This is a genomic window from Bradyrhizobium sp. AUGA SZCCT0222 (assembly GCF_018130205.1).
Classification (GTDB): domain Bacteria; phylum Pseudomonadota; class Alphaproteobacteria; order Rhizobiales; family Xanthobacteraceae; genus Bradyrhizobium.
On the sequence record NZ_JAFCLX010000037.1, the window covers coordinates 1 to 56620 of the forward strand.

The window sequence follows — 56620 nt, forward strand, 5'->3', positions numbered from 1 at the left end:
TCCTCCCCAAAATGCGGAGAGTCCGCCATCTTCGAGTCGATTTGGAGTCCGCTGAACTTCAGATTCGGGACACTAGATTCTTGATTTGACGCGTTTTCTTGACGCGAACCGGTATCCACTTCGCTCGAAAACGCTTTAGAACTTGATGTCGTCGAGGGTTTCGATCAGACGTGGCCCTATTGAGGTCTCCTCGTGGGTATCGGCATCGACCAAATTGCCGAACTGAAGTTTCGTCAACTTCGTCAGATCGGCAATCGATACCTGGAAGACCTGGACATCCTCGTCGGACAGTTTCTCGAGAATATCCGCCTCCTTGATCCGGTCGATATCCAGTATCAGGTTGCGCTGACTCATCAGGAACGCCGCCGCTTTGAGGCCGCCGTCACCCTTGGTGACGAGTATCTTCCAGAAATATTTGGGGATGCTGACACCACCAAAAGTCGGATCCTTGCGTGATCGCCCCGAGGGATTCGGCAATTCGCCGTCTTCGGCATCCGGTCCATCGAAGACCGGCCCATTCATCACGATGCCCTTGTCTTTGCCCTTCAACACGACGTCGCGGGTGTAGTCCTCCAGACCCAGCCAGAGTTGCTTGCCCTGGTTGAACGAAAAGAATTGCGGCGAGCAATTGGTGAAGTGGAAGGAATCGTCGCCATGCTCCTTGGCGTCTTCGACATCCTCGCCCCACGTCGCGTCGAGACGGCGGACGAGATGGCCGCGGTCGAACGGGTTTTGGCTTCGGTCCGCCTCGAATGTCTTTTGCTTGCCGTAGAACTCGTTGCCGAGCTGGAACTCGTCCGCGATGCGCGGGTCGCGCTTCCAGGAATCGCCCTCGCGCTTGCCGACGTCCTGTTGCTGGCCACCGTCGATGTTGACGCAACTGAAGAAGGCGAGCTTGCGCTCCTTGTTCATAACGACGCTGTAGTTGAAGTATTTCAGCTCCGACTTCGACCCCTTCGACTTCAGCGTTGCGATCTTGGATTTGAGGGACGTCGGAATCTTCGGCAAGGGCACCGAAAATTTTCCGCTGCCGATGAAGTTCGGCTTGTATCCGGGCCGCGACCCCAATGTGGTTTGGTCGATATTCACGGCCTCCATCGGCAAGCCGGTGATCGTACCGATCCGCGCGCCACCATTCGGGCCGGTGAGCGCACTTGCGACCGGCGGGGTCGGCTTGGCATCCGCGACCGGCGTGACCAGGATTTCTCTTCTCAGCAGCGGCATGGGAACGCGGATCGGGACCACAAGCGAGGTCGCGTCGCCGGACTGCTCGATCCAGATGCCGTTGCCGTTGAATGCCACACTGGCCGGCACCTCCACTTTTTCACGCGCGATCGGCCGCGACGGCGGCGATTGCTGATCAAGCACGGGCTTGACCAGCGGATGGGCACCAGCGGTCACCTTGAGATCGGCGACGATGGCGCTGACGCGAGCGCCCTCGTTGGCTTCCCAGGCGATCAGGTTCTCGTCCATCGACGCGTCCCAGATTCTGCCGTCCTTGGTGAGGGTGCGACCCTTCGAGTTCTTCTTCGTCACCCCGGCGTGGTGGAGCGCAATAACCTGCCAGAACCGGTTGAAGGCCGGCGATCCGGAAGAGCCCGGGGTGGTGTCGGTCATGTACCAGACGAAATTGCCGACATATTTCAGCAGTTTGTTTTCGCGGACGCAGACCTGTTTGAGCTGCCCGCTGGGATGCTGGATGATGGTGAGATATTCGCCCGGGTCACCCTTGCCCGGTTCGCCGCTGAGCGGCAGCCATCCCCAATCCGACAGATCTCGTCCGCCGGAATGCGACATTGGCGCCACGGCGACGATGGAATAGTCGAGCTTGTCATTGGTATAGAACAGCCTGTCCGGCTGGAATGCGAACCTGACCGACTCCCGCTCCGTGCCCGCGACATCGAACTCATAATCGAAATCGGCGACGGAATTGGCGGCGTCGCCAGGTTTGCCGAACACATGATGGTTGGTAATCAGCACGCCCGGGCCAATCATGAAACCCGTTGCATAGCCAACCAGATTTGAGCGCGCGTCCTTGAGCTGGATCCGGCAGACTGCACGGGATGCGAGCATGCCCTTGGCGAGATAATTGATGCTGTCGAGGTCATTGCCCTGGATGATCCGCTCAAGCCCGACTTGGGCGGCCAAGGCATCTTCGGTTTCCGCAAGCAGCTGACGCCGGCGGAGCTGCTTTTGCTCCACCGACATCGGCCTCGGTCCGTCGCCGAGCTGCTTGTTCAGATTAGCGGGCGAGAAGCCGGCTTGCTTTAAACGTTGTTCCGAACTGGCAATCAGACTGGCTTTGATCAGCATCGCTATCTCCTGGCAAATGGCGAGGATGCGGCGCTCGAACTTCTAAAGTGGAGGATGGCGCAAAGCCTCCGGCGCATTTCCGGTTGCCGTCAGCGCCACTCCATCGCAATTCGCCGCACATTCTAGAAAAAATGGAACAATATGCATCACTATCTTAGGATGATATCGTACAGTAAAACAACCAAAAGATCAACATTGCGGAGAGCCACGCAGAAGGTCCGGATGTCGCACCGCTCTGGCGAATCTGCTGCCGCACGAACCTGTGATGCCGTACAGAAATCGGGTCAGATCGAACCGAGTCCGCGGATCTGTCGTCTACCGTTTCACGAAATCTTGTGAGACATGGTGAGACCGCGATGCGAAAGCTATTCAGGACCGCAGCCGAGATTGATCGCTCGCTGCGCGCGGCGGGGGTTCGTGCCGCTGATGCAATGGTCCTGGCGGCAAGGTCGAAGCCGTACATCTGGCTAGAAACCGCACCGGTTGACGACGAAGCCGAGATCGCTTTGGGCGCAACCAAGATAGGCGGAACGCCAGACCTTCCGGTCACGATGCCATGGCCCTGGCGTCTTCCGTATCCCGATCATAAGCAGCGGATCGAAGAGATGCAGGCTGGCGTAGCACTCTTCAACCCGCAAGACATGATGGCTGAACAGGCCGAGATGCTCGAAGAGTTTCGGAAGCTATTGCCGCCAAACGAGTTTGAAGCCTTCGCGGCCGAATCCGCAAAGGTCGATTACAGCAAATTTAGTCTCGATTCTTTGGTCGAGGATATCAGGCGGACCGGGGAGCCGGCGCCGCTCCGGTTCATCGCGCAGGTCGACTTGGCCGAAGTCCGGCTTACGAGCCCGGTCGATCCGGACATCCCGAGCGAGGGACGGCTTTTCTTTTTCTATGACACCGACCATCGGCCCGGGGGCGATAAACCGGGAGATATCACGGGTGCGCGGCTGATCTACGATTTGACTCCCGTCGATTCGTTAAAGCGAGCAAGCCCGCCGGCCGAATTATGGGCTCACAAGCAGACCGCCGGCTTCCGGCCGCAGCGGTGCGCGCTTCATGCCGGCATATGGCCTCCCTATTTCGGCTCGCCCGAATGGAATGCCTGCGAGATCAAAGCCAGGGCGGAGAAGTCCGTGCAAGCCTGGTGGTACGAGGTCACCCGCGACGGTCATGATCACCGCTTCGGTGGGCATCCGCTCCAGATTCAGGGCAACATGCAGACCGAATGCGCGCTCGTCAGCAAGGGGCTCGACCCCAGCGCGTGGAATTCGAAGGCGGCCGAGCGGTTGAAATCCGACGCGGCGAATTGGTTGCTGCTGCTGCAAATCGCATCCGACGATCGTGCCGGCATGATGTGGGGTGATGTGGGCAACCTTTATGTTTGGATCCATCGGGACGCCTTGCGCGCCCGGCGCTTTGAAGAGGCGCGGGTGATCATGCAATGCTACTGACGCCAGACGCTTCGGGGCAGCGGCCCTTCAACGGCGCCGGAGTTGCGACATGACGGGGCGGCCTATGCCATCAGCGGCCGCCTGACGCTCCAGCGCCGCAGCGCAACAACGGCCCAGACCGCCTCGACCAGCCCGAACGGCCAGGCGCCCTGCAGAAACCCGTAGGCCGAACCGAGCGCACATGCTCCAGCGAAGCTGAGGATGTACCAGTGGCCGCGGTCTTCAAGCGCGTAGCAGATCAGCATCGCCGTTACCGCGAACAAGCCGAACAATTGCAGTGCATCCATCGCGTTGCCTCGTCGCGCCGTTCCGCTATGCGAAATTTCGTTGCCACATTTCTGTAACAAGGAAATGCGGGCCGCGCTGTGCGTCCATCGCGAAAAGCCACATCAAAATATTTGGATCGTCGCGCACTACTACGTTAGTATGAGACGCTGACTACCAAGAACCATAACGTCAACTCTGGGAGGATCTGCGATGCGCCACGCGTTCGTGCTGGGCTGTTCGGCTGCCCTGTTGGGATCGGTTGCAACGGCAAGCGCTCAAGACTGGACGAAATCGAAATGGGGACCGAACGACGAGATCGGCGCCGCCAACTATATGACCCCGGAGCTGGTTGTGAAGGCGGCCGGGCTGGTCAAGACCGGCAAGACCTACGCGCTTGGCATACCCGTCGACTCCACAACGCCGGCCTACCCGCCGCGCGCTTTCAAGATCACCGTCGTCCAACCCGGTCAGGCCGGCAGTCCTGGCCTGGGACCCAGCAAGCTGACCTATAATGACGACATCATCGAGGGCTGGGTCGGCGTCGGCAGCCAGCTAGACGGTCTCGGCCATATCGGCGTCGAGCACGTCTACTACAACGGCAACAAGTTGCTCGACTTCGCCGATCCCACCGGTCTGAAGAAACTTGGCGTCGAAAAAATCCCGCCGATGGTGGCCCGTGGCGTTCTTCTCGACATGGCCGCTCACTACGGCACCGACGTGGTCAAGGAAGGCACCGCCTTCAACGTCAAGGAGATCGAGGAAGTCGCCAAGAAACAAGGCGTCGAAATCCGTCAGGGCGACGTCGTGATCTTCCACACCGGTTGGCTCAGCCTGATCGGCAAGGACGACAAGCGCTTTGGCGCCGGCGAACCCGGCCTTGGCGTCGAAGGTGCCAAGTACCTCACCGGCAAAGGCGTGGTCGCGGTCGGCGCCGATACCTGGGGGCTCGAAGCGGTCCCGTTCGAGACCAAGAACATCTTCGAGGTGCACCAGATCCTGCTGCCGATGAACGGCACCTACATTCTCGAAAACATGAACACCGCCGACCTCGCCAAGGACAAGGCCTACGAGTTCCTGTTCGTGCTCGGCCAGCCGCGCTTCAAGGGCGGCGTGCAAAGCATGATCAACCCCGTGGCGATCCGCTAAGACGATCTCGACGGATGGCGTGGCGTTCCCGCATGGACGCCACGCCGCATCCGGCTTTGCATGTCAGACTAGAGCTCCGTTCCGATCGAATCGGAACGGAGCTCTAGATTTTTTATTTGACGCGTTTTCTTGACGCGAACCGGTATCCACTTCGCTGGAAAACGCTCTAGCTGCGTGTTAAGCGGGTCCATGCTCGCCCCCATCCTCCCTCTGATCGAAGCGGTCACGCATTGGCCCGAGCGCGGTGCGCTGGTCGGCCTCGATCTCGGCACCAAGACCATCGGCGTCGCGGTTTCCAACGCCGATCGCAGGCTGGCGACCGGCGTTGAGACCCTCCACCGCAAGGCCTTCAAGGCCGACGCGGCGCGGCTGCTTATCATTGCCGGCGAGCGCAACGCGGTCGGTTTCGTGCTCGGCCTGCCCATCAACATGGATGGCAGCGAAGGTCCGCGCGCGCAATCGACCCGCGCCTTTGCGCGCAATTTTTCCAAACTCACAGATCTGGCGATCGGCCTGTGGGACGAACGGCTCTCAACATCAGCCGTCGAGCGTGAACTGATCGGGATGGACGTCAGCCGGGCCCGCCGCGCCGAAGTGATCGACGAGCATGCCGCGATCTTCATCCTGCAAGGCGCGCTGGACCGGCTCGCCACCCTGCGCGGCGAGCGCTGAAGATGGCAGTGGTGGTCGCGGCGCTGCTGCCGGTGTTCTTGCTGATCGTGCTCGGCTTCATCCTGAAGCGGAGCTTGATGCGACTGGAGACGCAGTGGCACGGGCTGGAGCGGCTGACCTATTATGTGCTGTTTCCGGTGCTCTTGATCCAGACGCTGGTGAAGGCCGACCTCAGCAAGGTCCCGGTCGCAGGCGTCGGCGGCGCGCTGCTGCTGTCGGCGCTGCTGATGTCGCTGCTGTGCCTGGCACTGCGGCCCCTGCTCGCCCGCGGCGCGGTCGACGGACCCGCCTTCACCTCGGTATTCCAGGGCGCGATCCGCTGGCAGACCTATGTGGCGCTCGCCGTCTCGGGCAGCCTGTTCGGCGATGCCGGACTGGCGCTGGCCTCGGTCGCGATGGTCGCCATCATCCCCCTGGTCAATGTGTTCAGCGTCAGCGTGCTCGCGCAGTACGCCTCGACCGAAAAACAATCGGTCGGATCCATCGCCATGACGGTCGTGCGCAATCCCCTGATCTGGGCCTGCGCGATCGGGCTCCTGATCAACGTCACCCACCTCCCCCTGCCAAAGCTCTGGCATGACGTCGCCGACGCGCTCGGCCGATCCTCGCTGGCGATCGGCCTGCTGGTGACCGGCGCCGGCCTGCATCTCGAAGGCCTGTTCCGCCCGAGCCTTGCCGCTTCGGTTGCGGTGTTCCTCAAGCTGGTGCTGATGCCGGTGATCGCCGTCGCGCTGGCGCTGTGGTTCGGGCTGTCAGGCTCGAACCTGGCGATCGTGACCGCGTGCGCGGCGGTGCCGGCCTCATCCAGCGCCTATGTGCTGGCCCGGCAGATGGGCGGCGATGCGCCTTTACTGGCGCAGATCATCACGCTGCAGACCATTCTGGCGGCGATCACGATGCCAATCGCGATCGCATTGGTCGGGTGAGATCAGAAGTACGCAAGTTTCAGGGCCGTATGGGCTATGACCGCGAGGTTGAAAAAGCCGTGGGTTATCACGGTGAGCCAGGTCGAGCCGCTGCGGCGTCGCAGATGCCCGAAGATCAGCCCGACGAGGAATATCTGACAGACATAGTACCAATCATACTGCTGGTGGATCAGGGCCCACAGCGCCGATGACAGCACGATGGCGCCGATCGGACCGAGAAATGATTGTGACCAGCCGCGATACAGAAGTCCGCGCACCACGAATTCTTCCGTCACGGGTGCGCCGACACACAAACCGATCAACAACAGCCACATCAGCCCGTCGTCCTGCGCGGAGCGATAGCTGTCGATCACGAAAGCGGGCGTCGGCTGTCCCGTCAGAAACGAAAGCAGGAGCCATGCGAGCAGGAACGCGAAGGTTATTGCGAGGCCGTAAACGAGTTCGCCGCGGTTCGGCCAGTTCAGCGCCAGATATTCCGTGAAGCCCGGCCTCGCGATCCGGATCGCGGCCCAGAGCACAGCCAGGACGACGGGACATGCGGCGATCGTGCCCGCGCCGATGGCGCCACCCCGAAACATCAACTCGGTGAGCTGTGCATCGGTCATGGAGGGATCGGCGGTCTGGACCAGCACCAGGAAGCCCACAATCAAATGCGCGAGATTGAACGCAATATAGGCAAGCAACGCGATGACCGCCGAACCCAGGAAATACCAGGTACGGGGTTGACGTGGCAGAACCGGCAAAGCGGGTGGCGCGGAAATCTCGAGCGATGACATGGGAACCTCCGCGCCTTTGTCGCGAAGGCGCGGCGTCAGGTTCGAGATCGGCAGCTATTGCCCGGCGAGCCAGAAGGTTTGAATCGTCGCCGCCGTGTTGTTGAGAGCGTGGATCACGATCGTCAGCCAGGTCGAACCACTGCGGTAGCGGAGATAGCCAAGCAGAAGACCGATGGTGAACACCTCACCGAAGAAGAACCAGCTGTACTGCAGGTGCATCGAAGTCCAGACCAGCGACGACAGGAAGATGGCGCCGGGCACCCCGAGGCGCGATTCCGACCAGCCGCGGTAGAGAAAACCGCGCGCCATAATTTCCTCCGAGATCGGTGCTGCCACGCAGAACGCGATCACGAGCAGCCATAGCGCGCCGTCGGCCTGCGCCGATTTCAGCACATCGCCCATGAAGCCCGGCGTCACCTCGCGCCCCAGCGCACGCGACAGCAGGTCCCAGCCGCCGACCAGCACGGCCAGTGAGACGGCGCCGATCAAAAAATTCTGCCATGTGGTCCAGCGCAGCGCGAGATAGTCGACAAATAGCGTGCGCGAGGCGCGCGTCGCGACCCAGGCCGCGAGCAGCACCGCAGGCATTCCCATGATCACGGACAGCGAGATCGTCAGCCCGGCGCCGACGACATGGATCGCTGCCGCGAGATCCCAGGAACCTTGCCGCAACACGAAGTAAACGATGACCACGGCCTGGCCGACGAACATCCCGGCAAAGATGAACAGCCCCCACAGCGCCGTGCCCCAGAACTTCCAGATCCGGGGCGGACGCAGGGCGGACGCGACGGGAGGGGGCGGTTGCGGGAGGCTGAGGGAATCCATCAACTGACTTTCAGGGCAGCGCCCGTTCCAGCAGACCAGCGACGTCGGCGCTGGCAAGATCGACCGCGCCGTACATGCTGGCGTGATTCCCGGCAAGGCGCGTGGCGGCAAACAGTTCCGCATGCCGTGGCGACACCGCGTTGAGCGCCGCCGCGGCGGCGAGCAGCGCCAGTTTTTCGACCGCCAGCCGGGCCACCCGTTCGCTGTCGGGCCGGCGGAAAGCTTTGCCGATAAAACCGACCGCCTCGCCGGCCCCCGGCAGGCCCAGCGTTTCGCCGGTGAGCTCGTGCAGGACCGCCGATGCCGCATCGGCCTCGCGCGACAGCGCCCGGAGCACGTCGAGGCACATCACATTGCCTGACCCTTCCCAGATCGCGTTGACCGGCGACTCCCGGTAATGCCGCGCCAAAATCCCCTCCTCGACATAGCCGTTGCCGCCGAGGCATTCCATCGCCTCATAGAGAAAACCCGGCGCGCTCTTGCAGACCCAGTATTTGATCGCCGGCGTCAGCAGCCGCATATAGGCGGCCTCCCTGGCGTCTGACGGCGCCCGGTCGAACGCCCGGCACAGCCGCATGACAAGCGCGATCGAGGCTTCGACATGCAGCGCCATGTCCGACAGCACCGCCTGCATCAGCGGCTGGTCGGCAAGATGCTTCTGGAACACGCTGCGGTGCCTTGCATGGTGCAGCGCATGCGCCAGGCCCGAGCGCATCAGGCCGGCGGAGGCAATCGCGCAATCCTGCCGCGTCAGCTGCACCATCTGGATGATGGTGCGGATGCCTTTGCCCTCGTCACCGATGCGCTCCGCATAGGCGCCTGTGAATTCCACTTCTGATGAGGCGTTGGAGCGGTTGCCGAGCTTGTCCTTCAGCCGCTGGAAGCGGATCGCGTTGACGGAACCATCGGGGGCAAAGCGCGGCATGAAGAAACAGCTCAGGCCGCCGCCCGCCTGCGCCAGCACCAGGAACGCATCGCACATCGGCGCCGACATGAACCATTTGTGGCCGGTGATGCGATAGGCATCGCCGTCGCGCTCGGCGCGCGTCAAGTTGGAGCGCACATCGGTGCCGCCCTGCTTCTCGGTCATGCCCATGCCGACCGTCATGCCGCGCTTGGTCCACCAAGGCGCAAAGCCCGGATCGTAGGACCGCGTCGCCAACACCGGCATTACCTTCGCCAGCAGATCCGGCTGCTCGGCCAGCGCCGCCACTGATGCGCGCGTCATGGTGATCGGGCAGAGATGCCCGGTCTCGACCTGCGAGGCGATGTAGAATTTGGCGGCGCGCACGACTTCCGAAGCACCGCCCGCCGGCTTGCCGTCGGCATTCCAGGTCGAATTGTGCACGCCGGCATGCGCCGAATGCGCCATCAGCTCGTGATAGGCCGGATGAAACTCGACCTCGTCCCGGCGGTTGCCGCGGGAATCGAAGGTCCGCAGTTTTGGGGTGTTCTCATTGGCGGCACGGCCTCGCGCCGCCATTTCGGCCGAACCCCAGTGCTGGCCGAAGTCGGATAGTTCACGGCCCGCCTCGCCACCGCCATTGGCGGCTACCGCCTCGGCCAGCGGGCGGTCGGCCGCGAACAGGTCGACATCTTCGAACGGCGGCGACTGATTGAAGACCTCGTGGGTCGAAAATGATGCCTGGCTCATGGCGGGTCTTGCTCCGGGAATCAATTCCGTCGCGCAATCGGGAAATCATAGGCCTGCCGGCCGACCCCCGGCAGCGAAAAGTGCCACCACTCCTTCGAATAGTTCACAAAACCTTGCTTCGCCATCGCAGCCACCAGCACATTCCGCGATCGTCGCTGCGCCGGCGTGATCGAGGGGGCGGCGGTATGCGATTTGACGTCCGAGCAATCATAGCCGGTACCCATATCGACGCTGCCTTCCGGCGCCCGGGCCTCGGCGGGCGCGGTGCAGTCGGCGTAAGCCTTGGTGGAATCGAACTTCGCGGAATTGTCGGCGGTCAGATCGACCAGGGTCAGATCGAGCGCGGCGCCGGTCGAATGTCCGGATCGGGTTGCGATATAGCCCAGGCGGAACAAATCAGCCTTGCGGAAGGCCGGGTTATAGCGGCGTTCGGCTTGCGTCTCCTTGCCGTTCTTCGACCACGCCACCATGTCGGCCACCGCGCGCTCCGGCCGATAGCAGTCGAACATTTTCAACGACAGCTTTTGCCTGGCGAGTTCCTGCTGGATGTTCTTCAGCGCCAGGCCGACCTCGCGCTTCACGACGCATTCGGCGGCGTCATATCCCCTCAGCGGCTTGCCGACAAAGTTGTTCGACGTGGCATAGCGCACGTCCTGGATGATGCTGGGATCGATATCGCGCAGGTAGACGAAGCCGCCCGGCAGGGCCTGTGCTCGCACAGCCTGCGGGCTGGACAAGCCAAGACCGGTTAATGTGATCACTAAAATGGCCTGCCATTTCTGCATCGAACACCTTCCCCGCGCGCTGAACGCGGCCCAATTGCGGCAACCCTCTTTACCCTGCGCGGCGACAGACCGGGGGATAACTCGCAAGCCCCCTATTCGCACTTGCCCCGCATGGGAAGTCTGCCTATAGCTCTCGTTTTAATGACCCCTGCATCGAAATCGACCTTCGTCCTCGGTCACCGGCATCTGCTGGGAATCGAGGGGCTTTCCGCCGCCGATATTACCGGCCTGCTCGACCTTTCCGAGGAATATGTCGAGCTCAACCGCCAGGTAGACAAAAAGCGCACTTCGCTGCGCGGTCGCACCCAGGTGAACCTGTTCTTCGAGGCCTCGACCCGCACCCAATCCTCGTTTGAACTGGCCGGCAAACGGCTCGGTGCCGACGTCATGAACATGTCGGTGTCCTCGTCCTCGATCCGCAAGGGCGAGACGCTGATGGACACCGCCGTCACGCTCAACGCCATGCATCCGGACATCCTGGTGGTGCGCCACCACGCGTCAGGTGCGGTGGAACTTTTGGCGCGCAAGGTTGACGGTTCCGTGATCAATGCCGGCGACGGCAGCCACGAGCATCCGACCCAGGCGCTGCTGGACGCGCTGACCATCCGCCGCAACAAAGGCCGGCTGGAAGGCCTCGTGATCGCGATCTGCGGCGACGTGATGCATTCCCGCGTCGCCCGCTCCAATATCCTGCTGCTCAACACCATGGGCGCCCGGGTCCGCGTGGTGGCGCCCTCGACGCTGTTGCCGCGCGGCATCGAGCGGATGGGCGTCGAGGTGGCGCGCGACATGCGCGAGGGCCTCAATGGCGCCGACATCGTCATGATGCTGCGGCTGCAGCGCGAGCGCATGAACGGCTCGTTCGTGCCGTCGTCCGGCGAATACTTCCACTATTTCGGCCTCGACCAGAAAAAGCTCGCTTACGCCAAGCCCGACGCACTGGTGATGCATCCAGGTCCGATGAACCGCGGCGTGGAAATCGACTCATTCGTGGCTGATGGCGCGCAATCGCTGATCCGCGAACAGGTGGAAATGGGAGTGGCGGTGCGGATGGCGGTGCTGGAAGCACTCGCCCGCAACCTGCCGAACGCCTGACATGCTGACCGATCGTCGCCCCATCCTCCTGGCCAACGCCCGCGTCGTCGACCCCTCACGCGACTTCGACGGGCCTGGTGACGTCCTGATCGCCGACGGCGTGATCCGCGACTCAAAACGCGGCATCGGCGCTGCCGGCGTCCCCGAAGGCACCGACATCGTCAATTGCGCCGGCAAGGTCGTCGCCCCCGGGCTGATCGACATGCGCGCCTTTGTCGGCGAGCCCGGCGCCAGCCACCGCGAAACCTTTGCTTCAGCCAGCCAGGCGGCGGCCGCCGGCGGCATCACCACCATCATCTGCCAGCCGGACACCTCGCCGGTGATCGACAATTCGGCCACCGTCGACTTCGTGCTGCGCCGGGCGCGCGACACCGCGATCGTCAACATTCACCCGATGGCGGCGCTGACCAAGGGCATGGGCGGCGAGGAAATGACCGAGATCGGCCTCTTGAAGGCCGCCGGCGCCGTCGCCTTTACCGATGGCGCCCACAGCGTCACCAATGCGCAGGTGATGCGACGCGCTCTGACCTATGCGCGCGATTTCGATGCGCTGATCGTGCACCACACCGAAGACCCCGACCTGGTCGGCGAAGGCGTGATGAACGAGGGCGAGTTCGCCGCAAGGCTCGGCCTGATCGGCATCCCCAATGCCGCCGAGGCCGTGATGCTGGAGCGCGACATGCGCCTGGTGGCGCTGACCGGCGGCCGCTATCACGCAGCATCACTGAGCTGCATCGAGTCGCTCGAAATCCTCAAGCGCGCGCGAGACGCGGGACTTGCAGTTTCAGCGTCGGTTTCGATCAACCACGTCACGCTGAACGAAAACGACATCGGTCCCTACCGGACGTTCCTGAAACTGTCGCCGCCGCTTCGCACCGAGGACGACCGTCTGGCGCTGGTCGCGGCCGTGGCCTCCGGCCTGATCGACGTCGTGATGTCCGATCACAATCCGCAGGACGTCGAGGTGAAGCGGCTGCCTTTCGCGGAAGCCGCTGCCGGCGCGGTCGGGCTGCAGACCATGCTGCCGGCGGGCCTGCGGCTGATCCACAATGGCGAGATGGACTTCAAGACCCTGATCCGCGCGATGTCGACGCGTCCGGCCGAGATTTTGGGCCTCCCCGGCGGCTCGCTGCGCGCGGGTTCCCCGGCCGACGTCGTCGTGATCGATGCCGACGTACCCTGGGTGCTCGACCGCGACGACCTCAAATCGCAATGCAAAAATACGCCGTTCGACGAAGCCCGCTTCTCGGGCCGCGTCGTGCGTACTATCGTGGGCGGACGGACGGTCTATGAACATGTCTGATAGAGCGTTTTCAAGCGAAGTGGGTACCGGTTCGCGTCAAGAGAACGCGTCCAAAAAAGAAGTGCGCGAAATACTCCGCGGCGGGAGCAACGCCGATGTCGTTTGAACCATTCCTCGTTGTCGCGTTTTTCGTGGGTTATTTCTTCGGCTCGATTCCATTCGGGCTGTTGCTGACCAAGTTCGCCGGCACCGAGGATCTGCGCTCGATCGGCTCCGGCAGTATCGGCGCCACCAACGTGCTTCGCACCGGCCGCAAGAGCCTCGCCGCCGGGACGCTGATCGGCGACGCGCTCAAGGGCACGCTCGCGGTCGTCGTCTGCGGCTATTATGGCGGCCCCAACGCCGCGATGCTGGCCGCATTCGGCGCCTTTCTGGGGCATCTCTATCCGGTCTGGCTCAAGTTCAAAGGCGGCAAAGGGGTCGCGACCTATATCGGCGTGCTGATCGGCCTGTTCTGGCCTGCGGCCGTCGTGTTCTGCGTGATGTGGATCGCGACCGCCATCACCACGCGCTACTCATCGCTGTCGGCATTGATCGCGGCCTTCGTGACGCCGCTGTTCCTGTGGTGGTTCCTCCACCCGGCGCTGGCTTCGCTGTTTGTGGTGATGACGCTATTGCTGTTCTACGCGCACCGCGAAAATATCAAGCGCTTGCAGACCGGAACCGAGAGCCGCATCGGCGCGAAGTGACGACAACTTTGTCGTCATTCCGGGGCTCGCGAAACGAGAACCCGGAATCTTGAGATTCCGGGTCTGGTCCTTCGGACCATCCCGGAATGACGGGGGTTATCGCACCAGCGCCTCCTCGACGAACCGCGCTGCCGCCAGCGCCTTTGCGTCGTCGCCATAGCGCGCGATGACCTGCACACCCACCGGCAATCCTCCGGCGGCGATGTGCGCGGGAACGTTGACGCAGGGCGTTCCCATCAGCGTCCACAGCCGGTTGTAGCGGGCGTCGCCCGTCGAGCCCAATCCCGCCGGTGCTGCGCCCGGGGCTGATATGGCCAGCAGCACGTCGACGTCTTCGAAAACTTTTGCCAGCGCGATTCTGGCCTGACGTGTAACGTGCATCGCCCCGTCATAGGCGGCAGGCAGCATGCCCTTGCTTTCGTCGAGCCGCCCACGCAGGTTCGGCGCGACAGCGTCGTAATGCACGCGGTATTCCCACGCGAGCGCCTGATGCGCTTCGAATTCCTGCACTGTCGGATGCTCACGCCACGCTTCGGCTACGATCTCCGGCATCGCCAGCGTGCGCACGGATGCCCCTGCCCGTTCCGCAGCCCTGGCGGCGATCTGCATTGCCTCGGCGCCTTCGGCCTCCGGTGCACCGGCAAAGTCCTGGGTCACGACGCCGATGCGCGGCGTCGGCACTGACGCTTGCGGCAAAAATTCATCCCGGCCGGTCATCGCTGCAAGGCCGTGCGCGACGTCACGAACACCGGCGGCGAACAAGCCAACGGTATCCAGCGTCCACGAATAACACTTCACGCCGACGGTCGGCAGCAGGCGGTAGGACGGCTTGATCGCGGCACAGCCGCAGAACGAGGCCGGCCGGATCACCGAGCCACCGGTCTGCGTGCCCAGCGCCAGCGGGATCATGCCGGCCGCGACCGCCGCCGCCGAACCTGCCGATGATCCACCCGGCGTGTGCGCCGTGTTGCGCGGGTTGAGCGTCGCGGTCGGATCTGACGATGCGAACGCCGTCGTCGTGGTCTTGCCGACGATGCTGGCCCCTGCCGCCTTCAGCGCCATCACGACAGCCGCATCTCCGCGCGATCGAAATCCCTTGTAGATCGACGAGCCCATCTCGGTCGGAAAATCAGCGGTATCCATGATGTCCTTGATGCCGACGGCGACGCCGCGCAACGGCCCGGCGTTCTCAGCGCGGATGTTCGGATCATGGCAGACGAAGGCGCCGATCGCTTTCTCCTGCGCGCCGATCGCCTCCAGCGACTGGGCAATCGCGGCATCCGCGGAAAGATCACCCTGCGCGATACGGCGTTGAAGGTCGGCGAGCGAGATCATGGACATTACTCCTGCGGCGGACCAACGGGTTTTACGGAGCCGACCGGAACGGGGCAACGCATCGGCGGGCATGGCAGCCGTGAGAACAGGTGTTGATTGCAATCTCCGGTTGGGCAAAGCTGCGCCGACATGGATGACCATACGCCCAGCGCGCCCCACCTCACCGATTCCGAGCGGATCGACCGGTTGCGGCTCATTCGCTCCGACAATGTCGGCCCACGCACCTTCGCCTCGCTGCTCCGGCATTTCGGCAGCGCCCGCGCCGCGCTGGAGCGGCTGCCCGATCTGGCGCGGCGAGGCGGCGCGTCAGGACCGGCGCGCATCTGCAGCGAGGACGACGCGCGGGGTGAACTCGCGGCTGGCCGAAAGATCGGCCTCGCTCTCGTCGCACCCGGCGAAATCGGCTACCCGCCGCGGCTGGCCACGCTGGACGATGCGCCGCCGCTGCTTGGCGTCCGCGGCGCGCCCGAGGTGATGATGCAGCCGATGATCGCGATCGTCGGCTCGCGCAACGCCTCCGGCGCCGGATTGAAATTCGCGGGCCAGATCGCGCGCGACCTCGGCGAAGCCGGGTTTGTCGTTATCTCCGGATTGGCACGCGGCATCGACCAGGCCGCGCATCGGGCAACGGTTGCGAGTGGCACGGTGGCGGTGCTGGCCGGCGGCCATGACCGGATCTATCCGCCCGAGCATGAGGACCTGCTGGCCGCATTGCTCGAACAAGGCGGTGCGATTTCCGAAATGCCGCTTGGCCATGTGCCCCGCGCCCGCGATTTTCCACGCCGCAATCGCCTGATCTCCGGCGCTTCGCTCGGCGTCGTCGTGGTCGAAGCCGCCCACCGCTCGGGCTCGCTGATCACGGCGCGGATGGCCGCCGAACAGGGCCGCGAAGTGTTCGCGGTCCCCGGCTCGCCGCTCGATCCACGCGCCGCAGGGACAAACGATCTGATCAAGCAGGGAGCGACGCTGACCACGGAAGCCAGCGACGTCATCAACGCGGTCGCGCCGATCATGGAGCGGCCGGTCGCGTTTGAGGTGCGCGAGCCCGACGGCGAGCCACTGGATTTCGACGCGGGGCTAAGCGAACGCAAGCGCATCATCGATCTGCTCGGACCAAGCCCGATCAGCCTCGACGATCTGATCCGGATGTCGGACGCCTCGCCCGCGATCGTCCGGTCGGTGCTGCTCGAGCTCGAGCTCGCCGGACGGCTGGAGCGCCACGGCGGTGGATTGGTGTCGCTGGTTTAGAAGCGCAGTGCCGCTTCGGCAGGGCCGAGACACGAACAACCCCATGCAAAGTAAGATAAGCCACGGCTAGCGGTACCGTGTTACTTACGACGCGAGGTCAACGCTTGTCGTTGCGCGCATCGAAACTGCTGCGCGCGCCCTCGATTTCCGGCAGATGCGCGAACGCCCATTGGCCGAGCGCCTTGACCGGCTCCGCCAGCCCGCGGCCGAGATCGGTCAGTTCGTAGTCGACCCGCGGAGGAATGGTCGGAAACACCGTGCGCGTGACCAGACCGTCGCGCTCCAGCCCGCGCAGCGTCAGGGTCAGCATTCGCTGCGAGATGCCGCCGATCACGCGCTTGAGCTCGTTGAAGCGCTGCGGCCCACCGATCAGCTGCATGATCACGAACACGCTCCATTTGTCGCCGACGCGAGCCAGCACCGAGGCGACGGCGCGGCAATCGCCGGAGGCGTGCGGATTGGCCGGCAAGGCAGGCACATTGATGTGCTCGGGTCTCATGGATGTGCTCGGGTTTCAAAAATGTGCGTTCTTGCGGGGTTCTAGGACAGTCACTCATATAGCGCTAGTTACAAATCAATACCAAGGGTGACCCAAATGAAACTTCTGCATATCGACTCCAGCGTCCTCGGCCCCCACTCCGTCAGCCGCCAGGTTTCCGCCGCCATCGTGGACCGGCTGCGCCAATCCACCCCCGGCCTTCACGTCACTTACCGCGACCTGACCCTGACGCCGCTGGCGCATCTGTCGGGCTCGCACCTCGCGGCCGGCCAGGGCGCCACGCCCGAGGCTTCGCTGCAGCCGGACCTCGCCGCCGGCCGCGCGGTGCTGGAAGAGTTTCTCGCCGCCGACATCGTCGTGCTCGGGGCGCCCATGTACAATTTCACCATTCCGAGCCAGCTCAAGGCCTGGATCGATCGCATATTGGTGGCGGGCAAGACGTTCAAATACAGCGCGCAGGGCGTCGAAGGCCTGGCCGGCAACAAGCGCGTCATCGTCGCGATCTCGCGCGGCGGATTTTACGGCCCGGGTACGCCGGCTGCCGTGGGCGAGCATCTGGAGACCTATCTGCGCTGGGTGTTCGGCTTCATCGGCATCGCCAATCCCGAATTCATCTCCGCCGATGGAATCCAGGTCGGTCCCGAGCATCGCGAAAAAGCGGTCGCCGGCGCGCTGAAAGCCGCGGGCAATCTGAACGCAGCCTGAGTTGATGCGTGAGCGGTTGCCGTCACCAGCCGCGCGACGGCAGCCGCTCCAATCAGAAAACGCCGTTGATGCGGAGGATGACGACAATCAAGGAGAACAGGAGACCGACACCCGAAAACAGCGCGACTGAAACGAATTGCGCGGTGTCCGAGTTTTCCGCCGGGGTCGAGGAGATGCCAGTGGTCTTGGGCACGACTGGGCTCACCGGTTGTTGTTTACGAAACGTCCTCGAAATCTCAAGCAGTTGCACGCATGGTTCAATGCGCGTTCTGGCTCAGCGCCAATCCGCCGCAGGCAGGAGCCGGCCAGCGTCGCGGCCGGCCGGCTTTGATGTTGTGGGGATATTCGCCTCAGCCCCGATAGATCGGCGCGCCGCTTGGCGAGGCCGTAGCACCACCGTCGACGAACAACTCCTGGCCCTGGATATGCGCGGCATCGTCGGAGGCGAGGAACAGCACCGTCTTCGAAATGTGATCGGGTTCGCCGATGCGGCCGAGCGGCGTGGTGGCGCCGATGCGCTGCTCGAACGCCTTTTCGGCTTCGGGGGTCGCCAGTGCCGCGCCCCAGATCGGGGTACGGATCGCACCCGGCGAGACCACGTTGACGCGGATATTGCGCGGCGACAGTTCGGACGCCATCACCCGCGCCATCGCGCGCACGCCGGCCTTGCTTGCCGCGTAGGCGGAGTAGCCGGGATTGCCGAGCACCGAAATCACCGAGCCGTTCAGGATGATGGAGGCGCCGTCGTTGAGATGCGGCACCGCGGCCTGAACGGTGAAGAACACCGCTGTGATGTTGGTCCGGATCACGCTCTCGAAGGTTTCGAGCGTGGCCGATCCAAGCGGCGTGCCACCGGCAATGCCGGCATTGGCGAAGATGACGTCGAGCTTGCCGAACTTCGCAACCGCCTGCTTGATCGCAGCCTCGGTCGCGGTGATGTCGGTGGCGTCGGCGACGATCGCAAGCGCGTTCGGACCCAATTCCTTGGCGGCCGCTTCCAGCGTCTCCTTGTTGCGCCCGGTGATGGCGACCCGCGCCCCCTCCGCCACGAACAGCTTGGCCGTCGCAAGTCCGATGCCGCTGTTTCCGCCAGTAATGAACGCCGTCTTGTTCGCCAGTCTCACGGGAGCCTCCGATGGTTGCATTATTAAACCAAGTTGCCATCTAGGCCATCTGGTTTTATAATGCAACTACACAAGGCTGTGATCATCCAAAGCGTTTTCGAGCGAAGTGGAGTCCGGTTCGCGTGAAGATAACGCGTCAAACAAAGAATCCGCGGAGATCGCCATGGTGAAACGCACGAGCTTCGAGAACGACGATTGCCCGATCGCGCGCTCGCTGGATGCGATCGGCGACTGGTGGTCGCTGCTGATTATCCGTGAGGCGCTATTCGGCAGCCGCCGCTTCGGCGAATTCCAGAAGAGTCTCGGGCTCGCCAAGAACATCCTCACCGTGCGGCTGCGCGCGCTGGTCGATCAGGGCATTCTCAAGCTGGCCCCCGCCTCCGATGGCAGCGCCTATCAGGAATATCTCTTGACGCCGAAAGGCCGCGGCGTGTTTCCGATCCTGGTCGCGTTACGCCAGTGGAGCGAGGAATTCGACGATCGGCCCGAGGAAATCACGACCATCCTGGTCGACAAGGAAAAGGGCCGCCCGGTTCGCAAGCTCGAACTCTATTCGCAAGATGGGCGGCTATTGACCGCAGCCGATACCGCGCTCAAGCCGCGCCCGGACGCCAAGTCATCACGGAAGCTAAGGTCTATTTCGGCCTGAACAGAAGGCTGCTCACGACAGCTTGCGCTTGCTCCGCAGCCGCAGGTGCTCCTGGGCTTCCAGCAGCGCCATCCCGAGCAAATGGCTGAGGACCTCAAGCCGGTGGCGCTCGGCGAGTTTTGTCAGTTCGGCAACGGTCTCCGCGATGAAGGCCACGGCCTCGTCGGGGCCGCCCTCCTCACCTGATTCAACCTCTGGCGATCGCCGATTCCTGCCCGAAGCGGTGCGCTTCCGGCCGCCCCCTGCCTTGCTCAAATAAAATGCACCCAATCCCATAGAATATGGACGAGAAATAACCCCTTTGCGGGCGCAACTCTAGGGCGCAATTCGCAACTTCCTGTATATAAGTTCGGACGTCCAAGACCCCTTTCTGGCCCCTCCTCAATATCTGTCGATTTGACAGGGGCCGCCTCACCACCCATGTTCGGGTCGAAACGGCGGTCGCGAGTCTCGCGGAACCGGCCTTTATCTTTTCCCGTAAGCTATTGGAATGACATGAATATCGTCATTGTGGAGTCGCCGGCGAAAGCCAAGACGATCAACAAATATTTGGGCGCCTCCTACGAGGTTCTGGCCTCGTTCGGCCATGTTCGCGACCTCCCCGCCAAGAACGGATCGGTCGATCCGGACGCCAATTTTCAGATGATCTGGGAGATCGACCCCAAGGCGGCAGGCCGGCTCAACGATATCGCCAAGGCCCTGAAGGGCGCCGACCGGCTGATTCTCGCAACCGACCCTGATCGCGAGGGCGAAGCGATCTCCTGGCACGTGCTCGAAGTGCTGAAGGAAAAGCGCGCGCTGAAGGACCACAAGATCGAGCGCGTGGTGTTCAACGCCATCACCAAGCAAGCGGTGACCGATGCGATGAAGTCGCCGCGCCAGATCGATGGCGCGCTGGTCGACGCCTATATGGCGCGCCGGGCGCTGGACTATCTGGTCGGCTTCACGCTGTCGCCGGTGTTGTGGCGCAAACTGCCAGGCGCCCGCTCGGCCGGCCGCGTGCAGTCGGTGGCGTTGCGGCTGGTTTGCGACCGCGAACTTGAAATCGAAAAATTTGTCCCCCGCGAATACTGGTCGCTGGTGGCCACATTGACGACGCCGCGCGGTGACACATTCGAGGCGCGGCTGGTCGGCGCCGACGGCAAGAAGATCCAGCGCCTCGATATCGGCACCGGCGCCGAAGCCGAAGACCTCAAAAAAGCGATCGAGGCCGCCAACTTCACGGTCTCGACCGTCGAAGCCAAGCCCGCCCGCCGCAATCCGCAGGCCCCCTTCACCACCTCGACGCTGCAGCAGGAAGCCAGCCGGAAGCTCGGCTTTGCGCCGGCGCATACGATGCGGATCGCGCAGCGCCTGTATGAAGGCATCGATATCGGCGGCGAGACCACCGGTCTCATCACCTATATGCGAACGGACGGCGTGCAGATCGACGGCTCGGCCATCACCCAGGCCCGCAAGGTGATCGGCGAGGATTACGGCAACGCCTATGTGCCGGAGGCGCCGCGCCAGTACCAGACCAAGGCCAAGAACGCGCAGGAAGCGCATGAAGCGATCCGCCCGACCGATATGTCGCGCCGTCCAGCCGAAATGCGCCGGCGTCTCGATGTCGATCAGGCCAAGCTCTATGAGCTGATCTGGATCCGCACCATCGCGAGCCAGATGGAATCCGCCGAACTGGAACGCACCACCGTCGACATATCAGCCAAGGCCGGCTCACGCGTGCTTGACCTGCGCGCCAGCGGCCAAGTGGTGAAGTTCGACGGCTTCCTCGCACTCTATCAGGAAGGCAAGGACGACGACGCCGACGATGAGGACAGCCGCCGCCTCCCCGCCATGAGCCAGGGCGAAGCGCTGAAGCGGCAGGACCTCGCCGTCACCCAGCATTTCACCGAACCGCCGCCACGCTTCTCCGAGGCATCGCTGGTCAAGCGCATGGAAGAGCTCGGCATCGGCCGTCCCTCGACCTACGCCTCGATCCTGCAGGTGCTGAAGGACCGCGGCTACGTCAAGCTCGACAAGAAGCGGCTGCATGGCGAGGACAAGGGACGCGTCGTGGTCGCGTTCCTGGAAAATTTCTTTGCGCGCTATGTCGAGTACGACTTCACCGCCAATCTGGAAGAGCAGCTCGACCGCATCTCCAACAACGAGATTTCCTGGCAGCAGGTGCTGAAGGATTTCTGGACCGGCTTCGCCGGCGCGGTCAACGACATCAAGGATATTCGCGTCTCCGAAGTGCTCGATGCGCTCGACGACATGCTCGGCCCGCACATCTATCCGCCGCGCGCGGATGGCGGCGATGTCCGGCAGTGCCCGACCTGCGGCACCGGCAAGCTCAACCTGAAAGCCGGCAAGTTCGGCGCCTTCGTCGGTTGCTCGAATTATCCGGAATGCCGTCACACCCGCCCGCTCGCCGCCGACAGCGAAGCCAGCGCCGACCGCGTTCTCGGCAAGGATCCCGAAACCGATCTCGACGTCACGGTGAAGGCCGGCCGCTTCGGCCCCTACATCCAGCTCGGCGAGCAGAAGGATTATGCCGAGGGTGAAAAGCCGCGGCGCGCCGGTATCCCGAAGAACATGTCGCCCGGCGATATGGAATTGGAACTGGCCCTGAAGCTTCTGTCTTTGCCGCGCGAAATTGGAAAACATCCGGAAACCGGCGAGCCGATCACCGCCGGTATCGGCCGCTTTGGCCCGTTCGTGCGCCACGAAAAGACCTATGCGAGCCTGGAGGCCGGCGACGAGGTGTTCGACATCGGCCTCAATCGCGCGGTGACGCTGATCGCCGAAAAGATCTTGAAGGGCCCGAGCGGCCGCCGTTTCGGAGCCGATCCGGGCAAGCCGATCGGGGAGCACCCGAGCCTCGGCGGTGTCGCCGTCAAGAACGGCCGCTACGGCGCGTACGTGACCGCCGGCGGCGTCAACGCCACCATCCCGAGCGACAAGACGCCGGACACCATTACACTCGCCGAAGCCATCGCTTTGATCGACGAACGCGCCGCCAAGGGTGGCGGCAAGCCGAAGCGTGGCGCAAAGAAAGCCGCACCAAAGAAGAAAGCCGCCAAAGCCCCTGTTGATCCAGACGCACCGAAGCCCGCCAAGAAGGCCGCGGTGAAGAAGGCTGCGGCGAAGCCGAAATCGGAAGCCGTCAGCAAGGCGCGCGCGCCGGTCGCGTCTGCGGCAAAGACCTCAGCAGCAAAGCCTGCAGCAGCACCCAAAACGCCTGCGAAGAAGAGCGCGGGCAAGGCCCGGGGATAAGTGAAGAGAAAACACGACAATGGCTTTCCGGCCCGGGACGCCATCGTTGCCTTCATCCGTGCGAATCCAGGCAAGATCGGCACCCGCGAGATCGCCCGCGAGTTCGGCCTGAAGAATGCCGACCGCGTCGAGCTGAAGCGAATCCTGCGCGAACTCGCCGACGAAGGCACCATCGCCAAGCGCGGCCGCAAGGTTCTCGAGCCCGCCGCGTTGCCGCCGACCGTGATGGCCGACATCACCGGCCGCGATACCGACGGCGAACTGCTCGCCACCCCCACCGAATGGGATGAAGAGGAATTCGGCGCGCCACCGAAGATCCGCATTCACGTCCCGCGCCGCCCGCAACCGGGCACCGCCGCCGGCGTCGGCGACCGCGCGCTGCTCCGCGTCGAAAAGACCAACGAGACCGAAGGCACGCCTTATCGCGGACGCGTCATCAAGGTCATCGACCACGCCCGCACCCGCCTGCTCGGCATTTTTCGGAAGCTGCCCGATGGCGGCGGAAGGATGGTGCCGGTCGACAAGAAGCAGGCCGGGCGCGAATTGAACATCGCAAGCTCAGACACCGGCGGCGCCGAGGATGGCGATCTCGTCAGCGTCGATCTCGTGCGGACGCGCGGCTATGGCCTGGCGTCCGGCAAGGTGAAGGAACGGCTCGGCTCACTCGCGACCGAGAAAGCGGTCAGCCTGATCGCGATCCACGCCCACGACATTCCGCAAGCCTTCACGCCATCCGCGTTGCACGAAGCCGAGGAGGCAAAGCCGGCTATCCTCAAGGGTCGCGAGGACTGGCGCGAAGTACCGCTCGTCACCATCGATCCGCCCGACGCCAAGGACCATGACGACGCCGTTCATGCCGCACCCGATGACGATCCGAACAACAAGGGCGGCTACATCGTCCATGTCGCGATCGCCGATGTCGCGTTCTATGTGCGGCCGGCTTCGGCGCTCGATCGCGACGCACTGACGCGCGGCAATTCGGTGTATTTCCCGGACCGCGTGGTGCCGATGCTGCCCGAGCGCATCTCCAACGATCTGTGCTCGCTGGTGCCGGGCGAGCCGCGCGGCGCGCTCGCGGTGCGGATGGTGATCGGACCTGACGGCCGCAAGCGCTCGCACAGTTTTCACCGGGTGCTGATGCGTTCCGCCGCCAAGTTGAACTATGCGCAGGCGCAGGCCGCAATCGACGGCCGCCCCGACGACACGACTAGCCCCCTGCTCGAACCGATCCTCAAACCGCTCTATACGGCCTATGCACTGGTAAAGCTGGCGCGCGATGAGCGTGATCCGCTGGATCTCGATCTGCCGGAGCGCAAGATACTTCTGAAGCCCGACGGCACCGTCGATCGCGTCATCGTGCCGGAGCGGCTGGATGCGCACCGGCTGATCGAAGAGTTCATGATCCTCGCCAATGTCGCCGCCGCCGAAATGCTGGAGAAGAAGGCGCTGCCGCTGATCTACCGCGTGCACGACGAGCCGAGCCAGGAGAAGGTTCATAACCTGCAGGAATTCCTGAAGACGCTCGACCTGCCGTTTGCGAAAGCCGGCGCGTTGCGTCCTGCGCTGTTCAATCGCGTGCTCGGCCAGGTCCGCGGCGAGGACTATGAGCCGCTGGTCAATGAAGTGGTGCTGCGCTCGCAGGCGCAGGCGGAATATTCTGCGGAGAATTACGGCCATTTCGGCCTCAACCTGCGGCGCTATGCGCATTTCACTTCGCCGATCAGGCGATACGCCGACCTGATCGTGCATCGCGCGCTGATCCGCGCGCTCGGCCTCGGCGAAGGCGCGCTGCCGGACACCGAAACGCTGGAAACGCTGAGCGAAGTCGCCGCACAGATATCGGTCACCGAACGCCGCGCCATGAAGGCCGAGCGCGAGACGGCCGACCGGCTGATCGCGCATTTCCTCGCCGACCGCATCGGTGCGACGTTCCAGGGCCGCATTTCCGGCGTCACCCGCGCCGGACTGTTCGTGAAGTTGTCTGATACCGGCGCCGACGGGCTGATCCCGATCCGCACGCTCGGAACCGAATATTTCAACTATGACGAGACGCGCCATGCGCTCGTCGGCTCACGCAGCGGTGCCATGCACCGGCTGGGGGACGTTGTCGACGTACGTCTGGTAGAAGCAGCACCTGTAGCTGGCGCGCTGCGGTTCGAGTTACTATCTGAAGGCAAGGTCATTCCGCGCGGCAGAAAACAGGGCGGCCGCCGCGAAGGTTCGAACGCCCCGGTCACGCCATCGAAGACGCGTCCGGGCCGCAGCCCGCATCCGAAGGATCGCAAGGGCAAAGCCAAGCCCGGCAAATCGAAGAGAGGCAAGTCATGGAAACGGTGAGCCCCGCGACGACAGTCTGGACCAGGGAATCCGTGAAGGGCGAAAAGCGCGATCTCTGGACCGCGATGAAGCGCGGCTTCATGTGCCGCTGCCCGCGTTGCGGCGAAGGCAAGCTGTTTCGGGCATTCCTGAAGGTCGACGACCACTGCAAGACCTGCGGACTCGATTACACGCCGCACCGCGCCGATGATCTGCCGGCCTATCTCGTGATCGTCATCGTCGGCCACATCGTGATACCGGTCGTGCTGTGGGTGGAAACCAATTATTCACCGGCGATCTGGCTGCAGATGGCGATCTACCTGCCCTTCACCTTCCTCTCGTCGCTGTTGCTGCTGCAACCGGTCAAGGGCGCCGTGGTCGGCTTCCAATGGGCGCTGCGCATGCATGGCTTTGACGAAAATGCCCCTAGCGACATTCCACCGGTCTAGAGCATAATCGGTTCTGATTGCATCAGAACCGAAGCTCTAGGTTCTTATTCTGACGCGTTTTCTTCACGCGAACCGGTATCCACTTCGCTCGAAAACGCTCTGCCTAAACCAAGAACAACAAGAGACTGAACGGGGATGGAATGACCGAAGCAGCGCCTGCAATCGTCGAAGGAAAAGAAGCCGATCACCATCCCTATTTCCGACCGAAGGATGCCGCGACGCTGATCCTGATCGACCGGAGCGGCGACAAGCCGAAGGTGCTGGTCGGCAAACGCCACGACAATGTGGTGTTCATGCCGGGCAAGTACGTTTTCCCCGGCGGCCGCGTCGACAAGTCTGACAACCGCGTTCCCGTTGCCGCGCCCATCACCAGCGAACTGGAAGCCAATCTGCTGAAGGGCAGCCCGAAGATCGCGCCGTCGCGCGCGCGCGCGCTTGCCGTGGCCGCGATCCGTGAAGCATGCGAGGAGACCGGGCTTTGCCTCGGGCGCAAGGTCGAAAAGCCGGTGAAACTCGAAGGCGCCTGGCAGCCGTTCTCGGAAGCCGGCCTGCTGCCAGATCCGTCCAGCCTGTTCCTGATCGCACGCGCAATCACCCCGCCCGGCCGCGTCCGCCGTTTCGACACCCGCTTCTTCACCGCTGATGCATCGGCCATCGCTCACAAGGTCGAGGGTGTGATCCACGCCGATGCCGAACTGGTAGAACTGGTCTGGGTCGAGATCGGTTCAAAACCGCTCGCTGACGCACATGCCATGACAAAGAACGTGCTCGCCGAACTCGACCGCCGCCTCGCCACCGGCCCGCTGCGCCACGACGCCCCGGTGCCGTTCTTTCATTTCTACGGCGGCAAGATGCAAAAGGACGTGCTGGGGGCGTAGGGCTCGGCTCTCACAGCGTCATTGCGAGCGAAGCGAAGCAATCCATCTTTCCCCGTGCGGAGATGTGGATTGCTTCGCTTCGCTCGCAATGACGGTATTGGCGGCGTAGAATCCTTCTCTCCCGATCCCTTAAATTGCAAGATTCTTCCCGTCTCGCCCGATGGCGCGGCCTTCACCCATGCCTATCTCTTTCCTCAACACCCACGAACACGGAAACGGGGCGATGGCACAGCGGCAACTCAAGCTCGGCGCGTTCATGCGGCCGGTCTCTATCCACACCGGCGCGTGGCGCTATCCCGGGGCCTGGCCGGACGCCAATTTCAATTTCCCGCATATCAAGAAACTGATCCAGAAACTGGAAGCCGGCAAGTTCGACGCCTTCTTCATGGCCGATCATCTGGCCGTGCTGAACATGCCGGTCAATGCGCTCAAGCGCAGCCACACCGTGACCTCGTTCGAACCGTTCACGCTGTTGTCGGCGCTGGCCGGCGCCACCGAGCATATCGGGCTGATCGCAACCGGCTCAACCACGTTCGACGAGCCCTATCATGTCGCGCGGCGCTTCGCCTCGCTCGATCACATCAGCAATGGGCGTGCGGGGTGGAATATCGTCACCACCTCCAATCCGGACGCCGCGCTGAATTTCGGGCTCGACGATCACATGGAGCACGCGGAGCGCTACAAGCGCGCGCGCGAATTCTATGACGTGGTCACCGGCCTGTGGGATTCCTTTGCCGACGATGCCTTCGTGCGCGATGTCGAATCCGGCCTCTATTTCGATCCCGCCAAAATGCACGTGCTCAACCACAAGGGAAAATATCTGAGCGTCCGCGGCCCTCTCAACATCGCCCGCCCGGTGCAGGGCTGGCCGCTGATCGTGCAGGCCGGTGCCTCCGACGACGGCCGGCAGTTGGCGGCAGAGACCGCGGAAGCCGTGTTCACCGGCGGCGGCTCTCTAGCCGATGCCCAAAAACTCTACGCCGACATCAAGGGCCGGATGGAAAAGATCGGCCGTAACCCCGAGCATCTCGTTATCCTGCCGGGCGCCTTCGTCGTGGTCGGCGACAGCGTCGATGAGGCAAAGGAGAAGCGCGCAAAGCTCGACAGCATGGTGCATTACGACAGCGCCATCGCTTCGCTGTCGGTTCAGCTCGGCACCGACGCCTCCGGTTTCGATCCAGACGGACAATTGCCTGACATCCCCGAGACCAATGCCAGCAAGAGCGGCCGCCAGCGCCTGGTCGATGTCGCGGCGCGCGACAAGCTCACCGTGCGTCAGCTCGCCCAGCGCGTCGGCGGCTACGGCGGGCTCTCCTTCGTCGGCACGCCGGTGACGATCGCCGACCAGATGGAGGAGTGGCTGACCAGCCGCGGCAGCGACGGTTTCAACATCATGTTCCCGTTCCTGCCCGCCGGTCTCGACGATTTCGTCGACAAGGTGGTGCCGGAACTGCAAAAGCGCGGGATTTTCCGCAAGGAGTATGAGGGCAAGACCCTGCGGGACAATTTGGGGCTGCCGAGGCCGAAAAACCGGTTCTTTGAGGGTTAATTGCCCGGATTCATACCGGTATTTGCCCTGGAAACCTTGACTTTGGGCGATCAGAAGCTAGGTTGCCCGGCAAATGCGGGCCGATTTGGCCGGCACCCGATTTTCACACATCAAGGGTTCTGAACAATGGCCAAAGCGGTCACCATCAAGGTCAAGCTCGTTTCCACGGCGGACACCGGCTTCTACTACGTCGCCAAGAAGAACTCGCGCACCATGACCGACAAGCTGGTCAAGAAGAAGTACGACCCGGTCGCGCGCAAGCACGTCGAGTTCAAGGAATCGAAGATCAAGTAAGCGTACTACGCTGCTGATTTGTTTTAAACGGGGCCTCAGGCCCCGTTTTTGATTCTGGCGTGCTCTAAACCGCCTGCATCTGTCGTGGCGGTTCGCTCGGCCTGATCAGCGCGAACGCGACCTGGATGATGCCGCCGGCGAGGCCCAGCGCGACACCGATCCGCCACGCCATGGTGTAGGAGCCGAGCTGGTCGTAGATCAGCCCTCCCCCGTAAGCGCCGAGGAACGAGCCGATCTGGTGGCTCATGAAGGCGAGACCCTGAATCATCGCCTGCCATTTCAGGCCGAACATTTCGACGACGGCGCCTGCCACCAGCGGGCCGACGCCCATCCAGAGGAACCCCATGATCGCGCCGAACAACAGCGTGGTCGCCGGCGTTGCCGGCAGCATGAAGTACCAGGCGAGCGCGATCGAACGGAAAATGTAGATGCCGCCGAGCAGCGCCAGCTTGTTCCAGCGCTGGCCGGCCCAGCCGAAGAACAGGCTGCCCAGCACGTTGAAGCCGCCGATCATGCCGAGCGTCTGCGCACTCAGCATCGGATCGAGGCCGCAGATCAAAAGATAGGACGGCAGATGCGTGGTGAGGAACACGAGCTGCATGCCGCAGACGAAATAGGCGCAGGTCATCACCACGAACGATGCATTGCCGAACGCGATCTTTGCGGCGGTTGCAGCCGAAGCGTCGCCGATGTCGTCGGCGGCCTTGGGCGGCAGCGGGATCTTGTCGGCCCTGCCCGCGTACCAGGCCGCCGGCAGCATGAACAGCGACAGGATCACAAAGCCGGCGACGCCGGCGCGCCAGCCAAAACCTTCATTCAACAGCTGCCCGATCGGCGCCGACACCAATGCGCCGAGCGATCCTGCCGCCGAGACCATGCCCATCACGGTGCTGCGCACGGTGGCCGGCACGGCGCGCGCCGCCACCGACATCGCAATCGCATTGGCCGTGCAGGCCAGCGAGAAACCGATCAACACACCCGCCCCGATCAGGATCGGGATCATCCCCTGCGCAGTCGCCATCAGGGCAAGGCCCACGATGTACAGCAGCGAGCCCACGATCATGATCGGGCGGAAGCCGTAGCGCACCGTCAAGGCGCCGGCGACTGGTTGCAGGAAGCCCCAGGCGAGGTTTTGCACGGCAAGCGCCAAGGTGAAATCCGACACCGAAATTCCGATGTCCTTCGTCAGCGGCTGCATGAAAATACCAAAACTCTGCCGCAGGCCCATGCTCAAGGTCAGCATCAGCGAGGCGCCGATCAGGATCGGGAGCGTTGGGCGCAGGATTTGCAGCAGGGCCATTGTTTTTATTCTCCCTAGCGGCCGCGATTCAAAAGCCGCGTCCTGCAATTGAAACCTGAAATAGGTACACAGACCTGTGTAACTAGTCTATAAGGGCTCCCGACTGTCAAGGCGGAAGGATATCGCGCGCACGCATGGCACCCCTGCCCGCCAAACCGGCGATGAAGGACCGGATTCTCGAAACCGCGGATAGACTGTTCTATCTGCAGGGGATTCGTGCGGTCGGCGTCGATACCATCGCGGCCGAAATCGGCATCAGCAAGCGCACGCTGTACAACCACTTCCCCTCCAAGGATGCGTTGATATCGGCCTATCTGGCACGCCGCTGCGTGCAGCCTCGACCGTCAGACAAGCCACCCGTCGAACAGATTCTCGGCACCTTCGATGCGCTGGAGCGGCGCTTTGCAGCCAGGGATTTTCGCGGCTGCCCGTTCGTCAACGCGGTGGCCGAACTCGGCGGCGAGGATAAATCCGTCCGCAAGATCGCAATCGCGTTCAAGGAAAGCCGCCGTCTCTGGTTTCGCGATCTGCTGGTGCAGCTCGGCGTTGCGAACGCGGAGGCGCTGGCGACGCAATTGGCCGTGCTGGTCGATGGCTCAATCGCGCAGGATCTGGTGCGCAACGATCCGGCGATGGCGCGCGCGGCGAAAGAAGCCGCAACGGTGTTGCTCAAGCATGCCGGAGTGAAGGTCGGCTGAGATCATCGTCCATCGTCGTCCCTGCGAACGCTCAGATGCGCAATAGCGCATCGGGGGACCCATACGCCGTGGCCTTTCGACGGGGCGATGTGGTAGCTACCTTGCTACAATCAAAGCCGGTGGTTATGGGTCCCTGCGTTCGCAGGGATGACAGCAGACCAAACGGCGCAAGCAAGGAAACACCATGGAAGACTTGACGGTGACCGCCAAGGGTTACGACTTCAAACCGGCCCAAGCGGCGATGCAGCGCTATATCGACGGCAATCTGCTGTCCGGCATCTCCTGGGCTGTCATGGTCGGCCGCGATCTAGTTGATGTCAATTGCGTCGGCTGGGCTGACAAGGAAGCGCAGACGCCGCTACGGCCCGACCACATCTTTCGGATTTTTTCCAACACCAAGCTGATCACTTCCTGCGCCGCATTGCTGCTGTTCGAGGAAGGCAAATTTGGGCTCGATGACCCGATCGAGAAGTTTATTCCGCAGCTTGGAAATCGAAAGGTGTTACGCCCTGGCGCAACCTCGCTCGATGACACGGAGCCGGCGAAGGGTTCGATCACCATCCGGCAACTGCTCAGCCACAGCTCCGGCCTGAGCTACGGCTTCTTCGATCCCGGCACCACGATCTTCAAGGCGCTCAACGAGCGCGGCGTCCACAATCCCCTGACGACGCTGGCCCAGATGGTCGATGTGCTGGGGGACCTGCCGCTGATCTATCAGCCAGGGACGTCCTGGGAATACTCGCTTGCCATCGACGTGGTGGCGCGGCTGGTGGAAGTGATCAGCGGCCAAAGCTTCGACAGGTTCATTCAGGCGCGCATTCTCGATCCGCTGGGCATGGTCGATACGGGCTTTGTCGTGCCGGAAAAGGATCATGGAAGACTGGTCGCGTACTACGCCGGCGCTGACATGATGGAGCCGATGAAGCCGGGCCTGACGCGAATCGATAACGCGCCCTTCCCCGGCGCCTATTTGCGGCCCATTGCGCGGCTCAATGGCGGCGGTGGTCTGGTCTCAACGCTGCCCGACATGGTCGCGCTGATCCGCAGCCTGCTGCCCGGCGGCAAAACCCTGCTCAAGCCGGAGACGATCGCGCAGATCATGACCAACCAGTTGCCGGATGGTCAGTGGATCCGCTTTGCACTGATGGGCGAACAGGCCGGCAAGGCGCACACGCTGGCCGGCGGCCTGATCGTCAAGCCGACGCCGTTCGACCACCCGGATGCATCAGGCGAGCTCTATTGGGGCGGCGTCGCCGGCACGCAATGGTGGATTTCGCCGCGACATAACATGGCCGGCGTGATGATGGCGCAGCGCCAGATGGCGTTCGTCCACCCGTTCTCGTTCGAGTTCAAGCGGCTGGCCTACGATGCGGTGAAGCGCGGGCGGTAGGCTAGACTAGCTCCACGATCTTTACCTGCGCCTCCGGATTGGCCTCAATGTAGCGCGGTGTCGTGCGAAGATTGGAGTGACCAGCCAGCACGCAACGACCGTTGCTGCATTCATCCGCGTCATGCTCAGGCGAATTGCTGCAAATGCCTCGCCATGAATCTAAACTTCCCGGAAAGGCTCTAAGGCTTCAGTTTGAACGTGCCCCACATGTCCGAGAGGTGAATAATGCACCAGAAATTAACGTCAGCCTGAAAGTTGTCCATTATCTGGAGCTTTACCGACGGGAGTAGTTCGACATTAAACCGGCTGCGGCCGCACTCGACCTCGCGCAGCACGTGGTTGGGCTTGGTACTAGGATCCTCTCCGCAAGCGAGGACCAGTTGCAAATTCTCAGCGGCGTTTGGATCGCTGCCCGGCTTGTCCAGCGTTACGACGCCGTGGCCCAAGGTCGCGAGCCTGAACTCGATCACGTCACCCTTCTTTACTTCTACGGGAAGCGGGTTGACCCCGGGGTTGGTGCCAAGCCTCCATTTGGCGCCCTGGTTCGTGATCACGATGTTATCGGCTCGGGCGGGGCCCGAGGCCAGCAAGCCGGCCCCAAGCAAACCCAACGACAGCAACACTGCATTGAGCGATGTTCGCATGGCATCCTCCTGTAAGTATTTCACCTGACGACGAGCGCCGGTTTCACGACAGATGACGGAAAACACCTATTGCGTCGCGGGCATCGGCTTCCATACCTCGATCGGAGCCATGAGGCCGGTGTCTTCATGTTTCAGTATGTGGCAGTGGAACACGTAACGGCCGACTTGCTCTTCGGCGACAAAGCTCATGATGACAAAAACTTTTTTGGACGGAGGCATCGGGATGGTGTCGTGCCATTCCGTATTCTTGTCCGCCGCCTTGGCCTCGTACAGCTTGTAGACCGGCCCCTTGCACGTGGGCGGATCGGCGCAAACCTCCGCCGGCTCATTTGTCACGTCGATCTTGAATCGCTTGGTGAGTTCTTCGGCGGTTGCCAGGCGGAATTTCATCTGGTGGATATGGAAATTGTGAAGTTGACCGGTCCCGTTCTTGAGCACCCAAAGTTGTTGTTGGCCGCTCGTGTTTCCGGGGTTGCGGGGATCGGCGAAGACGCACACATGCGGCCGTAGGCCATTGCTGTTGTCCCAGTCAATGTTGCCGCCGCCGAGATCGTAGTCCTCGAATGGGATGCCCACGAGGCCTTCGTCCGGGTCGATCTTTCCCACCGTCTTTGCATCAACCGTCACGAAACTGTCGTATGGCACTGCCGAAGTGCTGCCATCCGGCGGATGCACGATCTCGGTCAGGACGCCCCAATTTATTATTTTGCCGGGTGGCGGGGTGCTGACGTCTTTGAATGTGACCCTTCGATGCTCATTCTTTGCCGGATCGATGTCGTCGACGCAGCCCTTCGGCTTCGTCGCGATGAGTGCGCCTTTCGACAGGATGATGGCCTGAAAATCAGCTCTTCCTGCAACCGCATTGAGCGCAATGTCCTCAGTGCATGATACGGTGCTCGCTTTGAGCACGATACGCATCAGTTGAATTTCGGGCCAACGATCGCTTTTTGTGTTGTTGACGGTGCCGGCATTCAGACCTTTGGTGCGCAAGACATAGGTCTGTTCTTTTGGTCGCAGGCAATCATTGCGAATGAAAATTTCAGCGCGCGAGGCCGGCATCAGAACGAGATCGTCCACCGGCGTCGCCCGAACGGGTATCCGGTTCGGGTCAGCGAGAACCGCCTTGGCGGGAACCACCCCATCGACGCCCACAAGAAGCAGCTCTTGCTTGTCGGCCTCGTTCTGCTCGTTATTGAGCTCCAGCCAATAGACGACGTTCGGGCTCAGGTTGCCGAGACGGAGCAGCAGGTTCCTTCCACCCTCCACCGTGATTGTGGGGAAGCGCTGCCCGTTGACGGTGAACAGCCAGGCGTTGTCCTTATCTCGCTGGCAATACCCCTTCCGGAGCTGCTTGGCTTCGTCCTTCTGGAGTTGCCCACCGACCAAGCGCCACACCCCGCACTCGCCATCATCCTTGACCCAGCCCTTGAGCTCGGGCGCCCAGGTTGCGGTCTTGGGCGTAGCCGTGCCGGCATCCGGCAGCGCGTCGATCTTTTGCAGCGAGATGTCGCGCAGCAACGCATAACGGACGTCGGTCCGCGCCTTGAGGTCAGCGGTTGCCTGCGCGTCATTAAGGCATTTGGTCTGATCGGCTGGATCCTTCTTGCACGCCACCACGTTTGCCTTTGCGTCGCCGACGGAAAGCAATCCCGACAGCCCGCCCATCACTTGATCCGACGAGCGTCCGTGCATATGAGAATGGTACCAATTGAGTCCGCTCGGATGCGGGATCTTGCCGACCCCGTCGATGACGCGCGCGTCGAGACTGTGTGGTATTGGCACGTGATAAGCGAACGGCGCCTCACCTGGCTTCCAATATGTATAGACGTTGTCGCCGTCGCCCTTCCTTGCGGCATCGTCGTTGGGATCATTTGTGCGGCGGGCATTCCGGGGAGTTACAACACCGCCATGAAAAAAATGCAGGTTGGTGGCGTTGTCGGTCGCGTGGTGTCCCCCGTTCGCACCATCCGAGTCTGATGGCACCCGGGGTTTGAGCGAATTCTCGAGCACCGCTGCCGCGGTATCGCCAACGTCTACTTCGATCACTGGCGATAAATAGAAGCCATTGTAGTTCTCAGTCTCAACCGTGTAACCGCCGACCTTGATCTCGCTGGTCACCGCCTTGAGGTTTACCTGCACGCGTTTGGCGTTTGGAAGACCCGGAACCGGCTGATCTGTTACCGTACAGAGGGCTGTCGGCGCGGTTGATGCGGCGGGATCTCGCGAACATACTGGCGGCAGCACCAACTCGCACTCGCCCACTGTTGGATCTTGTGCGCAGGTGATCTGGCCATGGGACGGTTCGATCCCGAGAGGAAGGATCAAGACAGCCGCAATTGCCCAGGCAAAGTATGAATTGGATATACGAGCAGCCCGAATATGAGTCACTGCAATTGACTCCCACTAGCGCACATCACAGCACAATCAAAGCGTGTGCACAACAGCGGTTGCACTGCGGCAAAACGCCCGCAGGCAATGACGACTAGCTAGGCCGCGGCGGAAACCACGCGATTGCGCCCGTCGTGCTTGGCGCGATACAGCGCCGTGTCGGCGCGTTTGAGCACGTCGGCGACCGCCTCGCCCTTGCGCTCCAGCGTCGACAGGCCGATCGAGACGGTGACCTCGATGCGCTTGGTGCCCTTGGCGATGGCGAATGTCTCGCTCACGATCGAACGGCGCAGCCGCTCGGCCACCATGCCTGCCACATGCAGGTCGGTTTCCGGCATCACGATGACAAACTCCTCGCCGCCGTAGCGGCAGGCGAGATCGATGCCGCGGATCGACTTGCGGATGCGCACCGCGAATTCGCGCAGCACATCGTCGCCGGCGTCGTGGCCGTAATTGTCGTTGATCGCCTTGAAGAAATCTATGTCGAGGATCATCAGCGCCAGCGGCTTGCCGCGGCTCGAGGCCTGTTCGGCCAGCGTCGCCAGATGGCTTTCCATGTAGCGTCGGTTATGCAGACCGGTCAGCGCGTCGGTGATCGCCATTTCGATCGAGTTCTGCACGTTGTCGCGCAGATGGTCGGTATAGCGGCGCTTGCGGATCTGGGTGCGCGCGCGCGCCAGCAATTCGTTCTTGTCGACCGGGCGCAGCAGATAGTCGTTGACCCCGATCTCGAGCCCGCGGAGCAGCCGCGCATTGTTGTCGGCATCGGAGATCGCCAGTATCGGCACCTGACGGGTCCGCTCCAGCGAGCGCGCCTGGCTGCACAGCCGCAAGCCGTCGTAGTTTTCGAGGCTGAGGGAGACGATCAGCAGATCGTAATTGCCTTCGGCGGCATGAAACAGCGCTTCGGCCGGATTGGCTTCGACATCGACGGTATGCTCGGTGGAAAGCAGCGGCGCCAGCCGCTCGTAGGATGACGGGCGGTCGTCGACCAACAGGATGCGCCCGCCGACGCCCTTGTCGGCCACCGCCGTACGTTCAGGCGCTTCCATGCCGATTTCCAGCGAGGTGATGGCGCGCATGCGCAGCTCATCGGTCATCATCTTCAGCCGCGTCAGCGAGCGCACGCGCGCGATCAGCACCACGTCGGACACCGGCTTGGTCAGGAAATCGTCGGCGCCGGCCTCCAGGCCGCGCACGCGATCGGACGGGCTGTCGAGCGCGGTGACGATCACGACCGGAATGAAATGCGTGGCCGGGTTGGACTTCAGCCGGCGGCAGACCTCAAAGCCGTCCATATCGGGCATCATGACGTCGAGCAGGATGATGTCGCATTCTGCGCGCGAACAGACATCCAGCGCCTCGGCGCCGTTGGTGGCGGTCAGTACATCGAAATACTCGGCCGACAGACGGGCTTCCAACAGCTTGACGTTGGCGGGAACATCATCGACGACCAGGATACGCGCAGACATCGAAACTCACTCCCACTACCCAATAAAACGCCGTACTGTCTCAATAAACTTGCCGACCGAAATTGGTTTGGACAAATACGCCTCGCAGCCGCCTTCGCGGATGCGTTCCTCGTCGCCCTTCATGGCGAATGCCGTCACCGCGACCACCGGTATCGCGCGCAGTTCCGGATCGTCCTTGATCCAGCGCGTCACCTCGAGGCCGGATACCTGCGGCAACTGAATATCCATCAGGATCAGATCGGGGCGCAGCTTGCGAACGAGATCCAGTGCCTCGAAGCCATTGCTGGTGCCGGAGGTCTGATAGCCATGCGCTTCCAACAGGTCGCGAAAGAGCTTCATGTTGAGCTCGTTGTCCTCCACGATCAGGACGGTTTTGGCCATCCCGTCCCTCCCTTATCCCAGGATACAGGCCCGGCCTTTGGGTGCTACCGCACCGTATTTCCGGGCTTGTCGAAAAGTGAAATCAAACTAGCGCCAGATTCGCTCTAACCCGTTAAATCCGAGTCCTGTTTTTCTACTACCAAGTGCCATCTTTTCGCGAAGCGGTTTCCACTTGCTTGAACACATTCCGCAGACTCGGGCATGATGGCCATCAAACTAGAGACCATAAGTTAACGGAAAGGCAAACCCGTCTGTTGAAAAAGCCTGTTCACAACCCCCGGGAAGTAGCTGAAATCGTTGCGGTTCAGGCGCTTTCCTTCATTGCGTCCGATCCGGAGCGCCTGGGCCTGTTTCTGGCCGAGAGCGGTTTAGGCCCGGAGACGCTCCGGACGGCCGCCGCCGACCCGCAATTTCTGGCCAGCGTGCTGGATTTCGTGATGCGCGATGACGCAACCGTGAAGGCGTTTGCGGCCGCCTCCGAGCTCCATCCGACCAACATCGCCGCCGCCCGTCAGGTGCTGGGCGACCCGCATTGGGAGCGCGACGTGCCGTGAGCGCACTGGCGCAGGCAGGCGACGGTCCGCGCTGTTTTTGCCGGGATTGCCTCGGCGACCTCGACATCAAGGCCAGGCGGTGCGGTGAATGCGGCTCCCCTCGCCTGGTTCGCCACCCTTCGTTACCCGCGCTGGCAATGGCGCATATCGATTGTGACGCATTCTACGCGACGGTGGAAAAGCGCGACAACCCGGAACTTGCCGACAAGCCGGTCATCATCGGCGGCGGCAAGCGCGGCGTGGTGTCGGCCGCCTGCTACATCTCGCGGACGTTTGGCGTGCGCTCGGCGATGCCGATGTTCAAGGCGCTGGCGCTCTGTCCCGCGGCGATCGTGATTCGGCCGGACATGGCCAAATATGTCCGGGTCGGCCGCGAGGTGCGCCACGCCATGCAGACGCTGACGCCGCTGGTCGAGCCGCTGTCGATCGACGAGGCATTTCTCGACCTTTCCGGCACCCAGCGCGTCCACGGCATGATCCCGGCCAAGGTGCTGGCGCGCTTTGCCCGTGACGTCGAGCGGGACATCGGCATCACCGTGTCGGTCGGCCTGTCCTGCAACAAGTTCCTCGCCAAGATCGCCTCCGATCTCGACAAGCCGCGCGGCTTTGCCACCCTCGACCAGGCCGAAGCCCGCGAGATGCTGGCGGACAGGCCGGTCGGCTTCATCTATGGCGTCGGCCCCGCGACCCAGGAAAAGCTGCTGCAGCGCGGTTTTCGTACCATCGCGGACCTGCAGCGCGCCGACGAGGTCGATCTGATGAAGCAGTTCGCCACCGAAGGCCGAAGGCTGTGGCGGCTGGCGCGCGGCATCGACGACCGCCTGGTGGTGCCCGATCGCGGCGCCAAGACCATTTCGAACGAGACCACCTTCGACAATGACATCCGCGATTTCGTAACCCTGGAGCGAACGCTGTGGCGGCTGTCGGAGAAGGTGTCATCGCGCCTCAAAAGCAGCAACCTTTCCGGATTGACCATCACGCTGAAATTGAAGACCGCCGATTTCAGGCAGCGCACCCGCTCGCAGTCGATCCAGGCGCCGACGCAACTGGCGGCAAAGATCTTTGCGGTGTCCCGTGAATTGCTGGCGAAGGAGATCGACGGCACCGCCTTTCGCCTGATGGGCACCGGCGTCAGCGCGCTGCGCGCAGGCTCGCAGGCCGACGACACCGACATGCTGGATCGCCGCTCGGCCCACGCCGAGCGCGCGATGGATGATCTGAGGAAGAAGTTCGGCAATGCCGCTGTGATCAGGGGCATTGCGTACAAGGGGCCGGTGGGGGACGAGGAAGAAGAGGAGGAGTAGCTATTTCCCCGTCATTGCGAGCGAAGCGAAGCAATCCATAGCGCGGCATAACGGATGGATGGATTGCTTCGTCGCAAGTGCTCCTCGCAATGACGACGCAAGCCCCCGCCCCTTATTTACAAGGCTTGGAATCCCTGACGTCAAACTTCCCCATCGCGCCTGAAATCACAAAATCATTGTAATCCAGCATCAGCGCGCGCGAGACGCCGTTCTCGAACAGCTCGAACGACATCGCATAGACAGGCGTCTGCTCGCCGTCCTTGGCTTTGGCGTCGCGGTCGTAATAGCTCACCGTGACCGGCCAGCGCGTCAGCGACTTCATCTGGTCGTTCGCGGTGGAAGGATCGGGGGAAGCGATGGTCTTGGTGCCGGGAATCGGCTGCCCGATCACCGACAGCGTGTTGTAGACCTTCTCGCCATTATCAGAGCCGTCATAGACCATCAGTTCCAGCACCGACTTGCCTTCGCGGGCAGCCGCAATGATGAGCTGGATCTGCTCGGTCGGGAACACGATCTTGCCTTCGAGGTTGAAGGTCTTCGCCACCGGCTGTTTCAGCTTGACCGTGATGTGATCGCCGGTCCGCTCGGCAACGCCGTCGACCGGGGCGGAATCCGTATCGTTCATCCGCGTGTCGATCTTGAAGCGGTAGCTCTTGCCTGCCGCGTCTTCCCAGGACTTCGAGCGCAAATCGCTGAGCGTCAGCTTGCCCTCGCCGCTGTCGAGCTCCGACACCTGCCTGAATTCGGACGTGTAGCCCTCGCAGGCGCTGCCGGAGAAATTGTAAAGGATGCGCCCGCGCGCGCCGCTGATGGCGTTGGAGCCGCGCGACTTGACCAGGTTGAGTTCGTAGAGCGCCTGATGGGCAAGGAATGGCCCGCTTGCGGCTGACAGCGCTGGCCCGGCCTGGAAAACCGATCCTGTTGCAACGGCTGCGATTGTCAGCACCCAAGCACGAGGCGGAATCCGGAACGGTCGAGCCATGTGTTCTCCTTGTGAAGCGGAAGATTCGATACATTACTGTCGGCCCTATTGCGTCGCAACTAGGGCGGTGTCACGAAATCGTAGGAATTTGACGCCGGAATGCCACGTTTTCCGGCCTGTTTCTCGGAATTGCCGCCGCTTGCGGGTATCCGTCTCCAATCCGCCCTCGCTTGCAACCTCGAACGTGATGCGCGAAACAATGCGGACCTGAAAAGGTCAGATGTGGTCAATTAAAACGGGGACGAAACATGGCGGGTACGGTCGAACAGAAGCTGACGGCACAAGGTATCACCTTGCCCGAGCCCCGCGCCGCCATGGCAAACTATGTCGGCTTCGTCCGCACCGGAAACCTGCTGTTCGTCTCCGGCCAGGTGTGCGCCAATGCCGAAGGCAAGCTGATCGCCAAGGGCAAGCTCGGCGCCGGCGTCACCACCGAACAGGGCTATGCCGCCGCACAGGGTTGCGCGGTCAATCTGCTGGCGCAGATCAAGGCCGCGCTCGGTGATCTCGACAAGGTGGTGCGCGTGGTCCGGCTCGGCGGCTTCGTCAATTCGGCGCCGGATTATTTCGACGGGCCGAAGGTGCTCAACGGCGCGTCCGACCTGATGGTCACTGCCTTCGGCGACAAGGGTCGCCATGCCCGCACCACCGTCGGCGTCTCTTCCCTTCCCTCCGATGCGGCGGTCGAAGTCGACGGCGTGTTCGAGGTCTCCTGAAAGCAACGCGCGATGCGAGCGCCTGACTGGTTGACGGCACGGCCGGTCGCCCATCGCGGCCTGCATGACGCTGCGCGCGGCATCCTCGAGAACATGCCGGGCGCGGTGCAGGCGGCGATCGCGGGAAATTTCTCGATCGAGGTCGATATCCAGCTTTCCGCCGATGGCGAGGCGATGGTGCATCATGACAATGCGCTCGGCCGCCTCACCGAGGGCTCGGGCGCATTGCTCGGCAAGACCGCCGCCGAACTGAAGGCGGTCAAATTCAAGAATACGCCGGAGCGGATGATGTCGCTCGGCGATCTCTGCAGCCTCGTCGCCGGCCGCGTGCCCCTGGTGATCGAGGTCAAAAGCCATTTCGATGGCGACCGCAGGCTGGTGACGCGGATGGCCGAGGTGCTCGCTACCTATTCCGGACCCGCAGTCGGTATGTCGTTCGACCCCGACCAGGTGCTGGCGCTGCGCGAGCTGATCCCCTTGCTTCCCCGCGGCATCGTGGCCGAGCGCGAATACACTGAGGACGAATGGCCGGAAGCGTCGGCGGCACAGCGCCGGGGCATGACCCACCTGCGCCACGCCTTCCGCACCCGGCCGCATTTCGTCGCCTATTGGGTCAACGAACTGCCGGCGGCCGCGCCCTGGATCGCCCGCAACATTTTCGGCCTGCCGCTGCTGACCTGGACCGTGCGCACGCCAGACCAGCGCGCCCGCGCCATCAGCTACGCCGACCAGATGATCTTTGAGGGATTTGTGCCCTGACGTCTTGGGCTCGAGGTTTCCCGCCGGGAACCTGATCCGCACTGCACGGCCTTGAAGTCGCGCGTGCAATGCACGATCTTTCCGGATGTTGGTCACCATCGCGATGGCTGATCGCAGTGTGGGACCGGTCCGAATTCTCGATGGCGTCATCCGAAATCACCCTCGAAGCCGTCCCCTCCGCCAGCGATATCCCGGCTGCGGAATGGGACGCCTGCGCCAATCCGAAGGGCGATCCGAACAGCCTCGAAAACCTCGACACGCTGGCTTCACCCGGCGCGTCAGGTGATTCGTGCGCCGACTCAAAACCTGCCTATAACCCTTTCGTTTCTCACGCTTTTTTTGCCGCCGCCGAAGCCTCCGGCTCGGCCTGCGCCCGCACGGGGTGGGGTCCGCGGCATCTCCTCGCCCGGCTCGATGGCGGCATCGCCGGCATCGTACCCTGCTATCTGAAATCGCACTCGCAAGGCGAATACGTCTTCGACCGCGGCTGGGCGGATGCCTATGAGCGTGCCGGCGGCCGCTATTATCCAAAACTGCAGGCCTCGGTGCCGTTTACGCCCGCCACCGGCCCGCGCCTGCTGATCCGCGGCGACGTCGACCACGAGCGGATCGGGACGGCGCTGGCAAGCGGGCTGATGGCGCTGTGCAACGCCACCAACGCCTCTTCCGTGCACGTGACCTTTGCCCGCGAGGCGGAAGCGAAGTTTCTCGGCGCCCAGGGATTCCTGCAGCGCACCGACCAGCAGTTCCACTGGCACAATGACGGCTACAAGACCTTTGACGATTTCCTGGGATCGCTGAACTCCCGCCACCGCAAGGCGATCAAGCGCGAGCGGCGCGAGGCCGTGTCCGCCGGCATCACCATCCACCGCCTGACCGGCAGTGACATCACCGAGGAGGCCTGGGACGCCTTCTTTGCGTTCTACATGGAGACCGGCTCGCGCAAATGGGGCCGGCCTTATCTCACACGAAAATTCTTCTCGCTGATCGGCGAGAGCATGAGCCGGGACGTGATGCTGGTGATGGCGCGGCGGGGCGGCCGCTGGATCGCCGGCGCCATCAATTTCATCGGCGGGGACACCCTGTTCGGCCGCAATTGGGGCGCGGTCGAACATCATCCGTTCCTGCATTTCGAGGTCTGCTATTATCAGGCCATCGAGTTTGCGATCGAGCGCGGCCTGAAAACGGTGGAAGCCGGCGCACAGGGCGAGCACAAGCTGGCGCGCGGATATCTGCCGCAGACGACTTATTCGGCGCATTACATCGCCGATCCCGATTTGCGCCGGGCGATCGCGGACTATTTGAAGCGCGAACGCGCTTACGTCGCCGAGGTCGGGCGGGAACTCACCGAGGCCGGGCCGTTCCGCAAGGCCGCCGACGAGGCTTGACCTTTACAGCGCCGACCAGAGAATTGGACCAAACCGAGGGAGCCGCCATGTCCGCCACCTATGACACCAACAACATCTTCGCAAAGATCCTGCGCGGCGAATTTCCCTGCCACAAGGTCTACGAGGACGAGCATGTGTTCGCCTTCCTCGACATCATGCCTCGCGCGCCCGGCCATACGCTGGTGGTCCCGAAGGCCCCTGCCCGCAACATCCTCGACATCTCGCCCGACGACTACGCCCATGTCGCCCGCGGCGCCCACAAGATCGCCGCCGCCGCGATGAAAGCGTTCAAGGCCGACGGCATCACCATCCAGCAATTCAACGAACCCGCGGGCGGACAGGTCGTCTTCCACCTCCACATGCACGTGCTGCCGCGCCACGAGGGCGTCGCGATGCTGCCGCCGGCGAGCCGCAAGGAAGACGTCAAGGTGCTGGAGGATAATGCGACCAAGCTGATCGCGGCGTTGGGGTAGCGCGCGCCACGTTCCGCCGTCATTGCGAGCGACGCGAAGCAATCCATAGCGCGGCATAACGGATAGGTGGATTGCTTCGTCGCTACGCTCCCTTGCACAAACGCTTTGCGTTTGTTGCAGGCAATGACGGAAACCAGTCGTAGCCCGGATGAGCGCAGCGAAATCCGGGGTCTAACGCAACACCAGCCCCGGATTTCGCTTCGCTCATCCGGGCTACGCTCGATGCCCTTACTCCGTCTCGAAATCGCCCGGCTGCGGCGGCGCCAGCGGCGTGAACTCGCAGCGATCTGGCTTGAGGTCGATCAGCGGCGTCTCGTCGAGGCAATCGAGGCCGCGCACCAGCACAACGTTGCCTTCGACGCGGACCAGCTTGACGATCGAGGTGCCGATCGGATTGGGCCGCACTGGCGTGCGCAGCGAGAATGCGCCGCGCGTATTGCCGTTGTTCTTCGGGCTTTGCAGCACGAGGTCGCGGCGCGACTGGTGCAGCCAGTAAATCACTTCGAGATTGGAATAGAAGTCGACGCCCTTGATCGCGGGCACCCAGGGCTCGAAAATCTCCAGCCGGCAGACCGGGCCGTCGTGACGGCCCTGCCGCGGGGTTTCCAGCCGCGATTTCCAGGGCGTGCGGATGCGCCCGATGAAGACCAGGCCGGCGTCGCGCGCCGGTGGCATATCGACGGCGAGTTCGCCTTCGCGGATTTCACTTTCCCGAACCATATTTAATGCTCTTACGTTTGACGCGTTTTCTTAACGCGAACCGGTGCCCACTTCGCTCGAAAACGCTAATCCAGTGAGATGTTGAGGGCCTTGATCACACCCGCCCAGCGCGCGCGATCGGTTGAGATGAACTGGTCAATCTCGGCCTGGCTGCGCGGACGCAGCGGCGGAAAGCCGACCTTCTCCAGCGAAGCGCGGAACGCATCGTCGGCCAGCGCCTTGTCGAGGCTGGCGGTGATTTTTCGCGCGATATCGTCAGGCAGTTTTGACGACGCGGAAACGCCGTACCATACGCTGACGCCGTAGTCGGGATAGCCGCTCTCGGCCATGGTCGGCACGTCGGGCAGATCCGGAATGCGTTGCGCGGAACTCACCGCAAGCGCCCGCAGCAACCCGCCCTTCACCGGCGGCAGCGCGGTGCCGAGCGTGTCGAACATCAACTGGATATTGCCCGATATCAGATCGGTCAGCGCAGGGCCCGCGCCCTTGTAGGCGACATGAACCATGTCGACGCCGGCCATCTGCTTGAACATCTCGCCGGCGAGATGAATGGTGCCGCCGGTGCCGGCCGATCCGAAATTGAGCTTGCCGGGGTTTTGTTTGGCGTAAGCCACGAACTCCGCCACCGTCTTGGCCGGCACGGAAGGATGGACCTCCATGACAACAGGCAGATCGGTGATCAGCGCCAGCATCCGGAAATCCCGCTGCGGATCATAGGGCAGCTTTTTGTACAGCATCGGATTGAGCACGAAGATCGATGCCGCCGTAAAGAACAGCGTGTAGCCGTCGGGTTCGGCCCGCGCCGCGGCCTCGGCGCCGATCGCGCCCTGCGCGCCGGCCTTGTTCTCGATCACCACCGGCTGCTTCAGGTCGCGGCTGAGATATTCGCCGACCATGCGCCCGAGCACGTCGGTCGGACCGCCCGCCGCATACGGCACGATCAGCTTGATCGCACGGGTCGGATATTCGGCTGCCTGCCCTTGCGGCGCGGCTGCAACCAAACCAAAGGCCATAGCCGCCACTGCGCGCCAATTCATGCCGTTCCCCTTGCCGTTTCTGAGTTGAAGGGACACTACCGGATTATGCAGCGGCTGCAATCAACCGAGCCACCATTTTCCCGCCACCATTGCGACCTCGCCCGAAACGACGCCGGCGAAAATCGAGCGCCGCGTCAGCATGAACACCGCAAAGCCCGCGGCGACCGCGCCATAACGCAGCCAGTCCGGCACGCTCGCGAGCGCGCCCGGCGGCTGCACCAGGATCTGCGCGATGACGCCAGCGAGGATCGCGGTCGCCACCGCCCTCACCCAGATCAGCGCTTCCGAGCCCTCGTCGACGCCGCCGCCGAGCCACAGCCCGAGCATGCGCCAGACCTCGTTGGGCAGGAAACCCGCGATGACAAGCACCAGCAGCGCGTGGGGGTCACCAAAAAAACTACTGAGCGAGTTTGCGAGCCAATCGTTCATGCGCGCGCCCGCCACCAGTGCGTGCCGTAAGCGATCGTGCCGGCCGATATGCCAGAGATCAGGATGTCGACGCCGGTCTGCAGCGTCGCGACAAGCGGATACAGCGCGAGCCCAAGCACCAGCGCCAGCACGTCCGATAGCTGGCGGCAGTTGCGCGCGGTCGAGAGCAGGAACGCCAGCGGCGTAAGCATCAGGATCGCGGCGGCGAACAGCGCCGGCAGATTGGCGGCCAGGCCGTAGCCAAGCGCGGTCGCGACCAGACAGACTGAAAGCAGGCCACAGCCGAGCCCGTGCGTGAATGCGATGCGCCGCGCGCGCGGTACCAGCGGCAACAGCCGATAGCACTCGACCCACAGCGTAACCGCGATGAAATGCGCCGCGAGCACCAGATGACGGCGCTTGGTCCCGGGCATGCGCATCAAGGGCAGCACCGACACCACCATCGGAAACAACCTGATCGCACTGACGGCGACCGCAACCGCCGCCTGCACCACGGTCGCCCCGGAGCCCAGCGTCGTAATCAGGATGATCTGCGCCGGCCCCGCCCAGACCAGAACCGTGCTGCCGAGCACCCAGCCCAGGCTGAAATGGCTGTCATGGGCCAGCGCGCCGATGCCGAGATAGGTCGCAAACAGCACCAGCGTCAAAACCGTCGTCGCAACCGAGCGCATACCCAATGCGAAGGCGCGCAACGGGCTTTGCCATGTCACAGAGTCGAGCGGAGGGAGCGCCACGTATAGCCAGCCGGGGGTGAATCCTGTCGGGCATAACGGCGGTGAAACAAGGCGGCGTCAAGCGAGGCCCGCCTCAGGGCTGGCATGCAGCCACCGGTCCGTGGCCCTACGACGCCGCCATCTGCCTGACGGCGTCATCGTAATTGCCGAGCACGCGCTCCTCCAGATCGGTATCGCAATATTCGACCACCTCGGCGATCTTGTCGCCGCGAAACTTGAATACGAAGCAATACTCATTGTTGTAGCGCTGGCCGCGCTTGGTCTGCACGTCGCCGCGCACTTCGGCCACCACGTAATCGCCTTCTGCGACCAGATTGATGGCGCGTGCCCGATACTCGGTCGCGAACAGCGCAAACAGCGGTTTCAGCAGCTTGGTGCGAACCTCTTCCTGACCAGAAAAGCGTTTCGACCAGCTGCTGTGGCCCGGAAAGCGCCAGACATAGTCGGGGTGCACGGACGCGCCGAACACGCTGCGATCGCCGGTCTCCAGCGCCTGATAAATGCGCCGGATGGTGTCCTTGTTCTCGATGGTTCCCATTTGAATTCTCCGTTGCGGGGTGCAACTGACATGCCCGAGACGGGGTCTATTCGTCCAATCGATCGATCATATAGTCGCCATTCGCCCGGTGAATTTCGGCAAGGCTAGACGGCGCCTTCGAGTTTCGGCGCAGCAACGCCGGACAGGAATGACGCCAGGTACATCTTGCCGAGGATGTGCCGGGTCCCGACCGCACCGCGTATGAGCCGTCCTTCGTCGATCGCAAGGCGGAACTGCTCGGGAGTTGGGGCGGAAAGTTCGGTGTCGTCCTTCGCCCATGACGCCGCGGCCGACGCGCTAAACATGACGCCCGCATAAAAAAGGCAGGTGAGCGCGCGGACCGACGCCAGCCGGGAAAGAAGCGCCTCGTCAGGCGCGCGGCCGAACCAGGCCGTGAGCAGCACATCTTCCAACTCCTGGGAACGCGCGAACTGATTGAGCACGATCGCCGCATCGACCAGGGGATCGTTGCGACAGGCTGATTCCCAGTCGATCAGCCAGAGCCGTTCGCCGTCGAACAGGATGTTGTTCGGGGTGGGATCGTTGTGGCTGGAGACCAGCCTGGACGCACCTGCGTCGTAGGCTTCCCGGAGCAGCTCGAGACGCTCCACATGCGCATCAAGCACGCCGGCGGCAAACAGGCCGGTCCGCCGCACATGCGCAAACAGGCGCGCGACGATGTCGCCATAGTTGACGTAATAAGGGAAGACCGCGGTGGCCTGCACTCGCGAGAACAGCTCTCCCAGCGCCTGCGCCAGTGCGGGCGGCCCGCCCGGATAGGTTTTCAGCGGTTGGTGCTCGACGAAGTCGATCACCACGATACGGGCCGCTTCGTCGAGATAGCGGATGGCAGGGGCAATCCCCGCCTCCGTCGCGATGCGCATCGAGACATATTGGTGCGGATTGCGCAGCGGGCTTGGCTCGCCCTCGATCCGCAGCAAATAGCGCCGTTGGCCTACTTCGACACGATAGACCGATGCCGTCGTCGCCCCACCTGTCATCGCCGTGATCACGCCGACCGGAGCCGAGCCAAAGGCGGCAGCGAGCGCTGAGCGCGCGGTCTCGCGATGGGCTATTGAGAACACGTCGAAGCCGTCTTTGCGCATGAATGTACCTTACTGCGCGCCAAGGCGGTCGGTCACCCCGGCACGCCCCTGTTTCGCAGCACGAAGCACGCCCCGCCGGCTCGGCGGATGCGGTTGCAGAGATCATCGGCCGCAGGCCGCGTATCCGCGCCAATCCGCACCTGGTAGAACAGGCTGCTGCCGCGGGTGCGCAGCCGCGCGCTGAGCAGGCTCGGGTCCTGGTCGCCGATCACAGCATTGAGTCGCTTCATCGCGCGCGCATACATGGCCAGCGCCTTGTCGCGGTTGAAGCCAGCGGCGAGCTGCACACCCCACAATTTCGCGGCAGAGAGCGTGATGCGCTGTTCGAGGCCCGTCACGAAGGGATTGGGCGCGCGCTTGAGCAAGGCCATCAGTTCGCGGCAACTGGAGGCTGGTGCGGCTTCCGGCATCTTGCCGTTCCGTCCTGCGGTCGCCCACTCCTCGACCGTTGAGCCGGTGATGGCGACGACATAGTTGCGGGTTTCCTGCGGCATGTATCCGGTGCCGGCGAGCCATTCCTGCACCCGCCTCGGGCCGGCATTGTAGGCCGCGGCCGCGAGGCCGAGATTGCCGAACTGATCGCGCAACTCGCTGAGGAACTCGGCGGATTTCGGCAATGCCTGCACGGGATCGAAGGGATCGAGCAGCCGCCGCTCGTTCGCGGTTCCCGGCATGAACTGCGCAATGCCCTGCGCGCGCTGGCCGCTCCTGGTCATCGGCCCCACCGCATCGGATTGAAAGCGGCTCTCCTGCCAGATCACGCGCGCGAAGAATTCCAGCGGCAGGTTTGCCGCCCTCGCCGCCGATTCCACCATCAGGCACAGCGCCTCGCGCGTATCGCTCTCGCGCGCGGTTTCCTTGGGCTTCTCTGGAGCTGCCGCGTCCGGCTGTTTCGCAGGTTCCTCGACGCCCGGCCGCGCGGGGTCGGTCGGCGCGGATGTCGCGTCCTGGGCGATAGCCTGCGCAAGCGACGCCAGCATCGCCAGCAAGCTCAACCCGGCGCGGAGACCCTGACCTGTTCGCATTGCCGTCTGATTTCCATCGAAGGTACTTAATAGCGGCCCGGCGCTGTCGGTTCCAGAGCGCGGCGTAACCATGTTTGGGCCACGTAAAGCCCTGAATCGCCGCCTTCGCGGCCGATGTTGGTTTACGTTAACGCCGCTTTTTGCCGGCCAAAGCCTTTCGCGGCCGATAAAGCGGCGTAAAAGTCTTCCTTTGACTGGGAGATATCGATGCAGGACCGACGCGAGAACGCGCGCGACAAGGTGATTTACGGCGGCGTCGCGGAAATCGGCGAGAACGGCGCGAGCCGTGAATGCATCGTTCGCAACATCTCCGACAAGGGCGCCAGCGTCGAATTCAGCAATACCGCCGACCTTCTGAGGGAACAGATCTCGCCGAGGGAACAGATCTCGCTTCGCATCGCACGTAAAGGTCGCTCCTTCCTCGCCAAGGTGGTGTGGTGGCGCGATAATTTCGTCGGCCTTGCCTTCAGTGGCGAAACTCCGGCCGCGCCCGTCTCCGATCTGGAGGAGCGGCTGCGCAAGAGCGAAATCAAGAAGCGGCAGCTTCAGCGCCGGATCAACGAGCTGCTCGGAGAACGCTGACCGTTGGACGTCGCCTTGCGCGCCTGTCCTGCCTCACTCCGCGGCGAGCTTTGCCGCCGGCGGCGGCGACCATCCAACGACGCGATTGCGCCCCTGATCTTTGGCCTGGTACAGCGCCTGATCGGCTGCTTTCAGTAAGGCCTCAAATCCCGGCATACTCACGGTCGCGGCCGCAAAGCCGATACTGGCCGTGACCCTGAAATGGACCTCGTCGGCCCGCAACGTGCTGGCGGCGACGGCCTTGCAAATCCGGTCCGCCACGATCCGCGCCTGATAGAGATCGGTCTCCGGCAACAGCATCGCGAATTCCTCGCCCCCGAGCCGGCCGACGATATCGGACGAGCGTTTGCCCTCCAGGCAGGCATTGGCGACCGCGATCAGCGCGTCATCACCGATCGCGTGGCCGTAGCGGTCGTTTACCGATTTGAAGTGATCGACGTCGATCATCAACACGGAGATCGGCCGGTAGTAGCGCTGAAACCGGCTCCATTCCGCCGCAGCGAGCGCCATGAAATGGCGGCGGTTGTACAGCCCTGTCATGGAATCGATCGTCGCCAGCTCTTCCATCTGCCGGGCGTTGTCAACCAGATCGGTGACATCGCAATAGGTGATCATCCGGCCGCCGTTCTTCAGGACCGAGCAACGCGCCCGAATGTGCCGGCCGTCGGTGCTTTGCAAATCCCGCAACGGCTCGTTGCCCGCCCGGACAGCGGCGACCCGGCCGGCGCGGAAAGCGTCCAGTTCTTCCGGCGTCAAACCGCGATCGGGTGCCAGCGACGAATTCGCGAGCAGCGATGCATAGGAGGGACGGCGCGCAGCCTGTTCATCGGTGACGCTCCAGTATTGTTGCATCTTGCGGTTGACGAACTGCGCATTGAGATCGCTGTCGAGCAGCACGACGCCTTCCGATAAATTGTCGAGGGCGCCGCGCAAGACTTCCAGTTCGTCCATGTGACGGACAATGTCGGTCACGTAGGTGTAGCTGATCATCCGCCCGCCATTCGGCAGGTTGGCGCATTGCATCCGGACGACGTCACCATTGGTGCGGCGCAGATCGAGCGGCGTTGTGTCGCCTTCCCTGACCAGGCGAACGCGGTTGGCGACGTAAGCGTCGATCTCTGCAGGCGCAATCTCGTAAGCCCTGGTGTCGCGGCCGTGATACATCAGCGCCACGAAAGCCGGATTGCGGTCGGCGACCGCATCCGGCAAAGCCCACATGCGGCGGAAGGCGCGGTTGATGAATTGGGATTTCAGGTTGGCGTCGAGCAACAAAACGCCGACATCGACCACGTCGAGCGCGGCACGGAGCGCCAGCATCTGGCCACGCATGATCTGATCGGCGCCCTTCGCTTCCTCGGGACCGGCCTGGGCGGCTTCTGCCTTGACGTCTGCCGCCGTCTCGAACACGAGGCCGATCTGTTTCTCCGACTGCCACGACCGCTTGCACGGCTGCGGATCGCCCTCACCCGGAATCATCAGATGGAAGTGCTGGGGAATGCCGAGCACGCTCTCCACCTCGATCACGGCGCCGGTGTCAGATATCCGGCGGACGGTGCAGTCGATGGTGGACTGGCCATAATTGGAGATGATCTTGCCGGCCAGGAAGGTCCGGCCTCGAGGCATCGGTTTTTGTTCGGACATGACACAGCGTTTTCCAGTTTTGCCTGGCCCGATTAAACGGGCGCATGGTCTAAACTGGCTTAACCTGATGGTTCCGACCGCGCTCCTGCGGACGCCGGCATCATCCCATTGCTAACGACCGGTTAACGGACCGGCGATTGAAGCCGGCAATCGCCCAGCAAAAAGCCGGCGGTCTTTCGACGCGCCGGCTTCGTTAATGTAAAATCCTGGCTGCTCAGACCTTGACCAGCGGCCCCCGCGAGGCCGGCCCATTGGAGCCGCCTCCGCCATTGGGGCCCGATTTCGGCTTCCGCGGCGCGGCGCGCTTGCGCGCACCGGGCAGCTTCTCCGGCTTCGGCGTCACCGGCCCTTCGACGAACTCGAAGCCGATCTTGTCCCTGCCTTCCGCCTCGTCCTTGATCAGCACGACGCGGACATGGCCGCCACCCTTCAGCCGGCCGAACAGCACTTCATCGGCCAACGGCTTCTTGATGTGCTCCTGGATGACGCGCGCCATCGGACGCGCGCCCATCTGCTCGTCGTAACCATGTTCGATCAGCCAGGCCTTGGCGGGCTCCGACAATTCGATGGTGACGTCGCGATCGGCCAGCTGCGCCTCGAGCTGGAGCACGAACTTCTCAACCACCATGCCGATGACGTCGGCATTGAGATGGGCGAACGAGACGATGGCATCGAGGCGGTTGCGGAATTCCGGCGCGAACTGCCGGTTGATCGCTTCGTGGTCGTCGCCTTCCCGCTTGCTGCGCGTGAAGCCGAAGGCCTGGCGCGCGAGGTCGGCCGCACCCGCATTGGTGGTCATGATCAGGATCACGTTGCGGAAATTGACCTGCTTGCCGTTGTGATCGGTGAGCCGGCCATGATCCATGATCTGCAGCAGCACGTTGTAGAGATCCGGATGCGCCTTCTCGATTTCGTCAAGCAGCACCACGCAATGCGGATGCTGGTCCACGCCGTCGGTGAGCAGGCCGCCCTGGTCGAAGCCGACATAGCCCGGAGGCGCGCCGATCAGGCGCGACACCGTATGCCGCTCCATATATTCGGACATGTCGAAGCGGATCAGCTCGACGCCGAGCGACGCCGCGAGCTGTTTTGCCACTTCGGTCTTGCCGACGCCGGTCGGACCGGAGAACAAATAGGAGCCGATCGGCTTTTCCGGCTCGCGCAGGCCGGCACGCGCCAGCTTGATCGACGCCGACAGCGCGTCGATCGCCTTGTCCTGACCGAACACCACGCGCTTCAGGGTCTGCTCGAGATGCTTGAGCACCTCGGCATCGTCCTTCGATACGCTCTTGGGCGGAATCCGCGCCATGGTCGCGATCGTGGTCTCGATCTCCTTGATGCCGATGGTCTTCTTGCGCTTGTTCTCGGCCACCAGCATCTGCGCCGCGCCCGACTCGTCGATCACGTCGATCGCCTTGTCCGGCAGCTTGCGGTCGTGGATGTAGCGCGACGACAATTGCACCGCGGCCTCGATCGCCTCGTTGGTGTATTTCAGCCGGTGGTAATCCTCAAAATAGGGTTTCAGGCCCTTGAGGATCGCGATGGCGTCTTCCACCGTCGGCTCGTTGACGTCGATCTTCTGGAACCGGCGCACCAGCGCGCGATCCTTTTCGAAATGCTGGCGGTATTCCTTGTAGGTGGTCGAGCCCATGCAGCGGATCGTGCCCGATGCCAGCGCCGGCTTGAGCAGGTTGGATGCATCCATCGCGCCGCCGGAGGTGGCGCCGGCGCCGATCACGGTGTGGATCTCGTCGATGAACAGGATCGCGTTCGGATGCGCCTCCAGTTCCTTCAAAACCTGTTTGAGCCGCTCCTCAAAATCGCCGCGATAGCGCGTGCCCGCGAGCAGCGTACCCATGTCGAGCGAGAACACGGTCGCCGCGGCCAGCACTTCCGGCACTTCCGAGTCGACGATACGCTTGGCAAGGCCTTCGGCGATCGCGGTCTTGCCGACGCCGGCTTCGCCGACGAACAGCGGATTGTTCTTCTGGCGGCGGCACAGCACCTGGATCGCCCGGTTGATTTCGGAATTGCGTCCGATGACGGGATCGATCTTGCCGTCGCGCGCCTTCTTGTTGAGGTTGACGCAGTAGGTATCGAGCGCCTCGCCCTTTTTCTTGGCGTCCTCGTTGCCCTTGGTCTCGGTCTCCTCGTCGACGCCGCGAACCGGCCGCGCTTCGGAAACGCCGGGACGTTTGGCAATGCCATGGCTGATGTAATTGACCGCGTCGTACCGCGTCATGTCCTGCTCCTGCAGGAAATAGGCGGCGTGGCTTTCGCGCTCCGCGAAGATCGCGATCAGTACGTTGGCGCCGGTCACTTCTTCGCGACCGGACGACTGGACGTGAATCACCGCGCGCTGGATCACGCGCTGGAAACCGGCGGTCGGCTTGGCGTCGTCGGCTCCGTCCGTCACCAGATTTTCGAATTCGGTCTCAAGATAATTGACGAGGCTGGTGCGCAGCTTGTCGAGATCGACGCTGCAGGCACGCATGACCGCGGCAGCATCCGAGTCATCGATCAGCGACAACAGCAGGTGTTCGAGCGTCGCGTATTGATGATGCCGCTCGTTTGCAATCGCCAGCGCACGATGCAGGGATTGTTCAAGGCTTTGGGAAAAAGTTGGCATTCGCGTCCTCTGTGGCCCCCGGTCATCATGATCGCCATTACCCGGTCAGGCAACAACAACCTTCGTCATCCCGTGTCATATAGTTACGCACGATCATGGCGAAAGACAGGTTCCGTGAACAGTGGTTTTTCTCTAAACTATCGCACCACCGCGATACGAGAACCAACCCGAAAAACTACTGGGTTGCCGCCTGCTTCCTTCAGGGCGGAACAATGCAAGACCCGTTCCTTTTAGCCGGTCGCCTTTTAGCCGGTCGAGACTGGTGCAGCGGCTATTTCTTTTCCATCACGCATTGCAGGGGATGCTGATGCTTGCGTGCAAAATCCATCACCTGCGTCACTTTGGTCTCGGCGATTTCGTAAGTGAACACGCCGCACTCACCGATACCGTGGTGATGGACATGAAGCATGATCTTGGTGGCGGCTTCCGCGTCCTTCTGGAAGAACTTCTCCAGCACATGAACCACGAACTCCATCGGCGTGTAATCGTCGTTCAGGATCAGGACACGATAGAGATTCGGACGCTTGGTCTTCGGCTTGACCTTGGTGATGACCGAGGTCGACGGACCGTTCGTCCCTGCATTGCGGTTTTCGTCATTGCTCATCCGGGGAGCAGAGACGGCTGTCGCGGCCGGCGCGGACGAATAGGCTTTGGAGTTCAACTGCAACATGGCTCAGGCGTTCGACATTCCGGACCAAAATCCTGATGGGAAACCGGACAGCGCATCGTCGCACGCTCGCGAAGGCCCCAAGACGACCACCACAAGGTACCCAGCAACGCTTTCCAGATCGCCGCTCCCGGTCCGATCCAGCGGCGGATCGGCTATTGGAATATGGGTCCAGTTGCAGACCACCGCAAGCGCATCAACGCTGCCCTGCCGCGCCCGCAACCGGCCCGAATCCCGGGTCCGGCAATCCAGGCAAGGTTAATCGTTTCTGTCGGATTTGACAAAGGAAGGCCCCTGCCCGTTTAGCGGTCCTTGAGCATAGGAGGCAGTTCTGGCCACCGGTTTCCCCGATACATGGGCTTTGACCCGTTTTTGCGGGAACCAGTTTACCACCTGTTTAGCCGCCCAGGCCGAAATACCGCTAGAAACCACTATTTCGGTGAGAGCCATGCTCAATACAGCCATTTTCAGTCGGGTTCGTAAGGCCGCCGGGCGTTTTGCCAAGGCCGATCAGGGCAACATCGCGGTTCTGTTTGCCATCGCCGCCGTCCCGATCCTCAGCTTCGTCGGCGCCGCGATCGACTATACCCGTGCCAACAGCGCCCGGTCGTCGATGCAGGCTGCCCTCGATTCCACCGCCCTGATGCTGGCGAAAGACCTATCGGACGGAACCATCAAGGCCTCGGACATCAACACCAAGGCACAGGACTATTTCAAGGCGCTCTACACCAACACCGATGCCAGGGAGATAAAGGTCGCGGCGGAATATACCGCCAACACCGGCAAGGGCTCGACCATCAAGATCAATGGCACCGGCAACGTGCCGACGGAGTTCATGAAGGTTGCCGGCTTCCCGCAAATCGGCTTCGACACCAGTTCAACCTCGCTCTGGGGCAACGTGCGCATGCGGGTGGCGCTCGCGCTCGACGTCACCGGATCGATGGACAATGACGGCAAAATGACCGCGATGAAGCCGGCCGCAAAGGCCCTGATCGACCAGATCGGCGCCCTCGCTAAGAACACGGGCGACATCTACATCTCGGTCGTTCCCTTCGCCAAGGACGTCAACGTCGGTGCCAGCAACTACGACCAATCCTGGATCAACTGGTCGGAGTGGGAGGAGGACAATGGGGGCAAGTTCGGTACCTGCAGCGATACCCAGTACACGAAGAAGAGTAAGTGCGAGAAGAACAGCAAGGTGTGGACGCCTAACCACACCAAGTGGAACGGCTGCGTGACCGACCGCGACCAGGACTACGACACCAAGAACACGACCCCGACTTCCGATCCCGCAACCAAGTTTTACGCCGAGCAATACGATGCCTGCCCCGAACAGTTGCTGCCTCTAACGACCGACTTCGCCTCCGCCAAATCCAAGGTCGACTCGCTGACCCCGAACGGCGGCACCAACCAGCCGATCGGCATCGCCTGGGGATGGCAGTCTCTGACCCAGGGCGCGCCGCTCTACGCACCGCCCGAAGATGCCAACTACACCTATAAAAGGGTGCTGATCGTGATGTCCGACGGTCTGAACACGCAGGATCGCTGGCCGTCATACGGCAACGGCCAAAACCAATACAATGGCGCCATCGACGCCCGTCAGAAGATCCAGTGCGACAACATCAAGGCCGACGGCGTCATCATCTACACGATGCACGTCAACACCAACGGCGATCCGACCTCCTCCGTCCTGCAGTATTGCGCCAGCGGCGCGGACAAGTTCTCCACCGTGACGTCCTCGAGCCAGATCGCGATGGCCTTTAGCGCGATCGGCACGTCGCTCTCCAGGCTGCGCGTCGCGAAATAACCGGCGCCGCAACCGGCGCGAACAAAGCAAACGAAAAAAGCCCGGCCGTAACGGCCGGGCTTTTTGTTTTGGAAGGTTTGGCGCAGCGCTTAAAGCGTTTTCGAGCGAAGTGGATACCGGTTCGCGTAAAAGAAAACGCGTCAAACAAAGAGTTTAGTGCGTGGCGGGAGCGAACTTCGCGACCAGGCCTTCGTAGGGCTTGAAGGTCTGCTTGGCCAGATCGGTATAGAGGCCGGCAATCTTCTGCGTCTCGGCGACAAAGGTCTCGTAGGACGAGCGGGCGAATTCGGTCTGGGCTTCGATCGCCTTGTCCACCGACTTCACGCCGGACAGCTTTTCAACGAACGACTTGGTGTCTTCGAACGACTTCTTGGCGTAGTCGCCATAAGCGGTCGCAATCGCCTGAACACCGCTCTGCAGGTTGCTCGCGGAAGCGGCGACCGTTTCGAGATGCTCTTTTCCGTAGCTCTGAATGTCTTCAACCTTGACCATCTTGGAGTCCTTTCCCAGACTGAATGTAATTAATCGCCGGGAGGTCCCGGCTCCCTGACCACCCCTCCCTTATAGTGCAACGCACAATGTCTGTCAAGGAATCTTGTGCACCGCACAAATATCGACGATTAACGCCAAACACCGGAGTGTTACGCAACGGTTACTTAACCTTTTGGAAACTCGCGCCGCCTAACCTGATTCCCGGACGTGTTCGCCTTCCGACAGACAGATTGAAAGCTGTTTGTGAACAACACCTTAGCTAGAACAGCGACCTGATCGGCCAGCCGGGCCCCCATTGCAGCCAGGCTAAGCGCTTCGAACAGGGAAGCGTCACCGGGCCGATGGGCACAATTTCGCCTCACGAACCGGTGATCAAGACAGAAATTGGGACGGGGAAGTAAATGCTTCGTACAACTTTAGCTTCCTCGCGCATGTTGCGAGTTTGCGTTCTCGGGCTGGTCACTCTCACCACTGCAGTCATCTACACCAGCGACAGCGCAGAAGCCCGCCGCTACCGCCAACGCCACCATGCCCGGCACCACGCCGCCGTGGCGAGCT

The 56620-nt window shown here is 62.6% G+C and carries 55 protein-coding genes (1 of these 55 cut by a window edge); 27 read left to right on the forward strand and 28 right to left on the reverse strand.

From position 1 onward, the window contains the following. Positions 1-135: 135 nt before the first annotated feature. Entirely contained in the window at positions 136-2313 is a 2178-nt protein-coding gene (locus JQ629_RS26635) for a DNA/RNA non-specific endonuclease (protein WP_212415161.1), read from the reverse strand. 356 nt (positions 2314-2669) lie between these two features. Here JQ629_RS26635 and JQ629_RS26640 point away from each other — a divergent pair, with 356 nt between their 5' ends. After that, positions 2670-3767: a DUF1963 domain-containing protein gene (locus tag JQ629_RS26640; RefSeq protein ID WP_212415162.1), complete on the forward strand. Its 1098-nt coding sequence runs from the start codon at positions 2670-2672 to the stop codon at positions 3765-3767. A 62-nt stretch (positions 3768-3829) separates the two neighbouring features. Here the strand turns inward: JQ629_RS26640 and JQ629_RS26645 are convergent, their stop codons facing one another. After that, positions 3830-4054, reverse strand: coding sequence for a hypothetical protein (locus JQ629_RS26645; protein ID WP_212415163.1), 225 nt, complete (start codon positions 4052-4054; stop codon positions 3830-3832). 190 nt (positions 4055-4244) lie between these two features. Between JQ629_RS26645 and JQ629_RS26650 the strand changes: the two genes are divergently transcribed. The 3 genes from JQ629_RS26650 (at position 4245) to JQ629_RS26660 (ending at position 6778) form a co-directional block, all read left to right on the forward strand. After that, entirely contained in the window at positions 4245-5180 is a 936-nt protein-coding gene (locus JQ629_RS26650; RefSeq protein WP_212415164.1) for a cyclase family protein, read from the forward strand. Between the two features lie 189 nt (positions 5181-5369). Further along, a complete protein-coding gene (gene ruvX / locus JQ629_RS26655; RefSeq protein WP_212415165.1) occupies positions 5370-5852 on the forward strand; it encodes a Holliday junction resolvase RuvX in 483 nt (160 codons plus the stop codon). Positions 5853-5854: 2 nt separating this feature from the next. Then, the gene (locus tag JQ629_RS26660; protein WP_212415166.1) at positions 5855-6778 is read left to right on the forward strand and encodes an AEC family transporter; all 924 of its coding nucleotides are present in this window, start codon (positions 5855-5857) and stop codon (positions 6776-6778) included. 2 nt (positions 6779-6780) lie between these two features. On the opposite strand, the gene JQ629_RS26665 is transcribed toward JQ629_RS26660, so the two are convergent. From JQ629_RS26665 to JQ629_RS26680, 4 genes are read right to left on the reverse strand one after another with little or no spacing between them, the layout of a single operon-like run. Then, positions 6781-7554, reverse strand: coding sequence for a CPBP family glutamic-type intramembrane protease (locus JQ629_RS26665; RefSeq protein ID WP_212415167.1), 774 nt, complete (start codon positions 7552-7554; stop codon positions 6781-6783). A 54-nt stretch (positions 7555-7608) separates the two neighbouring features. After that, positions 7609-8379: a CPBP family intramembrane glutamic endopeptidase gene (locus tag JQ629_RS26670; RefSeq protein ID WP_212415168.1), complete on the reverse strand. Its 771-nt coding sequence runs from the start codon at positions 8377-8379 to the stop codon at positions 7609-7611. Between the two features lie 10 nt (positions 8380-8389). Then, positions 8390-10033, reverse strand: a complete 1644-nt coding sequence (locus tag JQ629_RS26675; protein ID WP_212415169.1) for an isovaleryl-CoA dehydrogenase — start codon at positions 10031-10033, stop codon at positions 8390-8392. 20 nt (positions 10034-10053) lie between these two features. Continuing rightward, positions 10054-10794 carry a M15 family metallopeptidase gene (locus JQ629_RS26680; protein WP_502753350.1) on the reverse strand — a complete coding sequence of 247 codons (741 nt, stop codon included), beginning with the start codon at positions 10792-10794 and terminating at the stop codon, positions 10054-10056. A gap of 165 nt (positions 10795-10959) precedes the next feature. Between JQ629_RS26680 and JQ629_RS26685 the strand changes: the two genes are divergently transcribed. The 3 genes from JQ629_RS26685 to plsY all read left to right on the forward strand — a co-directional run bounded on the left by JQ629_RS26685 (position 10960) and on the right by plsY (position 13905). Next, on the forward strand, positions 10960-11913 hold the full coding sequence (locus JQ629_RS26685; RefSeq protein WP_192733697.1) for an aspartate carbamoyltransferase catalytic subunit: 954 nt from the start codon (positions 10960-10962) through the stop codon (positions 11911-11913). A 1-nt stretch (position 11914) separates the two neighbouring features. Continuing rightward, on the forward strand, positions 11915-13216 hold the full coding sequence (locus tag JQ629_RS26690) for a dihydroorotase (protein ID WP_212415171.1): 1302 nt from the start codon (positions 11915-11917) through the stop codon (positions 13214-13216). A 95-nt stretch (positions 13217-13311) separates the two neighbouring features. Next, entirely contained in the window at positions 13312-13905 is a 594-nt protein-coding gene (gene plsY / locus JQ629_RS26695) for a glycerol-3-phosphate 1-O-acyltransferase PlsY (protein ID WP_212266286.1), read from the forward strand. A 96-nt stretch (positions 13906-14001) separates the two neighbouring features. On the opposite strand, the gene JQ629_RS26700 is transcribed toward plsY, so the two are convergent. Beyond that, on the reverse strand, positions 14002-15240 hold the full coding sequence (locus JQ629_RS26700; RefSeq protein WP_212415172.1) for an amidase: 1239 nt from the start codon (positions 15238-15240) through the stop codon (positions 14002-14004). A 129-nt stretch (positions 15241-15369) separates the two neighbouring features. On the opposite strand from JQ629_RS26700, the gene dprA reads away from it, so the two are divergent. Continuing rightward, the gene (gene dprA, locus JQ629_RS26705) at positions 15370-16488 is read left to right on the forward strand and encodes a DNA-processing protein DprA (RefSeq protein ID WP_212415173.1); all 1119 of its coding nucleotides are present in this window, start codon (positions 15370-15372) and stop codon (positions 16486-16488) included. A 97-nt stretch (positions 16489-16585) separates the two neighbouring features. Here dprA and JQ629_RS26710 read toward each other — a convergent pair whose 3' ends face one another. Continuing rightward, positions 16586-16987 carry a winged helix-turn-helix transcriptional regulator gene (locus JQ629_RS26710; RefSeq protein WP_212212319.1) on the reverse strand — a complete coding sequence of 134 codons (402 nt, stop codon included), beginning with the start codon at positions 16985-16987 and terminating at the stop codon, positions 16586-16588. Positions 16988-17083: 96 nt separating this feature from the next. On the opposite strand from JQ629_RS26710, the gene JQ629_RS26715 reads away from it, so the two are divergent. Then, on the forward strand, positions 17084-17692 hold the full coding sequence (locus JQ629_RS26715) for an FMN-dependent NADH-azoreductase (protein WP_212415174.1): 609 nt from the start codon (positions 17084-17086) through the stop codon (positions 17690-17692). A gap of 52 nt (positions 17693-17744) precedes the next feature. On the opposite strand, the gene JQ629_RS26720 is transcribed toward JQ629_RS26715, so the two are convergent. Next, entirely contained in the window at positions 17745-17885 is a 141-nt protein-coding gene (locus tag JQ629_RS26720) for a hypothetical protein (RefSeq protein WP_211996142.1), read from the reverse strand. Positions 17886-18042: 157 nt separating this feature from the next. Beyond that, complete coding sequence (locus JQ629_RS26725) at positions 18043-18816, reverse strand: SDR family NAD(P)-dependent oxidoreductase (protein ID WP_212415175.1); 774 nt, start codon at positions 18814-18816, stop codon at positions 18043-18045. Between the two features lie 163 nt (positions 18817-18979). Here JQ629_RS26725 and JQ629_RS26730 point away from each other — a divergent pair, with 163 nt between their 5' ends. Further along, the gene (locus tag JQ629_RS26730) at positions 18980-19465 is read left to right on the forward strand and encodes a winged helix-turn-helix transcriptional regulator (protein ID WP_212415176.1); all 486 of its coding nucleotides are present in this window, start codon (positions 18980-18982) and stop codon (positions 19463-19465) included. A gap of 12 nt (positions 19466-19477) precedes the next feature. Here the strand turns inward: JQ629_RS26730 and JQ629_RS26735 are convergent, their stop codons facing one another. Further along, positions 19478-19621 (reverse strand): hypothetical protein, encoded by a 144-nt coding sequence (locus JQ629_RS26735; RefSeq protein WP_192733705.1) that lies wholly within the window; start codon positions 19619-19621, stop codon positions 19478-19480. Between the two features lie 339 nt (positions 19622-19960). Here JQ629_RS26735 and topA point away from each other — a divergent pair, with 339 nt between their 5' ends. The 6 genes from topA to rpmG all read left to right on the forward strand — a co-directional run bounded on the left by topA (position 19961) and on the right by rpmG (position 28206). Beyond that, the gene (gene topA / locus JQ629_RS26740) at positions 19961-22720 is read left to right on the forward strand and encodes a type I DNA topoisomerase (RefSeq protein ID WP_212415177.1); all 2760 of its coding nucleotides are present in this window, start codon (positions 19961-19963) and stop codon (positions 22718-22720) included. Continuing rightward, the gene (rnr, locus tag JQ629_RS26745) at positions 22721-25057 is read left to right on the forward strand and encodes a ribonuclease R (RefSeq protein ID WP_212415178.1); all 2337 of its coding nucleotides are present in this window, start codon (positions 22721-22723) and stop codon (positions 25055-25057) included. After that, positions 25045-25485: a DUF983 domain-containing protein gene (locus JQ629_RS26750; protein ID WP_212415179.1), complete on the forward strand. Its 441-nt coding sequence runs from the start codon at positions 25045-25047 to the stop codon at positions 25483-25485. The genes rnr and JQ629_RS26750 overlap by 13 nt, the downstream gene beginning before the upstream one ends. A gap of 140 nt (positions 25486-25625) precedes the next feature. Continuing rightward, on the forward strand, positions 25626-26363 hold the full coding sequence (locus JQ629_RS26755) for an NUDIX hydrolase (protein WP_212415180.1): 738 nt from the start codon (positions 25626-25628) through the stop codon (positions 26361-26363). 223 nt (positions 26364-26586) lie between these two features. Beyond that, positions 26587-27912, forward strand: coding sequence for an LLM class flavin-dependent oxidoreductase (locus tag JQ629_RS26760; RefSeq protein WP_212415181.1), 1326 nt, complete (start codon positions 26587-26589; stop codon positions 27910-27912). Positions 27913-28038: 126 nt separating this feature from the next. Beyond that, entirely contained in the window at positions 28039-28206 is a 168-nt protein-coding gene (gene rpmG / locus JQ629_RS26765) for a 50S ribosomal protein L33 (RefSeq protein WP_027537094.1), read from the forward strand. A 64-nt stretch (positions 28207-28270) separates the two neighbouring features. Here the strand turns inward: rpmG and JQ629_RS26770 are convergent, their stop codons facing one another. Further along, on the reverse strand, positions 28271-29506 hold the full coding sequence (locus JQ629_RS26770; protein WP_212415182.1) for an MFS transporter: 1236 nt from the start codon (positions 29504-29506) through the stop codon (positions 28271-28273). A gap of 134 nt (positions 29507-29640) precedes the next feature. Between JQ629_RS26770 and JQ629_RS26775 the strand changes: the two genes are divergently transcribed. Both JQ629_RS26775 and JQ629_RS26780 read left to right on the forward strand, forming a co-directional pair. Further along, positions 29641-30204 carry a TetR/AcrR family transcriptional regulator gene (locus tag JQ629_RS26775; protein WP_212415183.1) on the forward strand — a complete coding sequence of 188 codons (564 nt, stop codon included), beginning with the start codon at positions 29641-29643 and terminating at the stop codon, positions 30202-30204. Between the two features lie 184 nt (positions 30205-30388). Further along, a complete protein-coding gene (locus JQ629_RS26780; RefSeq protein ID WP_249135292.1) occupies positions 30389-31594 on the forward strand; it encodes a serine hydrolase domain-containing protein in 1206 nt (401 codons plus the stop codon). Positions 31595-31773: 179 nt separating this feature from the next. Here the strand turns inward: JQ629_RS26780 and JQ629_RS26785 are convergent, their stop codons facing one another. The 4 genes from JQ629_RS26785 to JQ629_RS26800 form a co-directional block, all read right to left on the reverse strand. Further along, a complete protein-coding gene (locus tag JQ629_RS26785) occupies positions 31774-32238 on the reverse strand; it encodes a hypothetical protein (RefSeq protein WP_212415184.1) in 465 nt (154 codons plus the stop codon). Between the two features lie 66 nt (positions 32239-32304). Continuing rightward, positions 32305-34563 carry a multicopper oxidase domain-containing protein gene (locus JQ629_RS26790; protein ID WP_212415185.1) on the reverse strand — a complete coding sequence of 753 codons (2259 nt, stop codon included), beginning with the start codon at positions 34561-34563 and terminating at the stop codon, positions 32305-32307. Positions 34564-34724: 161 nt separating this feature from the next. Continuing rightward, positions 34725-36098, reverse strand: coding sequence for a PleD family two-component system response regulator (locus JQ629_RS26795; protein ID WP_212266258.1), 1374 nt, complete (start codon positions 36096-36098; stop codon positions 34725-34727). Between the two features lie 15 nt (positions 36099-36113). Continuing rightward, positions 36114-36479 (reverse strand): response regulator, encoded by a 366-nt coding sequence (locus JQ629_RS26800; protein WP_027538546.1) that lies wholly within the window; start codon positions 36477-36479, stop codon positions 36114-36116. Between the two features lie 254 nt (positions 36480-36733). Between JQ629_RS26800 and JQ629_RS26805 the strand changes: the two genes are divergently transcribed. Together JQ629_RS26805 and JQ629_RS26810 are read left to right on the forward strand one after the other, a co-directional pair. Further along, positions 36734-37033 (forward strand): DUF3572 domain-containing protein, encoded by a 300-nt coding sequence (locus JQ629_RS26805; RefSeq protein WP_192734246.1) that lies wholly within the window; start codon positions 36734-36736, stop codon positions 37031-37033. Then, positions 37030-38337 (forward strand): DNA polymerase IV, encoded by a 1308-nt coding sequence (locus JQ629_RS26810; protein WP_212415186.1) that lies wholly within the window; start codon positions 37030-37032, stop codon positions 38335-38337. The genes JQ629_RS26805 and JQ629_RS26810 overlap by 4 nt, the downstream gene beginning before the upstream one ends. Positions 38338-38449: 112 nt before the next feature. Here JQ629_RS26810 and JQ629_RS26815 read toward each other — a convergent pair whose 3' ends face one another. Continuing rightward, entirely contained in the window at positions 38450-39319 is an 870-nt protein-coding gene (locus JQ629_RS26815) for a cell envelope integrity EipB family protein (RefSeq protein WP_212266254.1), read from the reverse strand. Positions 39320-39567: 248 nt separating this feature from the next. On the opposite strand from JQ629_RS26815, the gene JQ629_RS26820 reads away from it, so the two are divergent. The 4 genes from JQ629_RS26820 to JQ629_RS26835 all read left to right on the forward strand — a co-directional run bounded on the left by JQ629_RS26820 (position 39568) and on the right by JQ629_RS26835 (position 42655). Then, positions 39568-40035 (forward strand): RidA family protein, encoded by a 468-nt coding sequence (locus tag JQ629_RS26820; protein WP_212266252.1) that lies wholly within the window; start codon positions 39568-39570, stop codon positions 40033-40035. 12 nt (positions 40036-40047) lie between these two features. Then, positions 40048-40794 carry a glycerophosphodiester phosphodiesterase gene (locus tag JQ629_RS26825; protein ID WP_212415187.1) on the forward strand — a complete coding sequence of 249 codons (747 nt, stop codon included), beginning with the start codon at positions 40048-40050 and terminating at the stop codon, positions 40792-40794. Between the two features lie 140 nt (positions 40795-40934). Continuing rightward, a complete protein-coding gene (locus JQ629_RS26830; protein WP_212415188.1) occupies positions 40935-42182 on the forward strand; it encodes a GNAT family N-acetyltransferase in 1248 nt (415 codons plus the stop codon). A 47-nt stretch (positions 42183-42229) separates the two neighbouring features. Further along, positions 42230-42655, forward strand: a complete 426-nt coding sequence (locus JQ629_RS26835; RefSeq protein ID WP_212415189.1) for an HIT family protein — start codon at positions 42230-42232, stop codon at positions 42653-42655. Between the two features lie 228 nt (positions 42656-42883). On the opposite strand, the gene tsaA is transcribed toward JQ629_RS26835, so the two are convergent. The 7 genes from tsaA to JQ629_RS26870 all read right to left on the reverse strand — a co-directional run bounded on the left by tsaA (position 42884) and on the right by JQ629_RS26870 (position 48244). Beyond that, on the reverse strand, positions 42884-43375 hold the full coding sequence (gene tsaA / locus JQ629_RS26840; RefSeq protein ID WP_212415190.1) for a tRNA (N6-threonylcarbamoyladenosine(37)-N6)-methyltransferase TrmO: 492 nt from the start codon (positions 43373-43375) through the stop codon (positions 42884-42886). A gap of 65 nt (positions 43376-43440) precedes the next feature. Beyond that, the gene (locus tag JQ629_RS26845) at positions 43441-44412 is read right to left on the reverse strand and encodes a Bug family tripartite tricarboxylate transporter substrate binding protein (protein ID WP_249133482.1); all 972 of its coding nucleotides are present in this window, start codon (positions 44410-44412) and stop codon (positions 43441-43443) included. A 60-nt stretch (positions 44413-44472) separates the two neighbouring features. Further along, the gene (locus JQ629_RS26850) at positions 44473-44841 is read right to left on the reverse strand and encodes an AzlD domain-containing protein (RefSeq protein ID WP_212415191.1); all 369 of its coding nucleotides are present in this window, start codon (positions 44839-44841) and stop codon (positions 44473-44475) included. Then, positions 44838-45575, reverse strand: a complete 738-nt coding sequence (locus tag JQ629_RS26855) for an AzlC family ABC transporter permease (protein WP_212415192.1) — start codon at positions 45573-45575, stop codon at positions 44838-44840. Before JQ629_RS26855 ends, JQ629_RS26850 begins: the two co-directional genes overlap by 4 nt. A 106-nt stretch (positions 45576-45681) precedes the next feature. Then, on the reverse strand, positions 45682-46113 hold the full coding sequence (locus tag JQ629_RS26860) for a nuclear transport factor 2 family protein (protein WP_212415193.1): 432 nt from the start codon (positions 46111-46113) through the stop codon (positions 45682-45684). Positions 46114-46217: 104 nt separating this feature from the next. Then, the gene (locus JQ629_RS26865) at positions 46218-47219 is read right to left on the reverse strand and encodes a phosphotransferase (protein ID WP_212415194.1); all 1002 of its coding nucleotides are present in this window, start codon (positions 47217-47219) and stop codon (positions 46218-46220) included. A gap of 32 nt (positions 47220-47251) precedes the next feature. Next, positions 47252-48244 (reverse strand): lytic transglycosylase domain-containing protein, encoded by a 993-nt coding sequence (locus JQ629_RS26870; protein WP_212415195.1) that lies wholly within the window; start codon positions 48242-48244, stop codon positions 47252-47254. Positions 48245-48451: 207 nt separating this feature from the next. Here JQ629_RS26870 and JQ629_RS26875 point away from each other — a divergent pair, with 207 nt between their 5' ends. Then, a complete protein-coding gene (locus JQ629_RS26875; protein WP_212266232.1) occupies positions 48452-48826 on the forward strand; it encodes a PilZ domain-containing protein in 375 nt (124 codons plus the stop codon). 33 nt (positions 48827-48859) lie between these two features. On the opposite strand, the gene JQ629_RS26880 is transcribed toward JQ629_RS26875, so the two are convergent. From JQ629_RS26880 to clpS, 3 genes are all read right to left on the reverse strand, one after another. Next, complete coding sequence (locus tag JQ629_RS26880; protein ID WP_249135295.1) at positions 48860-50467, reverse strand: sensor domain-containing diguanylate cyclase; 1608 nt, start codon at positions 50465-50467, stop codon at positions 48860-48862. A gap of 214 nt (positions 50468-50681) precedes the next feature. Beyond that, positions 50682-53096 carry an ATP-dependent Clp protease ATP-binding subunit ClpA gene (clpA, locus tag JQ629_RS26885; RefSeq protein WP_212415196.1) on the reverse strand — a complete coding sequence of 805 codons (2415 nt, stop codon included), beginning with the start codon at positions 53094-53096 and terminating at the stop codon, positions 50682-50684. 271 nt (positions 53097-53367) lie between these two features. After that, positions 53368-53700, reverse strand: a complete 333-nt coding sequence (clpS, locus tag JQ629_RS26890) for an ATP-dependent Clp protease adapter ClpS (RefSeq protein WP_192733729.1) — start codon at positions 53698-53700, stop codon at positions 53368-53370. 511 nt (positions 53701-54211) lie between these two features. Between clpS and JQ629_RS26895 the strand changes: the two genes are divergently transcribed. Continuing rightward, positions 54212-55570 (forward strand): TadE/TadG family type IV pilus assembly protein, encoded by a 1359-nt coding sequence (locus tag JQ629_RS26895; protein WP_212415197.1) that lies wholly within the window; start codon positions 54212-54214, stop codon positions 55568-55570. A 153-nt stretch (positions 55571-55723) separates the two neighbouring features. Here the strand turns inward: JQ629_RS26895 and JQ629_RS26900 are convergent, their stop codons facing one another. Continuing rightward, positions 55724-56062 (reverse strand): phasin family protein, encoded by a 339-nt coding sequence (locus JQ629_RS26900; RefSeq protein WP_212034912.1) that lies wholly within the window; start codon positions 56060-56062, stop codon positions 55724-55726. 401 nt (positions 56063-56463) lie between these two features. Here JQ629_RS26900 and JQ629_RS26905 point away from each other — a divergent pair, with 401 nt between their 5' ends. Further along, a protein-coding gene (locus tag JQ629_RS26905) for a D-alanyl-D-alanine carboxypeptidase (RefSeq protein WP_212415198.1) crosses the window boundary here: on the forward strand, positions 56464-56620 show its start. It continues 1691 nt past the right edge of the window; only the first 157 of its 1848 coding nucleotides appear in the window; it begins with the start codon at positions 56464-56466; the stop codon falls past the right edge of the window.

Excerpts from the sequence above, each read along its gene's own strand:
- JQ629_RS26685 (WP_192733697.1), top strand. The coding sequence starts at position 10,960 with ATGACCCCTGCATCGAAATCGACCTTCGTCCTCGGTCACCGGCATCTG.
- JQ629_RS26845 (WP_249133482.1), bottom strand. The coding sequence starts at position 44,412 with ATGAATTGGCGCGCAGTGGCGGCTATGGCCTTTGGTTTGGTTGCAGCC.
- JQ629_RS26660 (WP_212415166.1), top strand. The coding sequence starts at position 5,855 with ATGGCAGTGGTGGTCGCGGCGCTGCTGCCGGTGTTCTTGCTGATCGTG.
- rpmG (WP_027537094.1), top strand. The coding sequence starts at position 28,039 with ATGGCCAAAGCGGTCACCATCAAGGTCAAGCTCGTTTCCACGGCGGAC.
- JQ629_RS26715 (WP_212415174.1), top strand. The coding sequence starts at position 17,084 with ATGAAACTTCTGCATATCGACTCCAGCGTCCTCGGCCCCCACTCCGTC.
- JQ629_RS26650 (WP_212415164.1), top strand. The coding sequence starts at position 4,245 with ATGCGCCACGCGTTCGTGCTGGGCTGTTCGGCTGCCCTGTTGGGATCG.
- JQ629_RS26870 (WP_212415195.1), bottom strand. The coding sequence starts at position 48,244 with ATGCGAACAGGTCAGGGTCTCCGCGCCGGGTTGAGCTTGCTGGCGATG.
- JQ629_RS26635 (WP_212415161.1), bottom strand. The coding sequence starts at position 2,313 with ATGCTGATCAAAGCCAGTCTGATTGCCAGTTCGGAACAACGTTTAAAG.
- JQ629_RS26875 (WP_212266232.1), top strand. The coding sequence starts at position 48,452 with ATGCAGGACCGACGCGAGAACGCGCGCGACAAGGTGATTTACGGCGGC.
- plsY (WP_212266286.1), top strand. The coding sequence starts at position 13,312 with ATGTCGTTTGAACCATTCCTCGTTGTCGCGTTTTTCGTGGGTTATTTC.
- JQ629_RS26675 (WP_212415169.1), bottom strand. The coding sequence starts at position 10,033 with ATGAGCCAGGCATCATTTTCGACCCACGAGGTCTTCAATCAGTCGCCG.
- JQ629_RS26770 (WP_212415182.1), bottom strand. The coding sequence starts at position 29,506 with ATGGCCCTGCTGCAAATCCTGCGCCCAACGCTCCCGATCCTGATCGGC.
- JQ629_RS26645 (WP_212415163.1), bottom strand. The coding sequence starts at position 4,054 with ATGGATGCACTGCAATTGTTCGGCTTGTTCGCGGTAACGGCGATGCTG.
- ruvX (WP_212415165.1), top strand. The coding sequence starts at position 5,370 with ATGCTCGCCCCCATCCTCCCTCTGATCGAAGCGGTCACGCATTGGCCC.
- JQ629_RS26710 (WP_212212319.1), bottom strand. The coding sequence starts at position 16,987 with ATGAGACCCGAGCACATCAATGTGCCTGCCTTGCCGGCCAATCCGCAC.
- JQ629_RS26750 (WP_212415179.1), top strand. The coding sequence starts at position 25,045 with ATGGAAACGGTGAGCCCCGCGACGACAGTCTGGACCAGGGAATCCGTG.
- JQ629_RS26785 (WP_212415184.1), bottom strand. The coding sequence starts at position 32,238 with ATGCGAACATCGCTCAATGCAGTGTTGCTGTCGTTGGGTTTGCTTGGG.
- JQ629_RS26640 (WP_212415162.1), top strand. The coding sequence starts at position 2,670 with ATGCGAAAGCTATTCAGGACCGCAGCCGAGATTGATCGCTCGCTGCGC.
- JQ629_RS26795 (WP_212266258.1), bottom strand. The coding sequence starts at position 36,098 with ATGTCTGCGCGTATCCTGGTCGTCGATGATGTTCCCGCCAACGTCAAG.
- JQ629_RS26775 (WP_212415183.1), top strand. The coding sequence starts at position 29,641 with ATGGCACCCCTGCCCGCCAAACCGGCGATGAAGGACCGGATTCTCGAA.
- JQ629_RS26670 (WP_212415168.1), bottom strand. The coding sequence starts at position 8,379 with ATGGATTCCCTCAGCCTCCCGCAACCGCCCCCTCCCGTCGCGTCCGCC.
- JQ629_RS26865 (WP_212415194.1), bottom strand. The coding sequence starts at position 47,219 with ATGCGCAAAGACGGCTTCGACGTGTTCTCAATAGCCCATCGCGAGACC.
- JQ629_RS26825 (WP_212415187.1), top strand. The coding sequence starts at position 40,048 with ATGCGAGCGCCTGACTGGTTGACGGCACGGCCGGTCGCCCATCGCGGC.
- JQ629_RS26880 (WP_249135295.1), bottom strand. The coding sequence starts at position 50,467 with ATGTCCGAACAAAAACCGATGCCTCGAGGCCGGACCTTCCTGGCCGGC.
- clpA (WP_212415196.1), bottom strand. The coding sequence starts at position 53,096 with ATGCCAACTTTTTCCCAAAGCCTTGAACAATCCCTGCATCGTGCGCTG.
- tsaA (WP_212415190.1), bottom strand. The coding sequence starts at position 43,375 with ATGGTTCGGGAAAGTGAAATCCGCGAAGGCGAACTCGCCGTCGATATG.
- JQ629_RS26820 (WP_212266252.1), top strand. The coding sequence starts at position 39,568 with ATGGCGGGTACGGTCGAACAGAAGCTGACGGCACAAGGTATCACCTTG.
- JQ629_RS26815 (WP_212266254.1), bottom strand. The coding sequence starts at position 39,319 with ATGGCTCGACCGTTCCGGATTCCGCCTCGTGCTTGGGTGCTGACAATC.
- JQ629_RS26730 (WP_212415176.1), top strand. The coding sequence starts at position 18,980 with ATGGTGAAACGCACGAGCTTCGAGAACGACGATTGCCCGATCGCGCGC.
- clpS (WP_192733729.1), bottom strand. The coding sequence starts at position 53,700 with ATGAGCAATGACGAAAACCGCAATGCAGGGACGAACGGTCCGTCGACC.
- JQ629_RS26850 (WP_212415191.1), bottom strand. The coding sequence starts at position 44,841 with ATGAACGATTGGCTCGCAAACTCGCTCAGTAGTTTTTTTGGTGACCCC.
- dprA (WP_212415173.1), top strand. The coding sequence starts at position 15,370 with ATGGATGACCATACGCCCAGCGCGCCCCACCTCACCGATTCCGAGCGG.
- JQ629_RS26700 (WP_212415172.1), bottom strand. The coding sequence starts at position 15,240 with ATGATCTCGCTCGCCGACCTTCAACGCCGTATCGCGCAGGGTGATCTT.
- JQ629_RS26690 (WP_212415171.1), top strand. The coding sequence starts at position 11,915 with ATGCTGACCGATCGTCGCCCCATCCTCCTGGCCAACGCCCGCGTCGTC.
- JQ629_RS26860 (WP_212415193.1), bottom strand. The coding sequence starts at position 46,113 with ATGGGAACCATCGAGAACAAGGACACCATCCGGCGCATTTATCAGGCG.
- JQ629_RS26760 (WP_212415181.1), top strand. The coding sequence starts at position 26,587 with ATGGCACAGCGGCAACTCAAGCTCGGCGCGTTCATGCGGCCGGTCTCT.
- JQ629_RS26780 (WP_249135292.1), top strand. The coding sequence starts at position 30,389 with ATGGAAGACTTGACGGTGACCGCCAAGGGTTACGACTTCAAACCGGCC.
- JQ629_RS26895 (WP_212415197.1), top strand. The coding sequence starts at position 54,212 with ATGCTCAATACAGCCATTTTCAGTCGGGTTCGTAAGGCCGCCGGGCGT.
- JQ629_RS26900 (WP_212034912.1), bottom strand. The coding sequence starts at position 56,062 with ATGGTCAAGGTTGAAGACATTCAGAGCTACGGAAAAGAGCATCTCGAA.
- JQ629_RS26800 (WP_027538546.1), bottom strand. The coding sequence starts at position 36,479 with ATGGCCAAAACCGTCCTGATCGTGGAGGACAACGAGCTCAACATGAAG.
- JQ629_RS26755 (WP_212415180.1), top strand. The coding sequence starts at position 25,626 with ATGACCGAAGCAGCGCCTGCAATCGTCGAAGGAAAAGAAGCCGATCAC.
- topA (WP_212415177.1), top strand. The coding sequence starts at position 19,961 with ATGAATATCGTCATTGTGGAGTCGCCGGCGAAAGCCAAGACGATCAAC.
- JQ629_RS26665 (WP_212415167.1), bottom strand. The coding sequence starts at position 7,554 with ATGTCATCGCTCGAGATTTCCGCGCCACCCGCTTTGCCGGTTCTGCCA.
- JQ629_RS26830 (WP_212415188.1), top strand. The coding sequence starts at position 40,935 with ATGGCGTCATCCGAAATCACCCTCGAAGCCGTCCCCTCCGCCAGCGAT.
- JQ629_RS26835 (WP_212415189.1), top strand. The coding sequence starts at position 42,230 with ATGTCCGCCACCTATGACACCAACAACATCTTCGCAAAGATCCTGCGC.